46 protein-coding genes and 4 pseudogenes (1 of these 50 running past the window's edge) are annotated in these 57,671 nt (G+C 61.0%); 15 read left to right on the forward strand and 35 right to left on the reverse strand.

The window, feature by feature from the left end:
• Window positions 1-121: 121 nt before the first annotated feature.
• Together EJD88_RS00360 and EJD88_RS00365 are read left to right on the forward strand one after the other, a co-directional pair.
• Window positions 122-493 (forward strand): annotated as a pseudogene (locus tag EJD88_RS00360) (HIT family protein); the annotation flags it as partial.
• On the forward strand, window positions 486-935 hold the full coding sequence (locus EJD88_RS00365) for an NUDIX hydrolase (protein WP_099585324.1): 450 nt from the start codon (window positions 486-488) through the stop codon (window positions 933-935). The pseudogene EJD88_RS00360 and the gene EJD88_RS00365, both read left to right, overlap by 8 nt.
• On the opposite strand, the gene EJD88_RS00370 is transcribed toward EJD88_RS00365, so the two are convergent.
• Window positions 932-1,492 (reverse strand): cysteine hydrolase family protein, encoded by a 561-nt coding sequence (locus EJD88_RS00370; protein ID WP_158876188.1) that lies wholly within the window; start codon window positions 1,490-1,492, stop codon window positions 932-934. The two genes, EJD88_RS00365 and EJD88_RS00370, sit on opposite strands and share 4 nt — an antisense overlap.
• A 119-nt stretch (window positions 1,493-1,611) precedes the next feature.
• Between EJD88_RS00370 and EJD88_RS00375 the strand changes: the two genes are divergently transcribed.
• A complete protein-coding gene (locus EJD88_RS00375) occupies window positions 1,612-3,012 on the forward strand; it encodes a hypothetical protein (RefSeq protein ID WP_158876189.1) in 1,401 nt (466 codons plus the stop codon).
• A gap of 72 nt (window positions 3,013-3,084) precedes the next feature.
• Here the strand turns inward: EJD88_RS00375 and EJD88_RS00380 are convergent, their stop codons facing one another.
• Both EJD88_RS00380 and EJD88_RS27415 read right to left on the reverse strand, forming a co-directional pair.
• Window positions 3,085-4,200: a methyl-accepting chemotaxis protein gene (locus tag EJD88_RS00380; protein WP_371926526.1), complete on the reverse strand. Its 1,116-nt coding sequence runs from the start codon at window positions 4,198-4,200 to the stop codon at window positions 3,085-3,087.
• A gap of 177 nt (window positions 4,201-4,377) precedes the next feature.
• Window positions 4,378-4,650: pseudogene (locus EJD88_RS27415) on the reverse strand (PAS domain-containing protein); the annotation flags it as partial.
• Window positions 4,651-4,813: 163 nt separating this feature from the next.
• Between EJD88_RS27415 and EJD88_RS00385 the strand changes: the two are divergent.
• Window positions 4,814-7,012, forward strand: a complete 2,199-nt coding sequence (locus tag EJD88_RS00385) for an OsmC domain/YcaO domain-containing protein (protein ID WP_158876191.1) — start codon at window positions 4,814-4,816, stop codon at window positions 7,010-7,012.
• A gap of 352 nt (window positions 7,013-7,364) precedes the next feature.
• Here EJD88_RS00385 and EJD88_RS00390 read toward each other — a convergent pair whose 3' ends face one another.
• Both EJD88_RS00390 and EJD88_RS00395 read right to left on the reverse strand, forming a co-directional pair.
• Entirely contained in the window at window positions 7,365-8,531 is a 1,167-nt protein-coding gene (locus tag EJD88_RS00390; RefSeq protein ID WP_158876192.1) for a cystathionine gamma-synthase, read from the reverse strand.
• Window positions 8,528-9,904, reverse strand: coding sequence for a cystathionine beta-synthase (locus EJD88_RS00395; RefSeq protein WP_112195534.1), 1,377 nt, complete (start codon window positions 9,902-9,904; stop codon window positions 8,528-8,530). Before EJD88_RS00395 ends, EJD88_RS00390 begins: the two co-directional genes overlap by 4 nt.
• Before the next feature lie 114 nt (window positions 9,905-10,018).
• Between EJD88_RS00395 and EJD88_RS27420 the strand changes: the two are divergent.
• Window positions 10,019-10,123 (forward strand): annotated as a pseudogene (locus tag EJD88_RS27420) (AraC family transcriptional regulator); the annotation flags it as partial.
• Between the two features lie 159 nt (window positions 10,124-10,282).
• A complete protein-coding gene (locus tag EJD88_RS00400) occupies window positions 10,283-11,002 on the forward strand; it encodes a type 1 glutamine amidotransferase (protein ID WP_158876193.1) in 720 nt (239 codons plus the stop codon).
• Window positions 11,003-11,049: 47 nt separating this feature from the next.
• Here the strand turns inward: EJD88_RS00400 and EJD88_RS00405 are convergent, their stop codons facing one another.
• Window positions 11,050-11,406: a VOC family protein gene (locus EJD88_RS00405; protein ID WP_158876194.1), complete on the reverse strand. Its 357-nt coding sequence runs from the start codon at window positions 11,404-11,406 to the stop codon at window positions 11,050-11,052.
• A 103-nt stretch (window positions 11,407-11,509) separates the two neighbouring features.
• Here EJD88_RS00405 and EJD88_RS00410 point away from each other — a divergent pair, with 103 nt between their 5' ends.
• Window positions 11,510-12,253, forward strand: a complete 744-nt coding sequence (locus tag EJD88_RS00410; protein WP_160385004.1) for a class I SAM-dependent methyltransferase — start codon at window positions 11,510-11,512, stop codon at window positions 12,251-12,253.
• Window positions 12,254-12,318: 65 nt separating this feature from the next.
• Here the strand turns inward: EJD88_RS00410 and EJD88_RS00415 are convergent, their stop codons facing one another.
• Both EJD88_RS00415 and EJD88_RS00420 read right to left on the reverse strand, forming a co-directional pair.
• Window positions 12,319-13,662 (reverse strand): MFS transporter, encoded by a 1,344-nt coding sequence (locus EJD88_RS00415; protein WP_158876195.1) that lies wholly within the window; start codon window positions 13,660-13,662, stop codon window positions 12,319-12,321.
• 123 nt (window positions 13,663-13,785) lie between these two features.
• Window positions 13,786-14,721, reverse strand: coding sequence for a DMT family transporter (locus EJD88_RS00420; protein WP_099585313.1), 936 nt, complete (start codon window positions 14,719-14,721; stop codon window positions 13,786-13,788).
• Between the two features lie 392 nt (window positions 14,722-15,113).
• Between EJD88_RS00420 and EJD88_RS00425 the strand changes: the two genes are divergently transcribed.
• The 3 genes from EJD88_RS00425 (at window position 15,114) to EJD88_RS00435 (ending at window position 17,263) form a co-directional block, all read left to right on the forward strand.
• Window positions 15,114-15,848 (forward strand): AraC family transcriptional regulator, encoded by a 735-nt coding sequence (locus EJD88_RS00425; RefSeq protein WP_099585312.1) that lies wholly within the window; start codon window positions 15,114-15,116, stop codon window positions 15,846-15,848.
• A gap of 79 nt (window positions 15,849-15,927) precedes the next feature.
• On the forward strand, window positions 15,928-16,872 hold the full coding sequence (locus EJD88_RS00430) for a DMT family transporter (RefSeq protein ID WP_158876196.1): 945 nt from the start codon (window positions 15,928-15,930) through the stop codon (window positions 16,870-16,872).
• 91 nt (window positions 16,873-16,963) lie between these two features.
• Entirely contained in the window at window positions 16,964-17,263 is a 300-nt protein-coding gene (locus EJD88_RS00435; protein ID WP_158876197.1) for a hypothetical protein, read from the forward strand.
• A 569-nt stretch (window positions 17,264-17,832) separates the two neighbouring features.
• On the opposite strand, the gene EJD88_RS00440 is transcribed toward EJD88_RS00435, so the two are convergent.
• The 5 genes from EJD88_RS00440 to EJD88_RS00460 form a co-directional block, all read right to left on the reverse strand.
• Window positions 17,833-18,507, reverse strand: coding sequence for a hypothetical protein (locus EJD88_RS00440; RefSeq protein ID WP_158876244.1), 675 nt, complete (start codon window positions 18,505-18,507; stop codon window positions 17,833-17,835).
• Between the two features lie 459 nt (window positions 18,508-18,966).
• The gene (locus EJD88_RS00445; RefSeq protein ID WP_099585309.1) at window positions 18,967-19,278 is read right to left on the reverse strand and encodes a hypothetical protein; all 312 of its coding nucleotides are present in this window, start codon (window positions 19,276-19,278) and stop codon (window positions 18,967-18,969) included.
• A gap of 176 nt (window positions 19,279-19,454) precedes the next feature.
• Window positions 19,455-20,948 (reverse strand): methyl-accepting chemotaxis protein, encoded by a 1,494-nt coding sequence (locus tag EJD88_RS27350; RefSeq protein ID WP_158876198.1) that lies wholly within the window; start codon window positions 20,946-20,948, stop codon window positions 19,455-19,457.
• A gap of 193 nt (window positions 20,949-21,141) precedes the next feature.
• Window positions 21,142-23,301 carry a TonB-dependent siderophore receptor gene (locus EJD88_RS00455; RefSeq protein WP_158876199.1) on the reverse strand — a complete coding sequence of 720 codons (2,160 nt, stop codon included), beginning with the start codon at window positions 23,299-23,301 and terminating at the stop codon, window positions 21,142-21,144.
• Between the two features lie 187 nt (window positions 23,302-23,488).
• Complete coding sequence (locus EJD88_RS00460) at window positions 23,489-23,980, reverse strand: Lrp/AsnC family transcriptional regulator (protein WP_099585306.1); 492 nt, start codon at window positions 23,978-23,980, stop codon at window positions 23,489-23,491.
• Between the two features lie 121 nt (window positions 23,981-24,101).
• Here EJD88_RS00460 and EJD88_RS00465 point away from each other — a divergent pair, with 121 nt between their 5' ends.
• The gene (locus EJD88_RS00465; protein ID WP_158876200.1) at window positions 24,102-25,136 is read left to right on the forward strand and encodes a histone deacetylase family protein; all 1,035 of its coding nucleotides are present in this window, start codon (window positions 24,102-24,104) and stop codon (window positions 25,134-25,136) included.
• Between the two features lie 61 nt (window positions 25,137-25,197).
• Window positions 25,198-26,601, forward strand: coding sequence for an amino acid permease (locus EJD88_RS00470; protein ID WP_099585304.1), 1,404 nt, complete (start codon window positions 25,198-25,200; stop codon window positions 26,599-26,601).
• On the opposite strand, the gene EJD88_RS00475 is transcribed toward EJD88_RS00470, so the two are convergent.
• The 20 genes and pseudogenes from EJD88_RS00475 to EJD88_RS00565 all read right to left on the reverse strand — a co-directional run bounded on the left by EJD88_RS00475 (window position 26,558) and on the right by EJD88_RS00565 (window position 51,170).
• Window positions 26,558-29,116, reverse strand: a complete 2,559-nt coding sequence (locus EJD88_RS00475) for an autotransporter outer membrane beta-barrel domain-containing protein (RefSeq protein WP_158876202.1) — start codon at window positions 29,114-29,116, stop codon at window positions 26,558-26,560. The two genes, EJD88_RS00470 and EJD88_RS00475, sit on opposite strands and share 44 nt — an antisense overlap.
• Window positions 29,117-29,366: 250 nt before the next feature.
• Window positions 29,367-30,128 carry a PIG-L deacetylase family protein gene (locus EJD88_RS00480; protein WP_099585302.1) on the reverse strand — a complete coding sequence of 254 codons (762 nt, stop codon included), beginning with the start codon at window positions 30,126-30,128 and terminating at the stop codon, window positions 29,367-29,369.
• Between the two features lie 176 nt (window positions 30,129-30,304).
• Complete coding sequence (locus EJD88_RS00485) at window positions 30,305-30,964, reverse strand: glycosyltransferase family 2 protein (RefSeq protein WP_158876204.1); 660 nt, start codon at window positions 30,962-30,964, stop codon at window positions 30,305-30,307.
• Complete coding sequence (locus EJD88_RS00490; RefSeq protein WP_158876206.1) at window positions 30,961-31,560, reverse strand: SAM-dependent methyltransferase; 600 nt, start codon at window positions 31,558-31,560, stop codon at window positions 30,961-30,963. The genes EJD88_RS00485 and EJD88_RS00490 overlap by 4 nt, the downstream gene beginning before the upstream one ends.
• The gene (locus EJD88_RS00495) at window positions 31,557-32,315 is read right to left on the reverse strand and encodes a PIG-L deacetylase family protein (RefSeq protein WP_099585299.1); all 759 of its coding nucleotides are present in this window, start codon (window positions 32,313-32,315) and stop codon (window positions 31,557-31,559) included. Before EJD88_RS00495 ends, EJD88_RS00490 begins: the two co-directional genes overlap by 4 nt.
• A complete protein-coding gene (locus tag EJD88_RS00500; protein ID WP_158876208.1) occupies window positions 32,312-33,310 on the reverse strand; it encodes an acyl-CoA dehydrogenase family protein in 999 nt (332 codons plus the stop codon). Before EJD88_RS00500 ends, EJD88_RS00495 begins: the two co-directional genes overlap by 4 nt.
• Window position 33,311: 1 nt before the next feature.
• On the reverse strand, window positions 33,312-35,471 hold the full coding sequence (gene glgX, locus EJD88_RS00505; RefSeq protein WP_099585297.1) for a glycogen debranching protein GlgX: 2,160 nt from the start codon (window positions 35,469-35,471) through the stop codon (window positions 33,312-33,314).
• 119 nt (window positions 35,472-35,590) lie between these two features.
• Window positions 35,591-35,860, reverse strand: a complete 270-nt coding sequence (locus EJD88_RS00510) for a DUF2934 domain-containing protein (RefSeq protein WP_099585296.1) — start codon at window positions 35,858-35,860, stop codon at window positions 35,591-35,593.
• 24 nt (window positions 35,861-35,884) lie between these two features.
• Complete coding sequence (locus EJD88_RS00515) at window positions 35,885-38,635, reverse strand: malto-oligosyltrehalose synthase (protein ID WP_158876210.1); 2,751 nt, start codon at window positions 38,633-38,635, stop codon at window positions 35,885-35,887.
• Complete coding sequence (gene malQ / locus EJD88_RS00520; protein ID WP_158876212.1) at window positions 38,632-40,716, reverse strand: 4-alpha-glucanotransferase; 2,085 nt, start codon at window positions 40,714-40,716, stop codon at window positions 38,632-38,634. The genes EJD88_RS00515 and malQ overlap by 4 nt, the downstream gene beginning before the upstream one ends.
• Window positions 40,713-42,458, reverse strand: coding sequence for a malto-oligosyltrehalose trehalohydrolase (gene treZ / locus EJD88_RS00525; RefSeq protein WP_158876214.1), 1,746 nt, complete (start codon window positions 42,456-42,458; stop codon window positions 40,713-40,715). Before treZ ends, malQ begins: the two co-directional genes overlap by 4 nt.
• 19 nt (window positions 42,459-42,477) lie before the next feature.
• Entirely contained in the window at window positions 42,478-44,034 is a 1,557-nt protein-coding gene (glgA, locus tag EJD88_RS00530) for a glycogen synthase GlgA (protein ID WP_099585292.1), read from the reverse strand.
• Between the two features lie 462 nt (window positions 44,035-44,496).
• Window positions 44,497-45,450, reverse strand: coding sequence for a D-2-hydroxyacid dehydrogenase family protein (locus EJD88_RS00535; RefSeq protein WP_158876216.1), 954 nt, complete (start codon window positions 45,448-45,450; stop codon window positions 44,497-44,499).
• A gap of 26 nt (window positions 45,451-45,476) precedes the next feature.
• Complete coding sequence (locus tag EJD88_RS00540; RefSeq protein ID WP_099585290.1) at window positions 45,477-46,478, reverse strand: alpha/beta fold hydrolase; 1,002 nt, start codon at window positions 46,476-46,478, stop codon at window positions 45,477-45,479.
• Between the two features lie 44 nt (window positions 46,479-46,522).
• Window positions 46,523-46,966, reverse strand: coding sequence for a YqaA family protein (locus tag EJD88_RS00545; RefSeq protein ID WP_158876218.1), 444 nt, complete (start codon window positions 46,964-46,966; stop codon window positions 46,523-46,525).
• A 3-nt stretch (window positions 46,967-46,969) separates the two neighbouring features.
• Entirely contained in the window at window positions 46,970-47,416 is a 447-nt protein-coding gene (locus EJD88_RS00550; RefSeq protein ID WP_112195496.1) for a DUF411 domain-containing protein, read from the reverse strand.
• A gap of 81 nt (window positions 47,417-47,497) precedes the next feature.
• Window positions 47,498-47,956, reverse strand: coding sequence for an SRPBCC family protein (locus EJD88_RS00555; RefSeq protein WP_158876220.1), 459 nt, complete (start codon window positions 47,954-47,956; stop codon window positions 47,498-47,500).
• 89 nt (window positions 47,957-48,045) lie between these two features.
• Window positions 48,046-48,891 (reverse strand): methyl-accepting chemotaxis protein, encoded by an 846-nt coding sequence (locus EJD88_RS27425; RefSeq protein WP_371926527.1) that lies wholly within the window; start codon window positions 48,889-48,891, stop codon window positions 48,046-48,048.
• A gap of 15 nt (window positions 48,892-48,906) precedes the next feature.
• A pseudogene (locus EJD88_RS27430) lies at window positions 48,907-50,040 on the reverse strand (cache and HAMP domain-containing protein); the annotation flags it as partial.
• 134 nt (window positions 50,041-50,174) lie between these two features.
• A complete protein-coding gene (locus EJD88_RS00565) occupies window positions 50,175-51,170 on the reverse strand; it encodes an aldo/keto reductase (RefSeq protein WP_112195491.1) in 996 nt (331 codons plus the stop codon).
• A gap of 117 nt (window positions 51,171-51,287) precedes the next feature.
• Here EJD88_RS00565 and EJD88_RS00570 point away from each other — a divergent pair, with 117 nt between their 5' ends.
• Window positions 51,288-52,229 (forward strand): LysR family transcriptional regulator, encoded by a 942-nt coding sequence (locus tag EJD88_RS00570; protein WP_158876224.1) that lies wholly within the window; start codon window positions 51,288-51,290, stop codon window positions 52,227-52,229.
• On the opposite strand, the gene EJD88_RS00575 is transcribed toward EJD88_RS00570, so the two are convergent.
• Window positions 52,226-55,708 (reverse strand): membrane-targeted effector domain-containing toxin, encoded by a 3,483-nt coding sequence (locus EJD88_RS00575; protein ID WP_158876226.1) that lies wholly within the window; start codon window positions 55,706-55,708, stop codon window positions 52,226-52,228. The genes EJD88_RS00570 and EJD88_RS00575 overlap by 4 nt on opposite strands.
• A 299-nt stretch (window positions 55,709-56,007) precedes the next feature.
• Here EJD88_RS00575 and EJD88_RS00580 point away from each other — a divergent pair, with 299 nt between their 5' ends.
• Window positions 56,008-56,196, forward strand: a complete 189-nt coding sequence (locus EJD88_RS00580; protein WP_099585282.1) for a hypothetical protein — start codon at window positions 56,008-56,010, stop codon at window positions 56,194-56,196.
• Between the two features lie 30 nt (window positions 56,197-56,226).
• Here the strand turns inward: EJD88_RS00580 and EJD88_RS00585 are convergent, their stop codons facing one another.
• Window positions 56,227-56,607: a fe2+ zn2+ uptake regulation protein gene (locus tag EJD88_RS00585; protein ID WP_158876228.1), complete on the reverse strand. Its 381-nt coding sequence runs from the start codon at window positions 56,605-56,607 to the stop codon at window positions 56,227-56,229.
• Window positions 56,608-56,844: 237 nt separating this feature from the next.
• On the opposite strand from EJD88_RS00585, the gene EJD88_RS00590 reads away from it, so the two are divergent.
• Window positions 56,845-57,671, forward strand: partial view of an acylase gene (locus EJD88_RS00590; protein WP_158876230.1) — the beginning only. Its footprint extends 1,462 nt past the window's final position; the window shows 827 of its 2,289 coding nt (coding positions 1-827); the start codon lies at window positions 56,845-56,847; its stop codon lies beyond the right edge, outside the window.

Below are 57,671 nucleotides of genomic sequence, written 5' to 3' on the forward strand. Positions count from 1 at the left end.
GCCACCGCGTTTTTTCAGAAAAACCAAGTTGCCTGGTTTTGGGGCTGCTGCGCAGCCCAGCGCGGGACAAGCCCGCTCACCACAGAGTTATGTATAAGCCTTTGAGAGTTGTGTAGATAGCTATGCTGTGATGGGGGATGTGCAGTTTCTGCCGGGCTACTGCCTGCTGTTGCCTGATCCGGTGGTGGCGAGCTTGAACGACCTGGATACCGAAGCCCGCGCCGCCTACCTGCTGGACATGGCGCGACTCGGCGATGCCGTGCTGCAGGCCACTGACGCCTTGCGCATGAACTACGAGATCCTCGGCAATTCCGAGCCCGAGTTGCATTGCCATATCTTCCCGCGCTACGCCTCGGAGCCCGACGACAAGCGCAGGATGCCCGCGTGGTTTTATGACTGGAAGAGCGCGGTTCCTTATGCAGAAGAGCTTCACGGGGAGTTGCGCCAGGCCATTGCGCGCTTGCTTCAGGACGCGAGCACATCCCATGCGTGAACGACAGGCATCGCGACTGTTGGTGATCAGCCCGTCCCAAACCGTGCTGTTGTTCAGGTTCGTGCATAAGGATGGCGCGCTGGCCGGGAAAAACTACTGGGCTACCCCGGGCGGAGGGGTTGAGCAGGGGGAAACCTTTGAGGCCGCGGCCATCCGTGAGCTGCGCGAGGAGACTGGGATAACGGTCAGCAGCGTGGCGGGCTCAGTGGGCGAGCGCCGTTTCCCGATGATGCTCCCCACTGGCGAAACCGTGCTCGCCGTCGAACAGTATTTTGTGGTTCACGCAGAAAGCGAAGCGCTTTCCAGCGCTGATTGGACCGTGGAGGAAACACAGGTCATGGCCGACCACCATTGGTGGTCGGCGCACGAACTGCGATCGACGCAAGAAACGGTATTCCCCGAGTCTCTGTTGGACATGCTGGTGAGTGCGGCATTGTTCTAAGCCGACGCCAGTATCTCATCGCTCCCGACCACCCTGGCGTAATCCATCGCCAGGTTGCTCAGTGACAGCGCATGCACATCCTCCGCTGGCCACAGGCGCCCCGACAAGTCGGTTTGGTCAAACGTGTAGCAGGCGTCGGCGGCCACGATGACATCAAAGCCCAGGTTGCCGCCTGAGCGCGCCGTGGCCTCGACGGAGTTGTTGGTGATGACCCCGACGATCACCAACTGCCTGATCGCTCGCGTGAGCAGCCAGCGTTCCAGGCCGGTATTTGTGAACGCATCCGGTACGTTTTTCTCCAGCACATGCTCATGCGCCTCGGGCTGCAGTGCGGGCTGGAATTCACAACCCGGTTGCCCCGGCCAGAACACGGAGCCCGGTGAGCGGGAGATATGCCGCACATGCACGATGGGTCTACCGGCTTGCCGCCAGGCGCTGAGCAGACGGTGCATGTGCAACTCCGCATGCGGATTGTTACGTCGCCCGAGCGCGGGTTGGTTGATGCCTTGCTGCATGTCGATGATCACCAATGCGGCGTTGTTGCTTAACGATTCCATGGCACCTCCCTTCGCGCGTGAGGCCCGCAACATAGCAGCCTACGGGCACATCCAAACAGCGATTTATGCGCGGACAACCGCTACACTGCCGCCCCCGAATTTCAGCAAGGATGCTTTGAATGCGTTCGCTTGTCAGCGCTGTGCTCCTCTCCATGGCCGTGGCGGCTCCGGTCATGGCCGAACCCCGCTCGTTCTCGGTCAATGACCCCAGCGGCAAGTACCTGGTTGAAGTGCTGTTCCCCGAGGTGCCGCAGGACTTGCAGTACCTGGCGCGGGCACTGGTCACCCTCCGCGACGCAGCCACCCTCGAAATCCTCCAGCAATTGCAGACCCCGGACGCCCAGGTGCCGATGGACCAGAACGGTAAAACCGTCGACTGGCGTTTGATGGGGGAGAACGGCGTGGTGTACTTCGCCGACATCAATCAGGACGGCCGCCAGGACTTGGCGATCCGCAACGGCACCGGCGCGGATAAAGATTTCCAGTCCAGTTACGACGTGTACCTGCAAGACCCGCAAAAGACGCAGTGGGTGCTGAACGGCCCCTTGACCGAGCTGGCCAACGAAACCTCCGGCGGCATGTTCTCGGTCAACCCCAAGGACGGCATTATCCATTCGCAGACCGACCGTGGCTGCTGCTGGACACGTGCGAGCCGCTGGCAAATGCGCAACGGCGAACTGGTGCGACTCAGCTCATATACCCAGCAAGAAGTGCCTGCGACAGACGATGACGCCAACACCAGCATGCCCAGCGGCTACATGCTGCGCACCACCGGCGAATGGAAGGACGGCCAATGGCTGGAAACCGCCAGGCTGGAAGGGCCGGTCAATGAAGATGCACAGCGGCTGGTGGGCACCCTGGATGGCAAAATCCCGGTAGAAATCTGGTACCAGCAACAGGGCGCGGTGATGATTGGCGAGCTGCGCTACACCCAAAGCGGCAGCGGTAAGCCGATCAAGTTGGTAGGGGATCGCGGCGAGTATGCTGATGAGTCCTTCCTTTACCTGCATGAATACACCGATGACGGCCATCAGACCGGCATTTGGCGCATCAAATCGGATTACACCGGTACCTGGGTCAGCAGCGCCAAGGGCGACCAGCGAGAGCGAGCGATCCAGTTGCACGACGAATACCGTGAGCCCGAGTACGAAAAGTTCGACGAAGTCGCCCGCGATCAACGCGACGGTCACTACCAGATGCGCAATGACTTCCTCGGCCGCGACGGCGACCTGGACCTGAAAATCCTCCCCGACCGCGATGCCCAGGGCCGGGAAGTGGCAGAGTTCACCTTGACGCTCAAGGAAACCGGCACCGACAAGGTGATCGTCAGCGCGCACCACACGGTGGCGATGGAAACCGAAAACCTGATCATCGTGCGCGAGCCCTTGGCGACTCGTCGCGCCGGCCCGTATCACATTCAACTGGTGAAGAATTTCGCGGTGATCAACCACAACTCGGCGCCGGACTTTGCGGATTACTTCACGGGGATGTATCGCAAGCAGCCTCAGGGGAATCCGTAGATTGCGTCTTCACCCTCACCGGGCAAGCGCAAGCCGTAGGCACCTTGTAACAGGGTGCCCGCTTGCCTTCACTCAGCGATTGAAGCGTTCTACCAACGCATATTGAGTGGCCGCCGTATTGGTCAGCTCCTTGCTCAGGCCTGTGGATTGATGGGCTTGCATCGACGTCTGGTCGGCCAGTTCGGCGATGGTGGTGATGTTGCGGCTGATCTCCTCGGCGACCGCGCTTTGCTCCTCGGTGGCGGCGGCGATCTGGGTGGTCATGTCGGTGATGTGGGACACCGCTTCGCTGATACCGACCAATGCCTGGTCCGCTTCCAGCACCCACGCCACGCCTTCCTGGGCCTGGCGTTGACCGTTTTCCATGCTTTGCACGGCGTTGTTGGACGACGCCTGCAACTGAGTGATCAGGGCGTGGATCTGGGTGGTGGATTGGGAGGTGCGCTGGGCCAGTTGACGCACTTCATCGGCTACCACGGCAAAGCCACGGCCCTGCTCGCCAGCGCGGGCAGCTTCAATCGCGGCGTTGAGCGCCAGCAGGTTGGTTTGATCGGCGATGCCTTTGATCACGTCCACCACACTGCCGATTTCGTCACTGTCCTTGGCCAATTGCGCCACGGTGGTGCCGGTTTCGCCCACCACGGCAGACAACCGCTCAATGGCCAGGCGGGTATCACGCGCCACTTCACGGCCACGGCCGGTCAGCACATTGGCTTGCTGGGTGGCGTCGGCCGTGCGCTGCACATGGCTGGCGACTTCCTGGGTGGTCGCCGCCATCTGGTTGACGGCGGCGGAGACTTGCTCGGTTTCGACGCGCTGGCGATCCAGGCCTTTGGAGCTGGCGGTGGCCAACTGATCCGATTGCCCGGCCAGGGCGCTGAGCTGTTCGGCACTGTCCTGCAAGCGGGTAAGGCAGGTTTTCAGGCGGGCGTTCTGGCTGAGGAACGCGGTTTCCAAGCGCGCCTGGGGGCCGCTCGCGTCGCTGTACATCTGGGCGATCAAGGCATCCGATGTCGAGGGCTCGACACCCGCCAGCAGGCGCAAGGTGCTGCCTTGGCGTACGCGGGAGCAGAGCACGCCCACCGGCACGGCGACGGCAACGGCCACCGCAATGGCGACCGGGGCGCTGAGGAACAGCCCGGCCAGACTGCCGGCGATACCGGTGGCTGCGTAGGGGATGCAGCTCATCAGTGCCGGCACCCAGGCATTCATGGATGAAGTACCAGTCTTGCCTTGGCCCAGACGTCGATACAACGCCTCGGCGCGGCGGATTTCATCGGCCGTGGGTTTGACCCGCACGGACTCGAAACCCACCACCCGGCTGCCTTCGAAGATCGGCGTGACGTAGGCGTTGACCCAATAATGGTCGCCGTTTTTCGAGCGGTTCTTGACGATGCCCATCCACGGCAGGCCTTGCTTGAGCGCAGCCCACATGTGTGCAAAGACCGCCGGCGGCACATCGGGGTGACGCACAATGTTCTGCGGCGCGCCGATCAGATCGGCGCGTTCAAAGCCGCTGATTTCGACAAAGGCGTCGTTGCAATAAGTGATGCCACCCTGAGTATCGGTGGCAGAGATCAGTTTTTGTGAAGGCGCGAGTGAAATCTCGCGTTGTGTTACTGGCTGGTTGTTGCGCATTCCGACTACTCCCTGGTTGCACACAGTCCATCGGCGCCAATGTGCAGAAGATTAATCCACATTGGCTATTTCGCCAGCCATTGGTCAAAAGCCTGAAATTAATCGACGAAAAACCCCATAATGGCGGCCATTTTTGTTTAGCCCGTTATTCTGGTGTGCCCCCATGGAAATCAAGGTCAACTTTCTCGACAACCTCCGGCTTGAAGCCAAGTTCGATGACTTCACGGTGATTGCCGACCAACCGATTCGCTATAAAGGCGACGGTTCGGCACCGGGGCCATTCGATTACTTCCTCGCATCGTCGGCACTGTGCGCCGCGTACTTCGTGAAGCTGTACTGCCAGACCCGCAATATCCCCACGGACAATATTCGCCTGTCCCAGAACAACATCGTCGACCCGGAAAACCGCTATAACCAGATCTTCAAGATCCAGGTCGAATTGCCGGCGGATATCTCCGATAAGGACCGCCAGGGCATCCTGCGTTCCATCGACCGTTGCACCGTGAAAAAAGTGGTACAGGCCGGGCCCGAGTTTGTGATCGAAGAGGTGGAAAACCTCGACGCCGACGCCCAGGCCTTGTTGATGCCCAGCAGTCTGTCAGAGCAGGGCACCTACATCGCGGGCAAGGACCTGCCGCTGGAGCAGACCATCGCCAACATGTCCGGCATCCTTGCCGGCCTGGGCATGAAGATCGAGATTGCGTCGTGGCGCAATATCGTGCCCAACGTGTGGTCGCTGCATATCCGCGATGCGCATTCGCCGATGTGTTTCACCAACGGCAAGGGCGCGACCAAGGAGGGCGCGCTGGCGTCGGCATTGGGCGAATTCATCGAGCGGCTCAACTGCAACTTCTTCTACAACGATCAGTTCTGGGGAGAGGAGCTGGCCAACGCGCCGTTCGTGCATTACCCGGATGAGCGCTGGTTCCAGCCAGGCCCGAATGACGAGTTGCCAACCGAGATCCTCGACGCTTACTGCCGCAAGGTCTACGACCGCGAAGGCGAGTTGCGCGGTTCGCACCTGTTCGACACCAACTCCGGCAACGAAGCGCGTGGCATTGTTTCGCTGCCGTTCGTACGCCAGTCCGATGGCGAGGTGGTGTACTTCCCGTCCAACCTGATCGAAAACCTCTACCTCAGCAACGGCATGAGCGCGGGCAATACCCTGGCTGAAGCCCAGGTGCAATGCCTGTCGGAGATTTTCGAACGTGCGGTCAAGCGTGAAATCATCGAAGGCGAATTTGCTTTGCCGGACGTGCCAGCTGACGTGCTCGCCAAGTACCCGAACATTGTGGCGGGCATTGAAGGCCTGGAAGCCCAGGGCTTCCCGGTGCTGGTCAAGGATGCGTCCCTGGGCGGCGAGTTCCCGGTGATGTGCGTGACCTTGATGAACCCGCGCACCGGCGGTGTGTTCGCCTCGTTCGGCGCCCACCCGAGCCTGGAAGTGGCGCTGGAGCGCAGCCTTACCGAACTGCTGCAAGGCCGCAGCTTCGAAGGCTTGAACGACTTGCCGCAACCGACCTTCGAAGGCCAGGCAGTGACGGAGCCGAACAACTTCGTCGAGCACTTCATCGACTCCAGTGGCGTGGTGTCGTGGCGCTTCTTCAGCGCACAGTCGGACTACGAATTTGTCGAGTGGGACTTCAGTGGCGAAGGCGAATACTCCAACGTCCAAGAGGCTGCGACTTTGTTCGGCATCCTGGAAGGCATGGGCAAAGAAGCCTATATGGCGGTGTACGAGCACCTCGGCGCCACCGCATGCCGCATCCTGGTGCCGGACTACTCGGAAATCTACCCGGTGGACGACCTGATCTGGGACAACACCAACAAGGCGCTGTTTTTCCGCGAGGACATCCTCAACCTGCATCGCCTGGACACAGAAGAATTGCAGGCGCTGGTCGAGCGCCTGATCGAAAGCGAACTGGACGACTACACCGACATCACCACGCTGATCGGTATTGAGTTCGACGACAACACTGTGTGGGGCCAACTGACCATCCTGGAGTTGAAGCTGCTGATCTTCCTGGCCTTGCAGCAGTACGAGGAGGCGAAGGAATGCGTGGAGATGTTCCTGCAGTACAACGACAACACCGCTGACCGTGGCCTGTTCTACCAGGCGCTGAACGGGGTGCTGGAGATGGAACTGGACGACGACCTGGACCTGGCGGACTACGAAGCCAACTTCCGCCGCATGTTTGGCAATGAGCGGATGGACGCAGTGATCGGCTCGGTCGATGGCAGTGTGCGGTTCCATGGGTTGACGCCGACCAGCATCAAGCTGGAAGGGCTGGACCGGCATCTGCGCTTGATCGAGAGCTACAAGAAGCTGCACAGCGCACGGGCGAACATCAAGTCGAACTGATCGCGTGCACAGGCGCACTGGCTTCTTGGGGTGAGCAGGCTTCTGTGGTAATTGGGCTACCTAGGGTGAGCAGGCTTCTGTGGTAATTGGGCTCCTTAGGGTGACCAGGCCTCTGTGCTAAGTGGGCTTCTGTGGTGAGCGGGCTTGCCCCGCGCTGGGCTGCGAAGCAGCCCCAATAACAAACACCGCGTAGCATCAGCAAGGGCCCGATCGCCCGGGTTTAGGGCGGCTTCGCCACCCAGCGCGGGGCAAGCCCGCTCACCACAGAAGCCCGCTCACCACAGAACCTCACTCACCAAGGAACCCTGCCCACCATAAGAACCCTGCTCACCACACAAACCCGGTGGCGCAGTTAGATGCGGGCCAACGCCTGCGCCAAATCCGCCCGCAGATCTTCCACATCCTCAACCCCCACCGACAACCGCACCAGCCCGTCACCAATGCCCAACTGCGCCCGCGTTGCCGCCGGGATGCTGGCATGGGTCATGATCGCCGGGTGTTCGATCAGGCTTTCCACGCCGCCCAGGCTTTCGGCCAGGGCGAAGATCTGCACGTTTTCCAGAAAACGTGTGGCGCCAGCCAGGTCGCTGTTCAGGTCCACTGAAATCATCCCGCCGAACCCGCGCATCTGCTGGCGGGCCAAGGCGTGCTGTGGGTGAGAAGCAAGACCGGGGTAGTAGACCCGCGACACCTGCGGCTGCTGTTCCAGCCAGGTGGCCAGGTCCAGGGCGTTGCTGCAATGACGCTCCATGCGCAGAGCCAGGGTTTTCACGCCGCGCAGGGTCAGGAAGGCGTCGAAGGGGCCGGCGATGGCGCCCACCGAGTTCTGGAGAAAGCCCAGGCGTTCAGCCAGTTCGGGGTTGTCGCCGACAACGGCAATGCCGCCGATCACATCGGAGTGGCCATTGAGGTATTTGGTGCTGGAGTGCACCACCACATCAACGCCCAACTCCAGCGGGCGCTGGATCCATGGGCTGGCGAAGGTGTTGTCGGCCACGCAGATGATCCCGCGGGCCCGGCAGATGCGTGCGATGGCGGCCAGGTCAGTGAGGCTCAACAGCGGGTTGCTCGGCGTTTCGACCCAGACCATGCGCGTATCGTCTTGCAGCGACGCTTCAAACGCCAGTACATCACTCAAATCCACAAAGCTGAAACGGTGCCCGGCGCTGCGTTGGCGCACCTTGTCGAACAGCCGAAAGGTGCCGCCATACAGGTCATTGCCGGAGACGATATGCGCGCCCGCGTCCAACAGTTCCAGCACCGTGGAAATCGCCGCCAGCCCAGATGCAAAGGCAAACGCCTGGCTGCCGCCCTCAAGGTCCGCCACGCAACGCTCCAGGGCGAATCGCGTGGGGTTGTGGGAGCGGCCGTAGTCGAAGCCTTTGTGCACGCCGGGGCTGTCTTGCAGGTAGGTCGAATTGGCGTAGATCGGCGGCATCAGCGCGCCGGTGGTGGGGTCGGGGGATTGCCCTGCGTGGATCACACGGGTGGCAAACGCGCTTTTATCGGGCTGGCTCATGCAAGGGATCTCCGCAGGTGGTTGAGCAGGTCGACGCGGGTGATCAGGCCGTAAAAGCCGTCTGCGTCGGCAATGATGGCGACCAGGCCGCGATCCAGTTCGGCTTGCAGTTCGATCAGGCTGGCGCTGGGGGCCAGGGTTTGCAGGTGGTCGGTCATGGCGCTGGCGACGATCATCGTGAAGTGCGCGGCGTCGTGGTGCAGGCCCAGCAGGATGTCGGACTCGTCGATCACCCCCACCAGTTCACGGCCGTTGACCAGCACCGGCAGTTGCGACACATCGGCCAGGCGCATGCGCTGGAAGGCGGTGAGCAAGGTGTCGTCGGGGCTCACGCTGATCACGCGGCCGTCTTCGAAACGGCGGGCGATCAGGTCACGCAGGTCGCCGTAGTGGGTGTAGTGCAGCAGGCCTGCGTCGGTCATCCATTGGTCGTTGTAGACCTTCGACAGGTACCGTGTGCCGGTGTCGCACACAAAGCTGACCACGCGCTTGGGCGTGGTTTGTTCACGGCAATAGCGCAGCGCGGCGGCGAGCAGGGTGCCGGTGGAAGAACCGCCGAGAATACCCTCGGCCTTGAGCAGTTGGCGGGCGTGGTCGAAGCTGTCTTCATCACTGATGGAATAGGCGTGGCGCACGCTGGACAAGTCGGCAATCGACGGGATGAAGTCCTCGCCGATACCTTCCACGGCCCACGACCCAGGGGTGATCAACTGCCCGCTGCGGCTGTATTCGGCCATCACCGAGCCCACCGGATCGGCCAGTACCATCTCCAGTTCCGGTTGCACGCGCTGGAAGAAACGGGTCAGGCCGGTGAGCGTGCCTGCCGAGCCGACGCCGACCACGATTGCATCCACGTCGTGCTGGGTTTGCGCCCAGATCTCCGGCGCGGTGCTGGTTTCGTGGGCCTGGGGATTGGCCGGGTTGTTGAATTGGTCGGCGAAGAATGAACCGGGAATGTCCTGGGCCAGGCGTGCGGCGATGTCCTGGTAGTAATCGGGATGGCCCTTGCCTACATCGGAGCGGGTGATATGCACCTCGGCGCCCATGGCCTTGAGGTGCAGCACCTTTTCGGTGGACATCTTGTCCGGCACCACCAGTACCACGCGGTAACCCTTGGCCCGGCCCACCAGCGCCAGGCCCAGGCCGGTGTTGCCGGCCGTAGCCTCAATGATGGTGCCGCCGGGGCCCAGGCGGCCGTCGCGTTCGGCGGCGTCGATCATGGCCAGGCCAATGCGGTCCTTGATGGAACCGCCGGGGTTCTGGGACTCCAGCTTGAGGAACAGCGTGCAGGGGCCGGTATCGAAGCGACTGACGCGAACCAGTGGCGTGTTGCCGATCAGTTCGAGTACGGCGGGGCGTGAAGGTGTGGGCATGTCGTCACCTGGGTACGCAAGGCAGACATGAAACAGTAGGTCGGTATTGGTTGAGTCGCAACCGGGCGGTCGGCTTGCTGTCTTTTTTCGGCGCATGGGCGACGCTGTACCTGTGGCGAGGAGCTTCGCGACCAGCCACTGTTTTTCGACTACCTGAGCATTTACCCCGAGACGCCGCAGGATCAATGGCAAACCGATATTTATGTGCCGTTGCAGTAGCGCCAGAGGGGAAGGCGGCAAGGATTCATGAGAGCTGATGCAGATGAATCTTGCTAATGACACAAAGTGTCATTAGTATTTATTTGTGTCCTTGTCGGTGGTCCGTAAGGGCTTGGTTCTGATGGTCATGCGACGTTCGTTGAATCTGAGGGTGAAGAATTGAAAGTCCATTTTTTGGTGCATGAATCCTACGAAGCCCCCGGTGCATTTGAGGACTGGGTAAAAGCTCGCAGCTATCAAGCCACTTATTCCCGCGTGTACCTGCAGGATGCGCTGCCAGCCAGCGCGGCATCGTTCGACCTGTTGGTGGTGTTGGGTGGCCCACAAGATCCGGCAACGACGCAGGCGCAGTGTGCGCATTTCAATGCCGTTGCCGAGTGTGCGCTCATTAATGAAGCCATTTCGGCCCGACGTGCTGTGGTTGGAGTGTGCCTGGGGGCGCAATTGATCGGTGAAGCCCTGGGCGCGACGTTCAGCCACAGTCCCGAAAAGGAAATTGGCAAGTTCCCGATTTACCTGAGCCAGGAGGGCTTGGCGAATCCGAAGTTCGCGCATTTTGGGGATACCTTGGACGTCGGCCATTGGCACAACGACATGCCAGGGCTCACGCCGGATGCAAAAATCATCGCGCGAAGTGAGGGTTGTCCGCGTCAGATCGTCGAATACACCCCTTTGGTCTATGGCTTCCAATGCCATATGGAACTGACACAAGACGTCGTGGAGCAGTTGATCCAGGCATCCGATGTGCAATTGCGAACGCTGGTTGATCAGCGATTTGTTCAGCAACCCGCCGAGTTGCGGGCCAACGAATACGATGAAATGAACCAGAAGCTGTTTTTGTTTCTGGACAAGTTGGTGGCCGATTACCACGCACGATAAAAAGCGAGGCAGGTCACAGGCCTGCCTCTGTTTGGTTGAGCGTCAGCTTAGGGTTGTACGCTCCATACCGCCAATTCATACCCATCGGGATCAGTGAAGTGGAACCTGTGCCCGCCGGGGAACGCAAACGTCTCGCGGCTTATCACAGCGCCTGCGGTCTTGATCCGCTGCTGCGTGCCTTCCAGGTCATCGGCATACAGAATCACCAACGGCCCACCCGGTCGAACCGGCTCTCCGGTTGTGAACCCGCCCGTCAGCCGGCCATCGCTGAACTCGGTGTAGGCCGGCCCGTAATCCACGAATGTCCAGCCGAACACTGCGCCGTAGAAGGCTTTGCTGCGGGCGATGTCGCCTACGTTGAATTCGATGTTGTCGATCTGTCGGTCATGACCATGAACGCTCATGGTTGCCTCCTTGGCGGATGATTGAGGTGCGAGTGTAGCGGTTCTTGCGCTGGACTGAGTTACCATGCCGCCGCGAAATTCCCGCCGACCGCTCTGGCCACCTATGTCCTCCAATGCGCTGTACACCGACCTGTCCATCTATTACGACCTGATGTGTGCCGACATCGACTACCGCGCACAAAGCCACAGCGTGCACCGCCTGCACCAACTGTTCGGCAATGGCGGACGCCGGCACCTGGACCTGGCCTGCGGTACCGGCCCTCACGTGCGCCATTTCCTCGACTTCGGCTACCGCAGCGCCGGCCTGGACATCAGCCAGCCGATGCTCGACCTCGCCCAACGGCGCTGCCCCGAGGCACTGTTCAGCTGCCAGGACATGGCGGGTTTCCAGGTGGACGACGCGCAAGATCTGATCACCTGCTTTCTCTACTCGACCCATTACAACGCCAGCCTGGCCCAACTGCGCGCTTGCCTTGCCAGCGTGCACGCTGCGCTCGCTGAAAACGGCGTGTTTTGCTTCAACGCGGTGGACAAGCTGCACATCGACAACCGTTTGCTGGTGCGCCATAGCGTTGAGTGGGAAGGCAGCCACTTCACTTTCGGTTCCGGCTGGCACTACAGCGGGGCAGGTGAGCAGCAGGCGTTGCGCCTGAGTATCGAGAAGACCACGGCGGGCGTGACGCAGGCTTGGCAGGACGAGCACGCTATGGTCGCGCTGAGTTTCGTCGAGTTGCAGCAATTGCTGCAGGTGCATTTTGAAGTGCAGGTTTTTGAGCATGACTATGAGCGGATTACGCCTTGGGCTGGCACGACCGGGAACGCGTTGTTTGTGTGTGTGAAGCGCTGAGGATGCGCCTGCGCTCTGTTGTTATGGCTTGCCCGCCGCCGTCGCGGGCAAGCCTGTAGCGTTTTTTAGGCCTGACGCGAAAGCACCATCGCCGCGCGTTTTTCTTCCGAACCCACATCATGCAGCGAGATCCTCGACGTCTCCGGCAACGCCAACCCGCCTGCCAGTGCCAACACGGCCACCGCAATCAGATAAAACGCCGGTGACAGGTTGCTGCCCGTGGTGCTGATCAACCACGTCGCCATCAGCGGCGCGGTGCCGCCGAAAATTGTATAGGCCATGTTGTAGGTGATCGCCGAAGCGGTATATCGCGTGCGGGTCGGGAAGGTCTCGGACAGCAACGCCGCCGTGACCACTCCACACAACACCGCACCCACCGCAAGCAGCATCACCCCCACAATCGATGCTGCGAACGACCCGGAACTGGCCATCAGGAACGATGGATACACCACCACCATCAGCAACACGCAGGCCGTTATCACGGTGACCCGACGCCCGACCCGGTCCGAATACAGCCCCGCCAGCGGGCAGATCGCCGCGGCGAAAATCAGCGCGATCAGCGACACCAGCAACGCCACCGCCCGACTCAGTCCGCCTGCCACTTGCAGGTACGTCGCAAAGTAGGTGGTGAACATATAAAACGACAACGCCGTCAGCGACACAAACGCGCCCAGGCAGCAGATCGCCGCGCCGTGGTTGCGCAAGGTTTCCTTGAGTGGAGAGTGGGCAACCGCGTGTTCCTGCTTCACGGCCTGGAAGGCCGGCGTCTCATCCAGTTTCCAACGCAGATACAGCCCCACCAAACCCAGTGGCGCGGCGATCAGGAACGGCAAGCGCCAGCCCCAGCTGCCCATCGCCTCGGCGGACAACGACGCTTCCAGGGCGTACGCCACCACCGCGGCGGCGGCGAACGCGGAGAACGTCGACACCGGCACGAAACTGCCATACCAGGCGCGTTTGTCGCTCGGCGCATGCTCCATCAGATAGGCGCAGGCCCCGGCGTATTCGCCCCCGGCAGAGAAACCCTGGGCGCAGCGGATCAACGACAACAGAATCGGCGCTGCGACGCCGATGGCGGCATAAGTGGGCAACAGGCCAATCAAGGTGGTCGCGCCGGCCATCAGCAAAATCGTCATCGCCAGGGTGCGATTGCGGCCGATGCGGTCGCCCAGCATGCCGAAGAAAATCCCGCCCAACGGCCGAAAGGCAAAGGCCACGGCAAACACGGCAAACGTCTTGAGCAGCGCCGCGCTGGCGTCCCCACTGGGAAAAAATTGTTGGGCGATGGTCGTGGCGAGGAAACCGTAGACGGCGAAATCAAACCACTCGACGAAGTTACCGATGCCGGCGGCGATGATGACTTTTCTCAGGGTTTGGGGGCTGACCTGTTCGGTGGATGAGCTCGTCATGGGTGAAGGCCTCGGAGTGCGCAGGGGAATGCCTGATTATCCGAGGTGGTGGGCGGGCGGCGGGGTTCAAAAGAGGCCTGCGCGTAGTCAACAGCGACTTCTTCGCGCCGGGACCGGCCCGCTTCAGGCCTTGGCGGAACGCTGGGCGGACTTGCGATACGTCAGCAGCACAATCCCCGTCACCACAATGACGCCGCCGGCCACCTGCCCGGCGCTGAGCATTTGATCGAGCACGAGCCAGCCCATCAGCAGCGTCGCCAGCGGCTCAATGTTCATGACCGGCGCATTGCGCGGCATATCCAGGCGCGGCACCGACATGAACAGCACGATAAAACCGGTGCCATACAGCACCACCAATGTCGCCAGCGCCAGCCAGCCGGTCGGCGACGCTGGCGGGTTAAGGCCGTTGGCAAGCGCGCCACTCCAGCCAGCAAGGTTCACGCTGCTGAACACAATGAAGATCGTCAGCAGGCTGCGCACCGAACCCCGTACCTGGGACAACTTGTGATCGGTGATCCACAGCGCGCAAGCGAACACGAAGGCGGCGCAGAGGGCGAGGGTAACGCCCAGCAGCCATTGCGGGCCGATGTCGGCGTCGGCCGAGAGCCGAGTCGGCACGTCCAGCACAAACACCAACCCCACCAGAATCAAACCCATCAGCAACGCGGTACGCGCCGTCGGGCGTGGACCGCCTAATGCCCAAGTCAGCAGCGCCAGCAAAATCGGGAAAACGTTAGCCACCAGCAACGCCAGCGCGACTGGCACACGGGCCACGGCCGAGTAAAGGCAGAGGCTTTGGGCGGTAATGAGTAGCCCCAACAGTAACTGCCAACGCCATGCTCCCGAAGGCAGGCGCACACTCTGGCGTTGCCAGAGCACCAGCGCGCCGAGCACCAACAACGTGCCGCCAGAGCGCAGCAAAATGGCCAGGAGCACACCGGCGCCATCGTCGAAGGCGACGCGAGCGGCGATGTGGTTGCCGGCGAAGGCACAGCCCATGCAGAGCAGGATCATTACGGCGACGTGGCGGGGGAAAAGGGCGGGGGCAGGGGGTGTCATGGTAAGGGCTCGGACAAGGGGTGCCATCTTCGGGAATGGCGATTTATTTTTATGGTCATCGTACAACAGTGTTGTAGGTTTGTAGCGTGTTTCAAGCGAAGGGGCAAGCGAGGATTTACAGAATGCCCCATCATATGGGGCTTGTAGGGTTGGCTTAGGATGTTTGGATGATTTCGCGGCGGGGCGGGCGTATTCAATTTCTGGCAGGTTTGGCGGTAGTTGTATGATGTTTTAGGCAGAAATTGGGGGCGCCGCCATTTTTTTAAATGGGGTCTGCCGATCAACGGTCTGATCCGTAAATGTTAGAATCAGTTGCAAGCCTGGCCTAACCTGGGTGCAAACTGGCGTTATGGGACAACCTTGGATAACCAGATGGGCCGGAAGGTGCAGTAATGTTTCTAAGCCTTGAAGTTCGCAGCTATGAGAGGGAAAACCCTCACCCTCACCACCACCACGAGTATGCTCAATTGGTACTGCCGATTCGTGGCGAAATGGAAATCGACGTAAACGGTCGCGGCGGCTGCATTGATCAGTCATTGGCAGCGCTTGTGACACCTGGCTCGATCCACTCGCAGCAGACTAACCTCGATAGCCGGTTTCTAGTTTTGGACTGTGCGCCGATGACCCTGGAAACGCTCCAGATAGAGCGTCTTGCTCAGAAAATATATGTGCCCATTTCGCCCGCAACTCGTCGGCTTATAGAGTTCGCTGAGCTAATCGGCAACGCACAGCTGTCCATCGCTGCTTCCCAATTGGGGCCTTTGCTTTTGTCGTCCCTAAATTCCGACATCTCTTGCTTTCCAGACCCCATGGAGCAGTTGATCGCCCGTCTTCGGGCGGATCCTGGAGCCAACTGGAGCAATGAGGCTATGGCTCAAGTAGCAAGAATGAGCATGAGTCAGCTGCACCAGCGATTCCGGCTATCGTTCGAGATGAGTCCGCAAGCCTGGTTGACCGATCTACGCCTGCAAGAAGCTCAACGATGGTTGCGTGGAACCTCATTAACCATATCCGAGATTGCCTTGCGTGCTGGCTTTTGCGATCAGGCATCGCTGACCCGTGCCATGCAGCGCGTGAGGGCCACGACCCCGGCGGTTTATCGTAAAACGCAAAAACAGTCTGGGTAAAAAATTCCGCAGTTACCGACAATACTCCCTGAATCAGTTGCTCCAGACTTCATCCATTACGCTTTGGAGCGCGGATGAAATGTTTGCTGATCGATCACTGCTAAAGGGCATTGTCTACGGAGTTTGCGCGGGCCTGTGTTGGGGAGTGATTTTCCTCGGCCCCCAGCTCACCCCTGGGTTGAGCGGCCTGCAATTCGCCGTTCTGAGATTTCTCTGCTACGGCGCGATTTCGGTGGCCTTGCTTATGCCTCGCTGGAGGCGCGTTTGCGCCAATCTCACTATGGCCGACTGGAAGTCACTCTTCTGGCTTAGCCTGATTGGGAACCTCATCTACTACACGCTGGTGGGCACCGGTGTGCAGTTGGTTGGCATTGCCACAACGTCTCTGATCGTCGGACTCATTCCGGTGTTCGTCACATTGGCAGGGCGTCATGACATCAACGCCGTTTCTTTGCGCAAGCTCACTCCCTCGCTGTGCTGCGCAGTGGGCGGGGTCACACTTATCAGCTGGCACGCACTGATCAACGGCGACAGGCCCGATACACTGACAAACATTGCCGGAATTCTATGCGCGGCGGGCGCGTTAATGACATGGAGCTGGTTCGCAGTGAGCAACGCAAGGCGGCTGGCTCAGGTAGCCAGCGTTTCCGCCCATGACTGGGCACTGCTGACAGGGGTCATGACTGGCGCTCAATCACTGCTTTTGGCGGTACCTGTCCTGGGTTGGCAGGTCGGAACGCATGGCAACTCCGAATGGCTACACTTTGTCATGGTAGCCGGTGGCGTAGCGTTTTTATCTTCGGTTGTGGGTAATGCGTGCTGGAATCAGGCGAGCCGACTTCTACCACTGGCACTAAGCGGACAAGTGCTCGTGATTGAGACGTTAGCGGCGCTGTTTTTAGGATTTCTATGGGAGCATCGGCTGCCCGACTCATATGAAATTGCGGCGATTGCACTTTTGGTCACCGGTGTCATGTGGTGTCTGAATTGTCATCGTACTCCCCGTTACTCTCCGGCTATTTAGCTCTTACAGAGCCGCTGAACGACATGAATGCTGACTGCACCTAGATGACTTAGCCGGACGCATACCTCTGAATGGACAATTAGGAACTTTTATGAATAATCTCGCGGACATAGCTTTGAACTATCTTTGGACGCTGAATTTTTCAAGCGATGATTTAGGGTTTGACGAAGATTGGGTAGTAAAAGAAATTGAGTCTATGTCTCATGAGATCGAACATAATTTCACTGACGCAGAGCGTCAAGCTCTCAAGGAGTCTGCAAGCCGAGCTTTGACGAGGTGGCTGAGGGAGCCTGATGAGCACGGCTATACGCCACGCAAACTTCTTAAACCAGAACAAAGAATTTTTCTAGAGTGTATTGCATCAGGAAAATTCAGCGGCCCAGAGCTCTGATTACTTCAAGCGGGCAACGCGGCCGGTTGAAAAAAGAAATAGCGTTATTCAGCCTCACCGTTCGACATCGTGATGTCGGGTCGCAAAGTCAGTCAACAGCTGGTTCTGGCCAACTGTCGCTGATCGCGAAGGGCTGCAATGGGTCGACAGCTGCCGTTCGCGACCAGCGGCTTTTGGCCAAAAGCAGACGTTCATGATCAAGCGCTTTCGACCCATAGCGGACAGCCTGGACCGCAATCGGGGGAGCACAGAGTGTGATAGCACGACAGGCCATTTCGCTATTACACACGCTGCTGCCCTGCCTCCGTAAGCAGTGTGTGCAGTTTTTGCCTGACCGATTCGGCAAGCATGCGAAGGGTAGCGTTGAAACTCTTGCTCAGCGGCTTGCGGAGTTTGGGTGAAGCCACGACGCATTGGTTGCGGCATTCGTGCTTCAGTCATCTGGCCCAAGCCACGGGCGATCTGGTGATGGTGCGCTCTTTAGCTGGGCATGCCCGCCTATCCCCCCAGCCGTAGGCTTCGATTCAGAGGCTTTTCCTACAGAGCTTTTGGTACCTTTTGCACCCTATTCAACCTTTCAGCGCTGGCAAAGACAGCACGTCATCGTAATTTGGCCAGTCTTCTCTGGCACGGTTGAGTACACCTTGCACCAACTCGTCCAACTCAGGCACTGGCTGTTCGGACGGCAATTGATCAAAGGGCGCGGCCCACAGCGGATGATCAATCTTCTGCGGATTGGCTAAACCTTCCCACTGGCGCAGGCGCAGGATATAGAGAATTTCCACCGGCACGCGCTCCAAGTGCCAGTCCTGATTGAAGTCGTAAGAATTCTTCTGGCTTTCTTTGCCTGTTTGCCAAGTGTGGCGGTCACACGCGGCCAACAGACAGGGCATCAGGTCGTCGGGGCTGGGAGTGCGCCACTTGGCCAACAAGGCTTCGTAGATGGGTTCGTCGTAAGCATAAGCAGGCCATTGATGCGAGACATCGCCCACCCAATCGGCAAACACACGCAGCATAAAGGCTTGGGCACGGCGGTGTTGCTCTTCGTACTCAATCACTAATTGATGCCCACGGTTGAGAGCCGCATGGGTGAGATAGCCCTGATGGATGACGGCATCCTTCCAGCCTAGGATCGCCATGGCGACCATCATATTGGTGGCGGTTTGGATGCTGTAGTTTTGGCGGCGTCGTTTGTTGCCTGCCGCTTTGGCAATAATGTCGAACTGGCCCGCCCAGAAGAACAACTGCCAAATTCCTACTTGGTAATAGCGCAGCCAATGGGCCAATTCCAGAAGCCATTGCGGGTTATCTGGTGCGGTTGCCAATACCTTGTGGGCTCGTGTGACGGCCATCCATTCGGAGCTGCTACGCGTAACGTTGTCACTATTCGGCACAGGCATTGATGGCTTCGCAAATGCATCGCCGCGCTCAACATATTCACGGATGCCATTCAACTCGTATTCATCTGAGACGTCTGGCCCCTTAGCTATGCGCCCCAGCACACTTTTGTAAGAAGGCCATTTCGGGTTTACGCCCGCGCGCTCGCACTGAATTATTTCTTGGACCATGGTTCCACCTTAAATTCTGCTATACCTGACCAATTCCAGTCGGATGCCGAGGGGCTGCAATGGGTCGAAAGCCGTCATCCACGACCGGCAACCATCGACCCAGAGCTGCCTCTCAGAGAGCTAAAACTGAGGTTGTCACTCGTCAAACAGAGTCCAGCCATGGCAAATGCCGTCAAAGTCTTTTGCCGTAAAAAATAATACAAGTTCCTCGGGGTTAAATTTTGTGTACAGCCAGTGCCCAGGAACAGGGCCTCTCGTTATCACGTATTCCAAGCGGTACTTTTGAACGGCTGCAGAACTGAGAGAAGCTGAATTCAACTCAAATCTGTCACCTTGATTGAGCGCCCATAGCTTTCCAACAAGGCTGTCATCAAGTATCACCTCTTCAGCTGTCTCCATCAGATGCCGTGTATGCAGTTTTTTTTGAAGCCTAACGCTTCTGCCCATGGATCAACCTACCAATAAACAGTCCGAAGATCAGCATGATAATACTGGAACGCGGAGATGACCGCTCTGGGGCTATTTCAGCCGGTTCCGACAGGCAGCTATTGGCCGATTTCTGCCCATCGCGACCGGCAAAAACCGACCCATAGCTGTCGCTCAGCAGAGGCAGAAACGCTACCTCACTGATGAAACCGGCGCCCTAACGCATCCAGCCGCACTGCAATCGGCGGCAGTTGTTCGCTGCTCCGCGCTAGCATCTCCACATCGTCTGCGGTGCTTTGGGCAATGCCCTGCACCGACTGCAACCGCCCGACAATTTCCAGGTTTGCTGAGCTCTGTTCCCGCGAGGTGGTGACGATTCGTCCGTTCAGCGCATCGATCTGGCTGATGTCATTGCCCACGGCCCTTAGCATGTCCACCGCGACCTGGCTGTCTTCCACGCAGCGCTCTACACCTTGGCGGCTGTCGTGCATGGCTTCGACGGCTTCGCGGCTGCCTTGCTGCAAGCTGTCGATGATGGTTTTGATTTCCTGGGTGGAGACGGCTGTGCGTTGCGCCAGGCTGCGTACTTCGTCGGCGACGACGGCGAAGCCGCGGCCTTGTTCGCCGGCGCGGGCGGCTTCGATGGCGGCGTTGAGGGCGAGGAGGTTGGTCTGGTTGGCGATGCTGCTGATGACTTCGAGCACCGAGCCGATCTGTTCGGCCTGCACGGCCAGGCCTTGGACGGTCTGGTGGGTGCCGCTGAGGCGCGTGGCCAGTTGGGTGATTTCGTGTTGGGCGCGGCCGACGCTTTCCTGGCCGCGCAGGATTTGCTGGCTGGCGACGCCGGCGTGTTCTACGGCTTCCTCGACGTGCACCGTAATGTTGCCCATGGCGTGTTCCATGCGCTCCATGGAGTCGGTCATTTGCGCAATTTCGGCGAGTTGGTGGCGCGCGCCTTTTTCCAGGGTGCCGCTGGCGTGGGCCAGTTCCTGGCCGAGTTGGCCGAGGCCGTGGGAGTCGCGGGCGACCCCGTCGATGAGGCCGGTGATCTGGTCCAGGAAGTGGTCGAAGCGTTTGGCCAGGGAGACGTGCACCTTGCCTTCGCCCTGGGCGGTTTCGACGGTGAATTGGGTGGTGACGGCGAGCATCTTTTCGAGCATTTCCTGGCTCTCGACGGCTTCGGCGTGGCTGTGCACGGCGAGGTAGAGCAGGGCGACGGTTTCCATCACCACGTAGAAGGCGTGCACAAACACCATGGTCCAGCCGCCATGGTGTTCCATCACGAACACCGGGAAACCTTGATGCTGCAAGGCATGGAAGACTACGTGGTGCACGGCGATGGTGAGTGCGGCCACCAGGATCGGCAGCCAGTCGCGGTAGAACGTCAGCACCGCCAGCAGGGCGAAAATCCCGAAGTGGGATTCGATCACGCCCTGGGCCTGGTTGATGTGCAGCGCGGCCATGATCATCAGGCCCGCGCCGAGTGCGCAGCGCATTGCCCGGGTGCCGCCGATGGCGCGGTAGAGCGCGGTCAGCACCACACTGGTGCCGCCACCGACGACGATTGCCTGGGCCAGGGTGTCGTGCCAGAACGCCAGGCCTACGGAGAACAGTGTCATCAGCCAGATCAGCGCCAGCATGATGCGGTCGGCCTTGCGGTAGTGGTCTAGGAAGCGCGCGTGGACAGGCATTCACTCTTACTCCATGTGGTCTGGCCAGGAACAAAGCATGCGGCGTGCCACGATGGCGCGCGGGTACAGAGCAAAGCAGGTATCAGGTTTTTTTCAGGATCGGTGTGCCAAAAGGCTTATCGGCATTTGTGGTGGGGACTTTAAGTGCCGCAACAAGAGGAAAGGCTGCCCGAGCGGGCAGCCTTGATGAGGGTCAGAAGCTGTACTTGGCCGTCAGCATCATGTTGCGCGGGTTGCCGTACGAGTCGCCGCCGTAGCTCACGGAGTTGGCAATCGACGAATAGTAGCTGCGGTCGAAGATGTTGTTGGCGTTGAGCTGCAGGTCCAGATGGTCGTTGACCCTGTAGCCGGCCATCAGGTCGGTGACGGCGTAGGCGCCTTGTTGCAGGCGGTAGGTGCTGCCGTCGGCCAGTTTGATGTCGTTGTACATGCGGCTCTGCCAGGAGATGTTGCCGCCCACGCGGAATTTTTCCAGCGGGCCCTGGAGGTTGTAGCGGGTGGTCAGTTTGAACAGATGCTCCGGGGTGTCGGTGTCGTACTGCTTGTTGACCTTCTCCGGGCTGGTTTCATCCTTGATGGTGTGGGTCCGTGCGTAGGTGTAGCCGCCGCCGACCTGCCAGTTGTCGGTCAGGGCGCCTTGCAGTTCGAAGTCGATACCCTGGCTGCGGATCTCGCCGGAGGCTTCATAGCACTCCGTCTGCGGGCAGTTCTGCACAGTCACTTGGCTAGCACGGTTTTCCTGGTCGACACGGAACAGTGCGACGCTCGCATTCAGCGCGCCGCCCAGGTATTCGCCCTTGACGCCGACCTCGTAGTTCTTGCCGACGATTGGCTTGACCGGCGTGCCGGAAATGTCCTTGGCGCTCTGCGGCGTGAAGATGTCGCTGTAGCTGACGTAGACCGAGTGATTGTCGTCCAGCTCGTAGATCAAGCCCGCGTAGCGCGTCAGGTTGCGGGTGACTTTGTAGTCGCCGCTGTTGCTGCCGTGGGCATCGTAGTCGTACCAGTCCAGGCGCCCGCCGAGGATCAGCTTCAGCGGGTCCGCCAGGCTCAGGCGGGTGGTGACGTAGACGCCGTCCTGGGTGGTGATTTCGCGGGTGTCGGAGGTGTGCACGAAGTCCGGTTTGCCGGCGTTGATCGGCCAATTGGTGTCGTACGGGCTGTAGTCGTGGCTGGTCATGTCGTAAATGCGGCGGCTGGCGCCGACTACCAGCTCATGGCTGCGCCCGAATGCCTGGAACGGGCCGCTGACGAACGCGTCGACGCCGGCCTGGTTCTCGTCGTAGGCGGCTTGGTAGACGGTTCGTCCCAACGACTTGTCCGCCGCCCAACGCGATTGGTAGGAGCCCGAGAACAAGGCTTTCTGCTCGGCGTAGTTGGCGTTGACTTGCAGCTTCCAGTCGTTGGCCAGGTTCTGGCGCAGTTCGGCGAAGACCGTGTTGATCTCCTGGTCCTTGTTTTCCCAGTCGGTGCCGGGGTTGTAGGAGCGGGGCAGGTCGAGGTGATGGCCGTCCTGGCCGATCATCGAGGAGCCCCAGAAATAGTTGGTCTTGTCCTTCTGGTTCGAATAACCGAGGGTCAGGGTGGTGTTTTCGCCCAGGTCGGCTTCGGTGACGGCATAGAACAGGCCGTGATATTCCTCGGCGTTGTCGATGAAGCTATTGGCGTCGCGGTAGGAGGTGACGACGCGACCGCGCCAGGTGCCGCTGTCATTGAGCGGGCTGGAGGCGTCGAGTTCGCCACGATAGTCGTCCCAGCTGCCAGCGGCGCCGGTGAGGGTGACTTTCTGTTCATCCAGTGGGCGTTTGCGGATCAGGTTGATGGCAGCCGATGGGTTGCCCGCGCCGGTCACCAGGCCGGTGGCGCCGCGTACCACTTCAACGCGGTCGAACATCGCCAGGTTTGGCTGCGCCCCCACGGAAGCGCCGTTATAGCCGCTCGGAATGCCGTCGTACATCAGGTTGTCGATGTCGAAACCGCGTGAGGTGTAGGACTGCCGACCTGGCCCGTTGGAGTAGTTCAGGAACAGCCCTGGCGTGGCATTGACCACGTCGTTGATGCTGGTCATCGCTTGGTCATCCATGCGCTGGCGCGTAATCACGGTGACGGCTTGTGGCGTTTCACGCAGGGTGAGCGGCAGTTTGGTCGCGGTTTTCATTGCGCCGGTGGTGTAGGACTGCGTGCCCTCGGTGGTTTCGCCCAACTGCTGTTCGCCGGAAATTTGGGTGGCGCCCAGTTCCAGCGTGGTTGCCGGGGCTTCGGCGGCGAGGGCCGCGTGCGAGGTAGCCAGGCAGACCGCCAACGCAATCAAACTGGGTGTAAAACCTTTACCGCCGGATGGGTGCACAGACATGGAACGGACTCTCCCCTAGAGTGCCGTCCCTGGCGAATAATAAAAGTGTTGATAATTATTCGCATCAGTTTGCCAGATTGATTCTGTAGGAAAAAGCCTTTGGGAAGAATTAGTTAACGAATTTTTCACATGTACGCAGCAGGCGATTAGCCATCACCGGCCGCTGTTGAACGCTTTTGTACCGGGCTCAATCGCGCGTCCCAATCGCCACCCGGCTCGTCGCTTTTACCTCGCGCAGCGCCAGGCTCGACTGGATCGACGCAATCCCCAACTGCCGCCTCAACACGCTTTCGACAAACTCGCTGTAGCTGTCCAGATCTTGCGCCAACACCTGCAACAGGTAATCGGCATCCCCCGTGATCTTGTGACACGACAGCACCTCGGGCAGCTCTTTGATCACCGCTTCAAAGGCGTCCGGCGCGTGGTCGGTGTGGATGGCAAAGCGCACATGCACAAACGCCAGGATGTCTAGGCCGAGCAGCTTGCGATCCAGGTTGGCCTGGTAGTCCTTGATCACGCCTTCTTCTTCCAGCCGCTTGCGGCGACGCCAGCAGGGCGTAAGGCTCAGTGAGAGGCGCTCGCTGAGTTGGGCATTGGAAATGCTCGCGTCTTCCTGCAGCAAGGCAAGGATGGCGAGATCGGTGTCATCAAGAACGACCTGCTTGGTTTTATTTTTCATATCTGCTCGGGCTTGGGGTAAAAACGCCCGATAAAGCTACCAGTGCCAGAAGTAAAAGCAAAGAAAGTCCCGGACTGCCAGAACAAAATAGAGCCTGACTTTCACTGGCGGATATCTACACATGTTGACTGTTTTCAGCGATGCCCACCGTTTGCACCACGGCACCGAATTGAAGGATGGCGTACTCAAGCCATCGTTCGAGCAACCGAGCCGCGCCGACACCGTACGTGACCGCGTCCAGTTCGTCGGGCTCGGCGATATCATCGTGCCGCGTACCTTCGACCGTGCCTGTTACGTCAATGCCCACAGCGAGCGCTACGTGGCGTTTCTCGAAAGCGCCTGGGCCGAATGGACGGCCATCGGCCGCAGCCATGACGCATTGCCGCTGGTGTGGCCGGTGCGTGACCTGGCTAACCAGCAGGTGCCGGAGTTCATCGACGGCAAGCTGGGCTTCTTTGCCATGGACGCCGGTTCGCCGATCACCGCCACCACCTGGAACGCGGTCAAGACCAGCGCAGACATCGCGCTCACCGGCCTGGCGCTGATCGACGAAGGCCACCACAGCGCCTTCGCCCTGTGCCGCCCACCCGGTCACCACGCGGCCCGCGAATACATGGGCGGTTATTGCTACCTCAACAACGCCGCGATTGCCGCGCAACAGGCCATCACCCAGGGCGCCAAGCGCGTCGCGGTACTGGATGTGGATTTCCATCACGGCAACGGCACGCAGAATATTTTCTACGACCGCCCGGACGTGTTGTTCATCTCCCTGCACGGTGAACCGGCGGTGTCCTATCCGTACTTTTCCGGCGCTGGCAGCGAGCGCGGCGTGGGTGCCGGGGAGGGCTTCAACCTGAATTATCCGCTACCGAAAAACACCACCTGGGATCGCTACAAAACCGCGCTGATCGATGCGTGCCAGCGGCTAAAACACTTCGCCCCTGACGTGCTGGTGATTTCCCTCGGCGTCGACACGTTCAAGGACGACCCCATCAGCCACTTCCTGCTCGACAGCGACGACTTCCTGGGCATGGGCGAGATCATCGCCAGCGTGGGCGTGCCGACGCTGTTCGTGATGGAAGGCGGCTACATGGTCGATGAGATCGGCATCAATGCCGTCAACGTGTTGCACGGTTTCGAAAGCCAGACCGCCTGATAACCACGACCGCTGCATTTTTCTTCTGCCAAAACTCAAAAACATAACAAGAGGTTTTGTGATGAAAACAACCACGCCCGGACTGTGTGAAAAGCCTGCATTGCAACGCACCCTGAGCAACCGCCATATCCAGCTGATGGCCATGGGCGGAGCGATCGGCACCGGCCTGTTCATGGGCTCCGGCAAGATCATCGCGCTGTCCGGCACCTCGATCATCCTGATCTACATGATCATCGGGCTGTTCGTGTATTTCGTGATGCGCGCCATGGGTGAACTGCTGCTGTCCAACCTCAACTTCAAGAGTTTTGCCGACTTTGCCGGCGCGTACCTGGGGCCGCGCGCGGCGTTCTTTCTCGGCTGGTCGTACTGGCTGAGCTGGAGCGTGGCGGTGGTGGGGGACGCGGTGGTGGTCGGCGGCTTTTTCCAGTACTGGTTCCCGGACGTGCCGGCGTGGATACCGGCCGTGGGCATGCTGTTGACGCTGTTTGCGTTGAATGTGCTGACGGTCAGGCTGTTTGGCGAAGTGGAATTCTGGTTTGCGATCATCAAGATTATCGCTGTGGTCACCCTGATTGGCGTGAGCGCGGTGCTGATCGCCAGTTCGTTTGTTTCGCCCACCGGGGTTACCGCGTCGTTGAGTCACTTGTTGGATAAACAGGCGGCATTCCCCAATGGCCTGTTCGGTTTTTTTGCCGGGTTCCAGATGGCGATCTTTTCCTTTGCCGGTACCGAGCTGATCGGCACCGCAGCCGCCGAAACCCGCGCACCGGAGAAGACCTTGCCCAAGGCGATCAACTCGATTCCGCTGCGGATCATCCTGTTTTACGTGCTGGCATTGGCGTGCATCATTGCGGTGACGTCGTGGCACCAGGTGTCGCCGAGCAAAAGCCCGTTCGTTGAATTGTTCCTGGTGGCGGGGTTTCCGGCAGCGGCGGGGATCGTCAATTTCGTGGTGCTGACCTCGGCGGCGTCCTCGGCCAACAGTGGGGTGTTTTCCGCCAGCCGGATGCTGTTTGGCTTGTCTGATCTAGGCGACGCACCGGGTATCTTCCGGCGATTGTCGAGCAGCAGCGTGCCGTTTATGAGTCTAGCCTTTACCACGCTGTTGATGTTGCTCGGCCTGGTCCTGCTGTTTGTCGTGCCGGAGGTGATGACCGCCTTCACCATCGTGTCGACGGTCTCGGCGATCCTGGTGATTTTTACCTGGTCGACCATCCTTGCGTCCTATATTGCCTATCGCAAAAAACGCCCCGACCTGCATGCCGCCTCCACCTACAAAATGCCCGGCGGCGTGCCGATGGCGTGGTTCAGCCTCGGGTTTCTGGCATTCGTGCTGTGTCTGCTGGCGTTGCGGCCGGATACACGCCTGGCGCTGTGCGTGATGCCGGCCTGGTTTGTCTGGCTGGCGATTGTCTACCAGGTCAGAACTCCATTCTCAGGCCAACCGTCCCTTGGCGGCCGTTGAAGGTGTTGCTGTCCAGGTTGCGGTTGTAGCCCATCTCGCCGTAAACACTAATGCCCGTGGCCACCTTCAGCGTGGCCCCGACATTCACGTCCAGGGTGGTGGACTTCTGCTCGGTGTCGATGTCGGTGACATCGGCAAAGGTCACTGTGTTTTGCCCGGCGCTGTTGTGCCAGACGTTGGCCCTGATATAAGGCTGCAGCGGCATGCCACGCACTTGATAGTCGCCCCGCAGGCGGATCCCCAGGCGGGTGGTGAGGTTGGTGTCGGCGTCGTAGGACACATCGGAAATCCCGTCGTGCTGGCTATCGAGTTTGGTCTTGCTGGCGATCACCTGAGCCTGGGGTTCCGCGACCCAGTTGGTCGTGATCGGGATCGGCCAGCCGACTTCGGCTGAGGCCGTAACGTTGCGCCCACGGGTTTTCATTTTCACGCCCCGGTCAGACTCGTTGTTGCCATTGAAGCGCGTACCCATCAATACCAGGTCCAGGTAGGCCTGGTTCGCGCCAATCAGCGTCCAGTAGATTCCCAGGCTATCGCCGCGCAAGGTGGTCTTGCCCGCGGCCTTGTCCTCCCAGCCACCATTGAAACCTTTGACGTTGCCCTTGAGGCGGCTGTGGCCGACGAAGAATCCGGCGCGCTGCTGGCCGTTGCCCAGCGGGCTGGCGTACACATCGGTGCCCACCTGGAAGCCTGTCACCGAGCTGTCCAGCGTCGGGCTGACGGTGCCGGCGAAACTCTGGCGACTGCTGCTGCCATACACCCGGCCCCAGCCCGCGGCCAATGCGCCGGTTTGCTGTTGCTGGCTCTGGTCACCCATACGCTGATGAAACGTGCCGAGCATGCCTTGCACCAGTTGCTGTGCGGCGGGAAACAATGCGGCGTAGATCGGCACTTCCGGACGGTAGATCGGAATCGGGGTCACTCCGGGGTTGCTGGGCAGCGGTGGCTCACCGGGCACGGGCACCGGCAATGGGGCGATAATCACCGGGTCCGTCGGCGTCACCGGGTCCGGCGGCGTCACCGGGATGGTCGAGCGCAGGTAGTAGTTGTCTGCGGTACGGCCGGTGACGCCGCCCTTGAACAGGTAGTAATCGAACGCGCCGGCAGACACCGGTGCGACGAGGGTAAAGGCGGTGCCGCTGCCGGTGGCGCCGTTGAGCGCCTGTACCACCTGGATACCGTCTTGCAGCGTCGCTGCACCGGCGCCGCCGAGGTTGGTCACGTGGATGTTCGTACTGCCCTGGATAGTGCCCTGGCTGATCACCAGTTTGTCGCTGGCCGAGCCGTCGCCGCCCAACACACTTTGCAACGCGAGTTGGCCGCCGTTGCCGCTGTAGTTGCCATTGATCGTCAGGGTATCGGTCGCGGTGGAACTGCCGGTGGTCATATTGATGACCCCGCTGTTATTGACGTTGACCAACTCGCCAGAGGTAAACGAATCGATCACCCCCGTGCTCACCAGCAGTTCGCTGGTACCATCAATGCTCAGGGTGCCGGTGGCTGTCGCGCTGTCACCCAGTTTCAGCGTTCCGCCCAAGGTCAACTGCGAGGCGTTATCCAGTTGGATGGTTTCCCAGTTGGGAAACAGCCCCGGGTCACCTGCCTTGGTGTTGTCCAGGGTCAGCGTGTCCACACCCAGGCCGCCATCTATCAGCTGCGCGCCGGCCAGTTGGGTATTGACCAGGTTTTGCAGCAACGCGCTATCGTCCCCCGCGCCCATCAGCACGAACGAATGCAGGCTCCCACCCGACCAGCCAAAATGATCGTTGCCAAAACTGAGCAGTATCTGCCCGTTGACTTCGCCACCCGAGACGTTCACGACATCGTTGCCGCCACTGACACTGATATTGCCGCCTACGAAGGCCGTACCCGAGATCAGGATGGTGTCATTGCCGAAACCGGTCACCAGGTTGCGGATGATCCTGCCGCCAGACATATCAAACACGTTGTTATCGAGCTTCATATCGACCCGGCCGATGGTCCCGCCGCTCATCTTGGCGCGGTCGCCATCCTCGAAAGCGTCGCTGATAGTGCCGCCGCTCATGAAAAAATCATCCAGTCCATCTCCCTGAGCCAGGGACTCGACGACCCCGCCGCTCTGGGCGTAGCTATCGACACCTGCGCCCTGGAAGACGGCGCCGACTTGCCCTCCGGTAATCTGTGCAATGTCACTCCCCGCGCCTTGGGTCACACTTCCCGTGATACTGCCCATGTTGATCCGGAAGATATTCGCGCCGTCACCCTGGTTGAGTGAGCCATCTATCCCGGCGCTCGGCCCGGTCACGTCCACCAGGTCGTTGCCGCCACCAAAGGTCACGTTACCGGTGATCCGGCCTGTCGCGGTGATATTAAGCGTGTTGTTGCCTGCCGTGTCGGTAAAGCCCGGCGTCGTGGCGCTGTCACAGTCTGAGGTGTCGTCGCCAGCCGTATTGTTGATGGTGCACGCCCCGTAGGAAGCGAGCGGCGACACCGCCAATGCGAGCAGATACAACCAGGAATATGTCCGTATACGCATGATCCGTCCTCGATAGAGGGGAATATTTCCCAGGCACCTGCAAAACCAGGCGCTGGTCAGACCATGACAACGTCACGCGCGATACGGAACAGGGACAACGGGTTACCTGAATCTGAAAACACCGCCCAATGCAAAGGGTTGGCATGGCTTTCTCGACTGCACCTGAACCTGTGCAGCACTTTTTGCACCTTAGACGGACATCTCTGGTGGCGCTACTGTGAGAAATAACAGGTACAGACGAGTGAGCGGCTCACGCGAACACGATCTCGTAAGGCTCGCGCATGCGTTCCAACAGCACCTGCGCCAGCGTCGGCGCCAGCCCGATCAGCGGGTCACCCACTAGCTGGCTCGCATAGGCATGGGTCGCGTGGAGTTTGCGCGCCACGCTCCAGGTATCCAGGCGCACCTTGCGCGCCCGTTGCCAGGGGATGATCGCACTGTCACGCGCGGGCCAGTGCCAGGCCCGGATCGGCAGCTCATACAGCTGGGCACCGACCAGATTGCACGCCTTGGCACTGGCGCGACCGACTGCGTCGTGGTCGGGGTTGCCGTCGTTGCGCCAGGTGGTGAACACCACATCCCCGGCTTGCAGGTAACGGGCAATGAATTGGCTCAGTTGCGGTTCACGGGCCGCCAGGGCGTTGTCGCAGAAACCGCCGCGAATCCACTTCAGGCTGTGCATGGGCATACCCAGGCGACGCAGCGCTTCGGCACTTTCCTGGGGCCGCACCACGCTCAAGCGGCTGGCCGGCCACACATGCGAGCCGGGGTGGCTGGCGCTGCCGTCGGTGATGGAGATCAGTTGCAGCGGGTATTCAAGGGTGCTGAGCAGTTGGAGCATACCGCCGCAGGCCAGCACTTCATCGCCGGGATGGGGGGCGATGACCACCACGCGCGCGCCGGCGGGGACCAACGAGGTTGCCGAGATAGGGGCGATTTGCGCCAGCTGCGGTGCGCTGTTCCAGATTTGCGCGGGGCCGCGACGGCCTTCACTGAGGGAGGCAGGCTTCATGAGAATTACATCCTTGTCGATTGGTGCTGGGTCGTGCCCCGTTGACGGGACGACTCTATTTATTCACCACAGACTCCGCCGTGGTGGTGCGTGGTCATTCAACCCTGAATGACCAGCAAGGCGTTTTCAGCATAGACAAGGATTCGCCGCTTTTACATTTTGCAATGTGGAATTTTTCACGGCGCGTGCACCAGGCTCTTCAAATAATCGCCAAACCCACCCTGGGCGCGGGCGTCCAGGCGCGCACTGGTGATCACTTGGGGCGAGTGGCTCCAGGCGATCGAGGCACCGCTGCGTTCCAGGCTGCGCACCAGTTGCACATCTTCATCGCAGGCCAAGGGTTCGAAACCACCGGCGCGAATGTAAGCACCTGCGCTGACCCCGAGGTTGGCGCCGTGGATATGCCGATGCCCGTCCCGCGCCTCGTAGCCCTGGAGATAGCGGATCTGCGCGGCCGGGTCGAAGTCTTCGCTCCAGGCATCTACCGTCACCGTGCCGCATACCGCATCGGCGTTCAGCGCCAGCTGCGCCACCAGCCAGTCCGGCGCGACGCGGCTGTCGGCGTCGGTACAGGAGATCCAGCGGGCCCCCTGATTGAGCAAGTGCCGCGCACCGACGCCGCGCACATGCCCCACATTGCGCGCCCGTACTTCCAGATGCTGCACCGGGTAGGCTCTCGCGATGGCGGCGCTACCATCGCTGCAGCTGTCGAGCACCAACAGGATCTGCACCGCTTCACCCTGCAGGCCGGGGTGGCAGGCCGCGATCAATGCAGCGTCCAGGCACTCGGCCAACAGGGTTTCTTCGTTATGCACCGGGATCAGAACGCCGATCATCGCAAGCCCTCATGGCGAGCGACCGAGGTGCCATTGCGGCACCACAGGTCGAGGAGAAAATCCTGTTCGTGGTAGCTGGCGAGGCGCGGCATGGCCAGTCGTTCGTGGAGCAGGGCGTGCACCTGCTCGGCCGTCTGCGGGCAGCCTTCGATTGGCATGCGCCAGTGGCACGCCAGCAGTTGACCGTCGTCGGTCAGGCTGGCGAGCGCGTGGTCGATCACGCGGCCCAGATCGTCGGCGTCGAGGTAGTAACACAGCTCGCTGAGCACGATCAGCTCGAACCGTTCCGTCGGCCATTGTTCCGGCAGGCGGCGTTGCTGCACCTCGGCATGGGGGAACCCCAATAAACGGCTGCGCGCCAGACTGACCGCGGCTGCGGCGGTGTCACAGCACAGCAGGCGATCACAGCGCGGGGCCAATTCGAAACTCAATTCGCCATTGGCGCAGCCCGGCTCAAAGATGGCGGCGTAGCGCGGCCGCGTCAGTACGGCCAGGGTCAGCGCACGTTTGCGTCGCTCGTACCAGCGTTGACGAAACGCCCAGGGGTCGTCGTTTTCGGCGAACAGTTGGTCGAAATACGGCGTGGCCACACTCATACAAATACCACTTCAAAGGGCTGCAGCAGACGCTCCAGCACATAGGGGGCCAGCACGGGGGCCAGGCCGATCTGCGGGTCACCTTCCAACTGGCTGGCAAAGGCATGGATGGCGTGACGCTTGCGGGCCACGGTCTCGCAGCTCAGGGGGATTTTGCGCGCACGATGCCACGGCACTTGGCGGTCTTCGGGGGTTGCCCAGTGCCAGGTCCACACCGGCAACTCATACAGCGTGGCGCCCGCTGCCTGGGCTGCCTTGGCACTGGCACGGCCGACGGCTTCGTGGTCGCAGTGGCCGTCTTCGCGCCAGGTGGTGAACACCACATCCGTGGGCTTGAGGTAGCGTTGGATAAACGCGCTCAATTCATCTTCCCGCGCTGCCACCTGGCTGTCGCTGAAGCCAGCGCGCAACCACTTCAGGCTGTGCAACGGCAACCCCAGCCGATGCAGGGCCTGCGCCGACTCCTGTGGCCGCACCACACTCAGGCGCTCCACCGGCCAGCGCCGGGAGCCGGGGTGGCTGGCGCTGCCGTCAGTCACCGAGATCAGTTGTATGGGCCGGCTGAGCGCGGCCAGACCTTGCAGCAACCCGCCGCAACCCAACACTTCGTCATCCGGATGGGGCGCGATGATCACTGCGCGATGGCCCTCAGGCACCAGTTGTTCGACGCTGATCTCTGGTAACTCGGCCATCCGTGGCGACGTCTGCCAGCGATGCAGCGGCGTGCCTTGGCCGACAATCGGGTTGGGTTTCATAATTGCCACCTGCCCGTGGGTTCGCCGGCGACCAGCTCACCGAGCCCGGCCAAGTCACGTTCAGCGTGACTCTGGCGCAGGTACACCGGCAAATCCGCCATCAGCTGTGCAAAGTGCGGGTCCTTGCAATAAGGCCCGGCACCGACCGCACGGCCCACGTGGTGCATCACTTGTGTGACCGTGTCCTCGATGCAGGCCCGCGTCCGCTGGGCCAGCGCGCGGGCATCGGCCTTGGGCTCCCGGTCGATGTGCTCAGCGCTGGCGCGCAATACGCAGGCGGCCGCGTTCAACGCACTGTCGACGGCGCCCAAGTGGGCGAGGGCATGGGGCTCGGGGCGCTTGGCGCATTGTTCACGCAACACTTCTGCCAGGCGCTGGGCGGCGCCATACCAGCACGCGGCAATCCCTATCCCGCCTTGCCAGAAGCCTGGACGGCTGAGGTAGTCACCCGGATGGCCGACCGCAATGGCGGCGGCCTCCGTGAACAGCACTTCGACACTGCCCGTAGCGGCCATGCCGACCGCATGCCAGCCTTCATCGGTCACCGTGACCCCCGGCGTGCGCATCTGCACCGCCACCAACTGCTGGCGGTCCTCCTCGTCCCACGCCGTCAGCAACCCATGGCTGACCACCGCCGCGCCGGAACACCAGGCTTTGCGACCGTCGACGATCAGTCGATGGCCGTCGCGCCGCACGCGCACTTTTGCACTCGGCGGTTCGGCGGCCCACATGCCCCACGTGCTGCCCAAGGGCGGCAGGGGGCTGTCCAGCTCGGCGATGATCGCCAACGCGTCGGTGTGGCCTTCGAATAACTTGCACAGGCGCAGGTCATGCCCGGCCACCTGGGCCAGGCGGCTGAAGCGTGCCAACGTCTGGCCGCTGCCGGGCAACGGCAGTTGGTCCAGGCCTTCCTCCTGAAGCGCCTTCAGGGCCTCGCCCAGGGCCTGCGTGTCCGCATAGCCCCGGTAGCCTTGAAGGAATCCTTGCAAAGCCATGTCATACCTCGTCTTCGCGCTGCAGCTCGAACAACAACAGCGAGCGGCCGGTCACCGCGTATTCGTGTTCGAAATCAAAACGCTCCTGACCGCGCACGGCAATGTCATTGGTGTCGAGCATGCAGGTCCAGAACTCACCTTCGGGCACCGGCGGCAGGCGGAAATTGACCAGGTCGTGGTGCGCGTTGACCACCAGCAACAAGGTCGCATCGGCGCCGGCGCGGCGAATCCCGGTTTCCTGAGCGCGGCCATCCATCAACATGCCCAGGCAGCGGCCATGGCTGTCCTCCCACTGTTCGGTGGTCATTTCATTGCCATCGGGGGCGAGCCAGGTCACGTCTTTCACGCCGATGTCTTCGTTGTAGTCGCCCACCAGGAAGCGCCCACGCCGCAGGATCGGGTACGCCAGGCGTAGTTTGATCAGGCGCTTGACGAACTTGAGCAGCGATTTGCCGTCATCGTCCAAGTCCCAGTTGACCCAGCCGATCTCGCTGTCCTGGCAATACGCGTTGTTATTGCCATGTTGCGTGCGGGCGAACTCATCACCGGCCACGATCATCGGCGTGCCTTGGGCCAGCAGCAGGGTGGCGAAGAAGTTGCGCATCTGGCGCAGGCGCAGCGCGTTGATTTCCGGGTCGTCGGTGGGGCCTTCGACGCCGTGGTTCCAGGACAGGTTGTTGTTGCTGCCGTCCTGGTTGTTCTCGTCGTTGTCTTCGTTGTGCTTGTCGTTGTACGACACCAGGTCGTGCAAGGTGAAGCCGTCATGGGCGGTGATGAAGTTCACCGAGCTGTAGGGGCGACGGCCACGATGGTTGAACATTTCACCGGAGGCTGTCATGCGCCCGGCGAAGTCCGCGAGCTGGCCGTCGTCGCCTTTCCAGAACGCACGCACGGTGTCGCGGAAACGGTCGTTCCATTCCACCCAGCCCGGTGGGAAATTGCCCACCTGATAGCCGCCGGGGCCGCAGTCCCACGGTTCGGCGATCAGTTTGAGCTGACGTAGTACCGGGTCCTGGCGGCAGGCCACGAGGAAGCTGTGGCGTTCGTCGAAACCGTCGCGGTAACGGCCAAGAATCGTCGCAAGGTCAAAGCGGAAGCCGTCGACGTGCATCTCGTTGGCCCAATAACGCAACGAGTCGGTGACCATTTGCAGCACGCACGGATGGCTCAGGTCCAGGGTATTGCCGGTGCCTGAATCATTGATATAGAAGCGCTTGTCGTCAGGCATCAGCCGGTAGTACGAGGCGTTGTCGATGCCGCGCATGGACAGGGTCGGGCCGCGCTCGTTGCCTTCGGCGGTGTGGTTGTAGACCACGTCGAGGATCACTTCCAGCTTCTGCTCGTGCAGGTGCGCGACCATCTCCTTGAACTCGGCGATCTTGCCGCTGGCCAGGTAGCGCGGGTCGGGGGCGAAGAACGCGATGCTGTTGTAGCCCCAATAGTTGGTCATGCCTTTTTCCAGCAGGTGCTGGTCGTTGACGAAGGCGTGCACCGGCAGCAGCTCTACCGACGAGATCCCCAACTGGCGAATGTGCTTGAGCACGTCGTCTTCCATCAGCCCGGCGCAGGTGCCGCGCACGGATTCGCCCACCGAAGGGTGACGCATGCTGATGCCGCGCAGGTGGGTTTCATAGATGATCGTGCGGTCCCACGGCACCCGCACCGGTTGGTCGTTGCCCCAGGTGTGCGCGGGGTCGATGACCTTGCACTTGGGCACGAACGGCGCGCTGTCGCGCTCGTCGAAACTGAGGTCGTCGTCAGGGTGGCCGATGGTGTAGCCAAACAGCGCTTCGGACCATTTGAGCTCGCCCACCAGTTGTTTGGCATAGGGGTCGATCAGCAATTTATTGTGGTTGAAGCGATGGCCGTTGGCCGGGTCGTATGCGCCGTAGACGCGATAGCCGTAAATCAGCCCTGGATGGGCGTCGGGCAAGTAACCGTGGAAAATTTCGTCGGTGTATTCCGGCAGCTCGATGCGCTCCAGTTCCACTTCGCCCGAATCATCGAACAGGCAGAGTTCGACCTTGGTGGCATTGGCCGAAAACAGCGCAAAGTTGACACCCAGGCCATCCCAGGTCGCGCCGAGTGGGAAGGGCAAACCTTCACGAATCCGCGACGGCTCATGGTCCGGCGTCGCTTGGCTTTTGTCGGGTTTGCTCATTGAAGTTGCTCCTGCAGGGTCTTTTTCGGGCCGAACGTCGCCGTGCTGACGAACATACAGCTGACAATCTGTGTGATGAAATGACCTCCCGCCGACACGTCGACGGGAGGTTGATGGAATTAAGGCTTGGGCTTTTTCGGCGCCGGTGGTTTCTTCGCCGTTGCTGGCGTCGGCTTGCCGGCAGCGGGGGCTGGCGGCTTGGCCTTGGCCGGCGGCTTGGGGGCGGCCTTGGGCTTGGCGCCCGCCTTGGGTTTGCTCGGCGTCAGCGCTTCAGATTCGGCCAGCTTGCGCGCCATCTCCCAGTGGCGTGCGTCTTCGCCATGGGGTTTACCTTCAGACTCCCAGATCTGATGCGCCAGCTCGCGTATGCGTTTGTCTTCAGTACTCATCACAATGCTCCTCACAGAAAATTTTCAGCTTTCTTGATCATCAGGATTGATAAAGACATTGACCGGGAAATCCCCCAGGGCAGCGCTGATCAACAGCTCCTTGTCTGGTGTGACTGCGCCTGTATGAAAAAGTCCCTTCCAGTATTGAGTTGGTGCGGCGAACGGTAATTTCAGTCGGGTATCGCCCCAAACCTGCGCATTGATCTGGGGATGCACACCGTTATCCAGCAGGTGATGAGGCCAGCGTGGCACCACCACCAGCAGGCGTTTGCCCTGGTGTTCGCGGCAGAATGCGACCACACGCCCGGCGTGTTGGCCGACCACTTCCAGCGGCGTGTAAGTGCCGCTGCGAAACAGCTCAGGTTGAGCCTTGCGCAAGGCCAGCACCTGGGCAATCAAGGCCTGTTTGATGCGCCCGTCCCGCCAGTTGAACAGCAGTTCGCCGATGTCCGGCGGCGTATCCAGGGCCTGTTGCCGTGCACTGAAATCCACCGGGCGACGGTTGTCCGGATCCACCAGGCTGAAGTCCCAGAACTCAGCGCCCTGGTACAGGTCCGGCACACCCGGCACCGTGATGCGAAGCAAGGATTGCGCCAGCCCATTGAGCGCACCCGCCGGGGCAATCGCCTGGGCGGCCGTCGCAATCGCGGTGCGCAGCGGGCGGCCTTCGTCACTGAGCAGCAGGCGCGACAGAAATGCTTCGACGCCTTGTTCGTAGGCGTCGTTGGGCGCGCTCCAACTGCTGTTCAACTTGGCTTCGCGCAGGGCTTTCTGTTGCCACTGCCACAGGCGTTGTTGATAGCCGTCGAAGTCATCCCCCTGGTCCAGCGGCCAGCTGCCCAGCAGCACTTGGTAGAGGATCAGCTCGTCACCGGCCGATGGTGTGGCGGCATCAGTGCGCAATGGCGCGGCCAGGCTGCACCATTGCTCAACCTGCTCAACGTACCAGGTGGCGCACTCGCTGAGCACTGCGAGCCGTGCACGGGTGTCTTCGCCGCGTTTGTGGTCGTGGGTGGCGGTGGCCAGCAGGTTATCCGGGAAGGCCTGCAAACGCTGTTGGTTGATCCTGTGAAACTCAGCCAAAGGTGCGCTGAACTGCTCGGTGCTGAAGCCCACATCATTGCGCGACAGCAGCACCGCCGAGCGATAGAACGCGGTGTCTTCCACGGCCTTGGCGGCGGCGGGCGAGGTCAGTTGCTGGAAGCGTACACAGGCGTGCTTGAGGATCTTGCGCTCCCGGCCCACCGAGCGTTGGCGCCAGGGCTGGCCGCCGAGCCATTTTTCGAGGTGATCGAGCACCGGCCAGTCGCCCTCGCTCAAGGTGGTGCGTGCACCGTCCATGGCCTGCTGGAACACCGCGTCGTCGGCGGCGCTGCGGCCGAGGACGCTGATGTAGGTGCGGTACACCGGGAAGTGCACGATCAGTTCCTGCAAGGCGCGGCGAATCGCGCCCAGGGTCAGGTCGCGGGTCATCACATCGTCGCGGGCCACTTGCAGCAGCGCTTGGGCGACGCTTTCAAAATCCCCGCCCAACGAGCCGTTGAGGATTTGTTGGCGGGCCAGGCGGGCTTCTTCGATAAACGCCGAGGGCCGCTCGGTATGGCGCGTCCACAGTTCGGCCAGGGGTGCAAAACCGTCCGGCTGGTGTTGCAGCAACGACAGTTGGTCCATGAATTCGTAGCCGGTGGTGCCGTCCACGCGCCAGTCTTCACGCAGGGTCTCGCCTTCGCCGAGGATCTTCTCGACAAAGATCGGCAAATGCCGACCTGGCGCAAGAGCATCCACCCGTCGACGCAGCTTGCGGCAATATCCACGAGGGTCGGCCAGACCGTCGATATGGTCGATGCGCAACCCATCCACCAAGCCTTCGCTGATCAACTCGAAGATCTTGCCGTGGGTGGCTTCGAACACTGCTGTGCGTTCGACGCGCAGGCCGCCCAGCTCATTGACGTCGAAGAAGCGCCGCCAGTTGATATCGTCCGCCGCCGTGCGCCAGCTCGCCAGCCGGTAGGCCTGTTGCTCCAGCAACTGATGCAAGCGGTTGAAGCCTTCCGGCTGGCGCCCGTCGAACTGGCTCAAGCGCTCCTCAATGGCCGGCATGACTTCAGTGGCGCGCTCGGCGAATGCCTGCTTGAGCCACGCGGCTTCGGCGTAGGCGTCGTCCTGATAGGCGAGGGCGGCGAAACGGTCAGCCATGGGCTTGAGCGTTGCGTCGTTGCCCAGGATCAGCGCGTAATCCCGTGGGCAGATCGGGAAACGATGTTCGTAATGCTCGACATGAAACGCGCCGTGCTCGGCGTCGAAATGCAACGTCAGGGTGCCGGTCTGCAAGGCCTCGCCGTAGTCGCTGCCCAGAAACGGCATCAACAGTTGGCCCTTGAGCAGCGGGTCGGGCGAGTGCCACTGAATATCGAAGAATTCGCTGTACGGACTCAGGCGGCCCCACTCCAGCAGGTCCAGCCACCACGGGTTATCAGCACCGCCGACGGCCATATGGTTGGAGACGATATCCAGGATCAACCCCATGTCGTGTTCACGCAGCGCCGCCACCAGGCGGCGCAGGGCCGGCTCGCCGCCGAGTTCCGGGTTGACGCGGGTCGGGTCGACCACGTCGTAGCCGTGCATGGAGCCGGCGCGGGCGCTGAGCAGCGGCGAGGCGTACAGATGGCTGATGCCTAGCTGGGCGAAATACGGCACCAAAGGCACCGCGTCGTCCAGGGTAAAGCCTTTATGAAATTGCAGGCGCTGGGTAGCGCGCAGGGGTAGGGTCTTCATCGGTCACGCTCATGGGCCTGGTTGCGCGCAACGGCCAGCAATTCGAGGCGTCGTGCAGCACCGGCGTTGTCCAGCAAACTTGAAGCTTCACCCGCCAGGCGTCGGCGCCAATTGGGATGGGTGTCGGTGGTGCCGGGCAGGTTGGCTTGTTCTTCGACGCCCAGGGCGTCCTCCAATGGCAACAGCACCAGCGGCGCACGGGTGTGGCCGAGGTAGCGCACGCTGGCGTCGATCATGTGATCGGTTTCGTTGCGAATCTCTTCGACGAAGTTCTGCGGGTCCTGGCTCAAGGCCTGGCGCAGCGCCTGGCGTTCGCGCAGACGGTGTTCGCTCCATTGATCCACGGTGGGCGCATCGATCAGGCCGAGCTGGATGTTCCAGTCGATATCGCGGCTGTGCCACCAGCCGTTGAGCGTGGGCAAATCGTGGGTGCTGGTGGTCGCCAGGGCGTTGTCCGGCCAGTCGAGGATCGGCTTGAACTGGCCGTCATGGCCTTGCTCGAACAGCAACACGCGCATGCCCAGGATGGAGCGACCGCTGAGTTTTTCGCGCAGGCCTTCGGGCACGGTGCCGAGGTCTTCACCGAGGACGATGGCCTGGTGGCGGTGCGATTCCAGCGCCAACAGGCGTAACAGGTCGTCCACCGGGTAATACAGGTAAGCCCCTTCCCGGGGCGATGCGTCCATGGGGATCACCCACAGGCGCTGCAGGCCCATCACATGGTCGATGCGCAAGCCGCCGGCATGGGCGAAGTTGGCGCGCAACATCTCGATAAAGGCACGGAAACCGTTGCGCTTGAGGCCTTCGGGGGAGAACGCGGAAATGCCCCAGCCCTGTCCGGCGCGGTTAAGGATGTCTGGCGGCGCGCCCACGGTCAGGTCGGCCAGCAACTCGTCCTGGCGACTCCACGCCTGGCTGCCACCGCCGTCGGCGCCCACGGCCAGATCGGCGATCAGACCGATGCCCATGCCACTGCCCTTGGCGGCTTGTTGGGCACGCTCCAGGCACCGGGCGATCAGCCATTGGGTAAAGGCGAAGTAGCCGATCTCTTCACGGTTGTCCTCGGCGAACTGCGCCAGCGCCGGGCTTTGCGGCGTGCGCCACTCTTGCGGCCAGTGGCGCCAGTCGAGCTCTTCGCCGGCAGCTGCGCGGGCGGCTTGCACGGCTTCGAAGCGACAGTGGTTTTCCAGGGCTTCACCGCCGGCCTGGCGGAAACTCAGGAAGTCCGCATGTTGCGGATGCTGGCCGTGGCGGAAGTCTTCATACAAGGCGCGCAGCAGGCGTTGCTTGGCCTTGGCGGCGGCGGGCCAGTCGATCAGGGCGTGTTGCTCCAGCGCGCGCAGCTCCTCCTCCAGGCCGAGCGCCTCGATGGCGCTGCGCACTTCACGTTCGCCGAGGATGCAGCCGGGCGAGGCATACAAGCTGTTAAGGAACAACCGGCTCGACGGCGAATACGGGCTGTAGCGTCCGGTGTCGGCGCTGAACATCGCGTGCATCGGGCTGATCGCCAGGGCATCCGCACCGCGTTCGGCGGCCGAACGGGCCAGGTGCTCCAGGGCCAGGGTGTCGCCGAAGCCGCCATCGCCCAGGCGGCGCAGCGAGTACAACTGGGCACTCAGGCCCCAGGCGCGGGCGGGTTGGCTGTCGACGGCTTCGGCGACGCTGTAGCAGTGGGTGGGGGCGACGGCGAGGGTGAACGTCTGGTCGTTGATGTACACGCGGTGATAGCCGAGGGCGATCACGCCGGGCAGCACCGCGTCGCCATCAAGGCGCAGCTCCAGGGTTTCGCCGTTTTCCAGGCTGACGCGGCACTGCGTGTCGGGTTCGAAGTAGCGCGCCAGATCAAGGCCGTGGCCGCTGTCGATGGTCAGCAGCGGCGGCAGGTGTTTGTCTTGCTGCTGTTGTTCCAGTTCCAGCAGGCTGGCGTCGATCTCTGCATCGGTGTCGGCAGGGTGGCCCAGACCTTTGAGCACGGCGCGCAGGGCATCGGGTGTCACGCGTTGCGGACGGCCGTTGGCGTCGATCCAATCGACGGCAAGGCCCGCGCGGCTGGCGAGGATTTCCAGGTTCGCTTCGCTCAAGGGTGTTCTCCAACAGGGGAAAGGCTGACGCGCGCGCTGTACGGCGGCAGTTGCGCGCCTTGCTCAGCGGGCGTGGCGAAAATAACGTGCTGCGGCGCCGGGTGATTCACGGGCGTGGCACTGAGGTTGAGGTCGATCTGCAACAGGCTGCCGTCGCCCAGGCGCCAGCGCGCGGTGACGGCGCCGTCTGCCAGTACCTGGGCGCCCAGCGCCACGCTGCCGGGCAGGTGCGGCACGAGGTGGCGACGGCGCAGGCTCAGCAGTTGGCGGTAGAGCTGCGCGTGTTCGCTGTCGGCAAACACCGGGGCCGATTGCTCGAAGCTCGGCAGGGCGTTGGGATCGGGAATACGTGCGCGTCGTTCGGGATCCTGGAACGCGGCGAAGTCGGCAAACTCGCTGCGCCGGCCTTCACGCACCGCTTCGGCCAATTCGCCGTGGTGGTCGGTGAAAAACAGAAAGGGTTGCTGGGCGTTGACTTCATCGCCCATGAACATCAGCGGGATCATCGGCGACATCAACAGCAACGTGGTCGCGGCCCTGAGTGCCTGGGGCGTGCAGAGTTGGTGCAGGCGCTCGCCCATGGCGCGGTTGCCGATCTGGTCATGGTTCTGCAAGAACAGCACAAAGGCACTCGGTGGAAGGTGCGCGCTGGGCTCGCCACGGCGATGGCCATGGCGGGTGATGTCACCTTGGTAGATGAACCCTTCGCTCAGGCAGCGGGCCAGTTTGGCGGTGGTGTCCTGGGCGAAGTCGCTGTAGTAGGCGTCGGTTTCACCGGTGAGCAGCACATGCAGCGCGTTATGGCCGTCGTCGTTCCACTGTGCATCGAAATCATGCTCCAGCAGGCTGGCCTGGTTGAATTCGTTTTCCAGCACCAGCCATACGTGGCGGCCGGTGTCGACCTGTTGGCGCACCCGTTGCGCCAGTTGTTGCAGGAAACCGGGATTGTCGATGGCGTGCACGGCGTCCAGGCGCAGGCCGTCGAAGCGGTACTCCATCAGCCACATCAGGGCGTTGTCGAGGAAGAAGTCGCGCACCTCGCGGCGCTCGAAATCGATCCCGGCACCCCAGGGCGTGTGCACGTCGTCGCGAAAGAAGTCTCGGGCGTATTGGCCCAAGTAGTTGCCGTCAGGGCCAAAGTGGTTGTAGACCACGTCGAGGATCACGGCCAGGCCGTGTTCGTGGGCGCTGTCGATCAGGTGCTTGAGCTGCTCAGGCGTGCCGTACGAGGAGTGGGGGGCGTAGGGGAGAACGCCATCGTAGCCCCAGTTGCGTTCGCCGGGGAACTGCGCCAACGGCATCAATTCAATCGCGGTCACGCCCAGCTCGGCCAGGCGCGGCAGGTGCTTTTCGACGCCGGCGTAGCCCCCCAGCGCGCCGACGTGCAGTTCGTAGATGACCGCCTCATGCCACGGGCGACCGGCCCATTGGCTGTGCCGCCATTCGTAGGCGAGGGGGTCGACCACCAGGCTCCAACCATGCACATCTGCAAGCTGGGCTCGGGAGGCGGGGTCAGGCACGTCCTTTTCCCCGTCGATGTTGTAGCGGTATCGCGTGCCCGCCGCGCATTTTATTTCTACTTCGAACCAGCCCGCTGCCTGCGGCAGCATGGCGACTGATTTACCGTCTTCCAATTCAACGCTGACATAAAACGCGTCTGGCGCCCACAAGGCAAAACGCGTGTGTTGCGCGTCCAGCATGATTGCGCCGTGGGGCCAGGTTTCCAGAGTCCGTAATGGCATCTATAGAGACCTCCCTTGATTACTTGACTGATTTCCCCAGGGCCTTGGCCACAAGTTGTTCGTAGAGTTCTGCGTAGGGTTCGACCGCCTGGCACCAGTTGAATGGTTGGGTCATGGCCCGGCAGCGCATGGCGTTGAGCAGTCCCGGGAAGGCGAAGACCTTGAACGCACGGCTCAGCGCTTCTTCATAGCTTTCCACGGTGGATTCATTGAACAGGAACCCAGTGACGCCGTTCTCGATGGTGTCCGCCAGGCCGCCGGTATTGCGTGCCACCGGCAATGAGCCGAAGCGCTGGGCGTACATCTGGCTCAGGCCGCAGGGCTCGTAGCGCGAGGGCATCAGCAGGAAATCACTGCCGGCGAACATGCGGCGGGCGTCGGTTTCGTTGAAGCCGATGCGTACGCCGACCTGACCCGGAAAACGCAGGGCCAGTTCACGCATGGCCTGTTCTTCTTCCGGCTCGCCGCGTCCGATGATCGCGATCTGGCCGCCGTTCTCGACAATGAAACTGGCGACTGCTTCGGTCAGGTCCAGGCCTTTTTGATAGACCAGGCGCGAGACCACGGCGAACAGCGGGCCGGTGGAGTCGTGCAGGCCGAACAGTTCGCGCACATGGGCGGCGTTGATGGCCTTGCCTTCCCAGTCGCCGATATTGAAGTTGTGGGTCAGGTGTTCGTCGGTGGAGGTTTCCCAACTTTCATCGATACCGTTGGGGATACCACTGAGCAGGCCTTGCTGGGTCTTGGCGGCGAGAAAACCGTCGAGGCCGCAGCCAAATTCCGGGGTGGTGATTTCCTGGGCGTAGGTCGCGCTCACCGTGGTGATATGACTGGAGTACGCCATGCCGGCCTTGAGGAACGACATCTTGCCGTAGAACTCCATGCCTTCCTGTTGCAGGGCGTGGGGCGGGATACCCAGTTCCGGTGTGGAGGCGAGGCTGACCACGCCCTGATAAGCCAGGTTATGGATGGTGAACAGGGTCGGTGTGCGTGACCCACGCCAGTGCATATACGCCGGGGCCAGGCCAGCGGGCCAGTCGTGGGCGTGCACCAGGTCCGGGCACCAGTGGATCTGTGCGAGGTTGGCGGCGATGTCGGCGGCGGCGAGGCCCAGGCGGGCGAAGCGGATATGGTTGTCCGGCCAGTCGCGGCCGTTGTTGGCGCCGTAGGGCGTGCCTTCACGCTCGTAGAGTTCGGGGCAGATCAACACGTAGATGACCAGGCCGTCCTTGAGATCCATGCGCCCGATCTTGCACGGCGGCAGCGCGGCGTGACCGCCCAGCTCACCGATGATATGGATCGGGTTGTCGCTTTCCATCACCTGCGGGTAACCGGGGATCAACACGCGCACATCATGCAGGTGGGCCATGGCGCGGGGCAGGGCAGCGGACACGTCGCCCAGACCGCCGGTTTTCACCAGGTCGGCAAACTCGGAGGTGACAAACAGGACTTTCTTTCGATTCGGGTTTTGACTCACGACTGGCCGCACAGTGTTGGGCAGGTCGGCCAATGATGTAGGCCCCCCTGCGGGCTGACTGAAACGCTCTCCCTGAGTATCTACTGCGGCACTGATCATAATGCACTCCCATTTTGTTGGTCGGCTAATGGCCCGCTGCCATTAGCTCCGATTGACCGCATCCTGCGGCCAGGCGCACAAGCACTGTACAAACTGGCAAGGCGTATGCCAGTTGCACGGGTTGTGAAAAAAGATTGGATGGACGGGCATTTGCCGTGAAGCCAACGCGCTCGCCTTACCTTAAAACTGGACCAATGGCAGAGTCTGAAAGTTTCGATTTTTTGCGGGGTTTTTGTTTTGGAACGGACCCATCGGTCATGAGTCTAGGACAGATCCCAGAGCCTGTAGGGTTTCTAGGCAGATTTTGTAGGACAAAATACTTGTAACCAGACATTCAACTGTTATTAACCGATTGGGTGCAGCTGTGTGGTGAGCAGGCTTGCCCTGCGCTGGGCTGTGAAGCGGCCCCATTGGGGCGACCGTCCCTATGCATGGTGCAATGAGGTGCCCCGTGTTGGTGCGTCAGCCGAGTACGCGCATGGGCGCCGTTTTGGCCCACGCCTGGATATCCTCAATCATCTGCTCGTAGAACTGCCGGTAATTCTGCGCGCTCACATAGCCCACATGGGGCGTGGCCAGCACATTCGGCAAGTGGCGAAACGGATGATCCAGCGGCAATGGCTCTTCGGCGTACACATCCAATGCCGCTCCGGCCAGGCGGCCACTGCTTAACGCCTCGACCAGCGCCCGCTCATCCACAATCGGCCCGCGCGCGGTGTTCACCAGTCGCGCCGTGGGCTTCATCCAGCCCAGCGCTTGGGCATCCACCAGCCCACGGCTGCGGTCGCTGAGTACCAGGTGGATGGTAAGGATGTCGGCCTGCTCGAACAGCGCCTGCTTGCTGACCCAGGTGGCGCCAGCTGCGGCCGCACGTTCTGGCGTGAGGTTTTCGCTCCAGGCAATCACGCGCATGCCGAACACCTGGGCGAATTGCGCGACCTTCTGGCCGATGCTGCCCAGCCCGAGAATGCCCAGCGTCTTGCCGTACAGGTCACCGCCCAGCCCGACCTGCCAGTCGCCAGCACGCAAGGAGTTGGCCTCGGCCAGCAGGTTACGGGTGGAGGCCATGATCAACGCCCAGGTCAATTCCGGCGCCGCCTGTTTATAGCTGTCGGTGCCGCAGACCTGAATGCCCAGGGCCTTGGCCGCAGGAATGTCGATGGCGGCGTTGCGCATGCCGCCGGTGACCAGCAACTTGAGCCTGGGCAAACCCTGTAACAGCGCCTGGTCGAAGGTGGTGCGTTCACGCATCACGCAAATCACTTCGAAGGCTTGCAGGCGCTCGATCATCACGGCGGTATCCGCCGGGTAATCGTGCAGGAAGTGCACCTGGCCCACTGACTCCAGTACCGACCAATCCACCACGCCACTGGCCACGTTCTGCCAATCATCAATCACTGCGATCTGTACCGACATTCACGGGTGCCTCGAAAAAGGTTGGGTTAAAGGGCGTTCAAGCCCTGCAACAACGCCTGGTGAAACTTCGCCGGTTCTTCCATCTGCGGCGCGTGGCCCAGGCCGGGAAACTCCACCAGGGTTGCGTGGGGGATCAGCTTGGCCACGTTTTTGCCCAGCACCGCGTAGTTGCCCAGCGTGGCCTTGACCGCTGGCGGCGCGACATCCTTGCCGATGGCGGTGTTGTCGGCCGTGCCGATCAGCAACAGGGTGGGCATCTGCAGGTTCTTGAACTCGTAGTACACCGGCTGGGTGAAGATCATGTCGTAAATCAACGCCGAGTTCCATGCGACCCGCGTATGCCCAGGGCCGTTGCTCAGACCGGCGTACATGTCCACCCAGCGCTCGTACTCCGGCTTCCAGCGGCCGACGTAGTAAGTGTTGAGCTGATACTTGCGAATCCCCTCGGCGCTGACTTTCAGTTCACGGGCATACCACTGGTCGACGCTCAGCGCGGGCACGCCCAGGGCTTTCCAGTCTTCCAGGCCGATGGGGTTGACCAGCGCCAGTTGCTCGGTCTGCTCGGGGTACATCAGCGCGTACCGCGTGGCGAGCATGCCGCCGGTGGAGTGGCCGAGGAGGGTGGCCTTTTGAATACCGAGTTTTTCCAGCAGTTGATGGGTGTTGAGGGCCAACTGCTGGAAGCTGTACTGGTAGTGTTCGGGTTTGCTGGAGCTGCAAAAACCGATCTGGTCCGGGGCGATCACGCGGTAGCCGGCGTCGCTCAAGGCCTTGATCGAACCTTCCCAGGTGGCACCGCAAAAGTTTTTGCCATGCATCAACACCACGGCGCGACCATTGGCAGTGCCTTTTGCCGGCACGTCCATATAGCCCATTTGCAGGGATTCGCCTTGGGATTGGAAGTGAAAATGTTCCAGCGGATAGGGGTACTGGAAGCCCTGCAGCTCGGGGCCGTAGGTGGCTGCGAGCGCAGCGGTGGTGCTGGCCGTCAGCAGGCCGGCGACGCAAAAAGCACGGAATAGAGGCATGGGCGGGGCTCCACAAAGGTTGCCTGGATGCTCTTGGCGAGGGATTAAGTGGGGATTAACACCCAGTGCAAGGTCACGGCGGCCAACACTGCATAGCGCAGGCCTTTGGCGAGCGTCACCAGCAGCACAAACCGCCACAGCGGCTCACGCATCACCCCGGCCACTAACGTCAGCGGGTCGCCGATGATCGGCAGCCAACTGAGCAGCAGCGTCCAGTGCCCCCAGCGCTGGTAATGGCGGCGGGCTTTTTCCAGCTGCCGATCGCTGACCGGAAACCAGCGTCGGCCTTTGAAGTGTTCGACCCAGCGTCCCAACCACCAGTTGACCAGCGAACCGAGCACATTGCCCAGGGTGGCGATGCCCAGCAGCCACCCAAGGCTGTAATGCCCGCTGAGCAACAGGCCCACCAACACCGCTTCCGATTGCAAGGGCAGCAGGGTCGCCGCACCGAAGGCGGCGACGAACAGGCCGAGGTAACCCATCAGCATCGATCAGTGCGCCGGGTAGTCAGCCACCACCACATCCTTGCCGTCCCGGGTCAGGCCGATGACTTGATAGGCCTCGCCGCGCCCGTCCATTTCCATGCCGGGCGAACCCATCGGCATGCCCGGTGCGGCGATGCCCAGCAGGTCGTCGCGCTTGCGCAAGGCCAGCACTTGCTCGGCGGGCACATGGCCCTCGACAAATTTGCCGTCGATCACGGCGGTGTGGCAGGAGCCCAGGCGCGGCGCCACGCCCAGCCGTTGCTTGACGGCGCTCATGTCCGCTTCGACATGGTCGTTGACCTTGAAGCCGTTGCTTTGCAGATGGCTGATCCACTTTTTGCAGCAACCGCAGTTGGCGTCACGGTGTACATCGATGGGGATCAAGTCAGCGGCCTGGGCCAGGGTCGTGGTGAACAGGGCTGAAAGCAGGGCCAATCGCAATGAGGTTTTCATCAGGTTTTCGTCCGATACCAGGCAGTAAGCCGGGCATTCTCCGCGCTTTTTTCGCGGGGACGCCGTGGTAATGTTTCAAAGTTATACAGAGTCGGGGTTTTCCAGCCGCTGCTTGAGCCGGTCCAGCGCCTTGGCCGAAAGCTCGATCATGCGCTCATGCAGGCTGGCCAACTGCAATTCGGTCTCATAGGTCAGGATGCGCTTGAACAGCGTGCCGTCGCGAAACGGCTGGAGGAAGTAGTGGAGGGAGCCATCGACGACCAGGGACGTGAACACTGCCTTGAACTCGCTTGGACGCTGGGCGATCTGCACGCGGTAGCTCATGGGTACGCGTACACCGAGCAGGTCGATCATTTCGTTAAAGCGTGCACCGGCGGGGAGTGAGCCGCTGGTGCCGGTGTCGGCACTGAGGGAGGTGGGGTGCCATTCGTGCCAGCGATCCGGTTGGGTCACATAGTCGTAGACGGCATCGATGGGGGCCTGGATAAAGCGTTCCTGACTGATCCGCTCCAAGCGGACCGACTGCTCGACAACGCGCATGGCACACCTCCTGTGTGGCGGGGCTAACACTTGGAGCTGTCAGAATAGTCCGACTCCCGCGCTTTGCACGGGAGCATTCAGAGAATTGATCAGCGCACTTTAAAGCGGCTCATCAAGGCTATCACCCGGCCATTGGCGTCCAGCAGGCTCTGGGTATTGGTTTCAGTGGCATGGCCACTTTGCACCAGCTCTTCGACCATATGTCGGATCTGCACCATGCTGCGGTTGATCTCTTCGGTCACCGCGCTTTGCTGCTCGGCGGCCGTAGCGATCTGGGTACTGAGGTTGTTGATATGGCTGACGGAACCGGCCATTTCATCCAGCCCGGTGTTTACCCGCGCCGTGGCATCCGCCGCCGATTGGCAACTGGCCTGGGTGTTTTCCATGGCCGCGACCGACGAACTCACCCCGGCCGTCAGGCGTGCCAGCATCTCGTTGATCTGCGAGGTGCTGGCCTGGGTGCGCGCGGCCAGGGCGCGGACTTCGTCGGCTACCACGGCAAAGCCACGGCCTTGCTCGCCGGCACGGGCCGCCTCAATCGCGGCGTTGAGAGCCAACAGGTTGGTCTGGCCGGCAATGGCGCCGATCACGCCGAGGGTTTCGGTGATGCGTGCGGCGTCCTGGCGCATGTTTTCCACGGTGTGGGTGGCGCTGGCGACTTCGCCGATCAAGGCGCTGACGCTGGTGGACGCTTCCCCAACCACCACGCGGGAGCGGTCGGCATGTTCATTGGCGCGCTGGGTGAACGAGGCGGTTTCGGCGGCGTTTTGCGCCACGTTGTCGGCGGTGGAACTCATCTCGGTGATGGCGGTGACGGTCTGGTCGGTTTCCGAAGCGTGGCGCACCAGGATCTGGTTGGTGTGGGCCGAAGTCTGTTGCAGTTGCTCAAGGCCCGACGACATCGCGCCGGTGGCCTGGGTGACCTCGCCGATCATGTTTTGCAGGTAGACGATAAAGCGGTTCACCGAATGACCGATGGCACCCAACTCGTCTTCGGCGCGGATGGTGATGCGCCGCGTGAGGTCGGCATCGCCGGCGGACAGCGCGTCAATGTTGGCTTTCAGGGTCTTCATGCGCTGCACCAACTGGCGGATCGCATACGCGGCCAGCAACACCAGCAACAGCACCATCGGGATCTGCACCAGCGCCAGACTGCCGAGCACGTCATCGCGCTGGGCGGTAATCAGCGAAGTGGGCAGGGCGGTGGCGAGGAACCACGGCGTGCCTTCGATGGGGCGCATATAGAACGTACTTGCGACGCCGCCGTTGTCGAACTCGCTGCGTTGCAGCGCCTGGTCGCGATGAGCCAGGGCTTTGCTGACCTGGGTGGCAAATGCCGAGGTCGCGCTCAGTTCGCTGATGTTCTTCAACACCACCGGGCTGCTAAGGCGCGAGCTGTTGCTGATGATCTTGCCGTCGCCTTCGACGATCAGCATTTGCCCGCCGATGTCTTTTTCCTTGCTGGCGACCAGGTCATTGAAGAAACCCAGGGTCACGTCGATAGTGGCCACGCCATACGCGGCGCCGTCACGCTGGATCGCCATGGCGCAGTTGGTGCGCGGCTCCTGGCTGGCGTCGTCCTTGTAGGCCGCGGCCCAGGCGCATTGCCCGCGCGGCGACGCGAGGCCGCCCTTGTACCAGCTCTGATCGTAATAGTTGGGCGCGGGGTCGCTGTTCCAGAAGGTGTTCACCGCCAGCTTGCCCGACGCATCGCGGTGCCAGAACGTGCTGTGTTTGTTGCGCCCCGGCGTGCGCTGGTTGGGCAGCGGCCAGATGCCGCCGCCGAATACTTTCAGCTCGCCATATTGGTCGACCAGCCCCGGCAGCACCTTGTCGATGGCATCGCTGTCGAGCAACGGGATGGTTTGGGTGATGGTGCGTTGCTGGGCCTGAACCTTGTTCAGTTCGCCCTGAATCTGTTCGGCCACCTCACTGATGCGATTGAGCACCACCTGTTCTTCGGTCTGTCGCAGCTTGGGCGCGACCAACTGGCCGATACCCACGACGGTCAACACGAACAACACCAGAACGAACAGCACCAGAAACAGGGTATAGCGGGCTTGGATAGAGCGCAGTGGGGGCATGGGGCCGTCCTTACGAAGCGTTTATTATCGACGCGGCTTTTTTGGAGCTTCGTAGGGCTATCGGCCTGACAATGCGCAGCTTTAGGTACGTCCGTGCAAGAAAATAGAGGCGCCGCCAGACGGCGCCCCCCTCGTCAGATATCCAGCATCGCCATGACCTCTGCGGGGTAGCGCAGGCCGGCAGTTGCATCGGCCGGAAAGATCGTCTCCAGCGCCGCCAACTCCTGCGCGGTGAGGGCGATTGAGACTGCCGCCACATTCTCTTCCAGGTATTTGCGCTGCTTGGTGCCTGGGATCGGCACGATGTATTCGCCTTGCGCCAATACCCAGGCCAGCGCCAGTTGGCCGGCGGTCACGCCTTTTTCAGCCGCAAGGGTCTGGACCTGCTTTACCAGTTCCAGATTTTTCGCGAAGTTCTCGCCCTGAAAGCGCGGATTGGTGCGGCGATAGTCATCGGCAGCGAAGTCTTCAGGGCGTTTCAGCGCGCCGGTGAGAAAACCACGCCCCAGCGGGCTGTAGGGCACAAACGCAATGCCCAGGCGTTGGCAGGCGGCGAGGCAGCCGTTGTGTTCCTGGTCGCGGCTCCACAGCGAGTATTCACTTTGCAGCGCGCTGATGGGGTGAACCTTGTGCGCCCGTTCCAAGGTGGCGGCCGAGGCTTCGCTCAGGCCCAGATAACGTACCTTGCCTTCCTTGACCAGATCAGCCATGGCGCCAACGGTTTCTTCGATGGCGACCTGCGGGTCGATGCGGTGCTGGTAGTACAGGTCCAGAGTGTCTACGCCAAGGCGTTGCAGGGTGCCGTTGATCGAATCGCGGATGTATTGCGGGCGGCCGTTGACGCCGCGCAGGGCTGGGTTCGCCGGATCGCGGACGATCCCGAATTTGCTGGCCAGGAACACCTGGTCGCGCTTGCCGGCGATCGCCTTGCCGATCAGTTGCTCGTTGGTGTGCGGGCCGTACATGTCGGCGGTGTCGAGGAAGTTGACCCCCAGTTCCAGTGCGCGGTGCAGGGTGGCGGTGGCTTCGGTGGTGTCGCTGTCGGGTGCGTAAAAGTCAGTCATGCCCATGCAGCCGAGGCCGATGGCGGAGACGCGAGGGCCGTTTTTACCGAGTTGACGAGTGTGCATGGGTTGAGCTCCTGTTGATGAAGGCGTCCATTGTTACTCTCGACAAAATCGGGATAAACAGGCTAAAACCACTATCACTGTTCGTAATATCTAAATAATCCACACAGGACGTGCCCTTTGGACCGTTTCAACGCCATGCGCGTATTCACCCGGATCGTTGAGTTGGGCGGCTTCGCCAAGGCCGCCGACAGCCTGCAACTGCCTCGCGCCTCGGTGACCGTGCTGATCAAGCAACTGGAGGCGCACCTGGGCGTGCAATTGTTGCAGCGCACCACGCGCCAGGTCAGCCCGACCCTGGACGGCGCCGCCTATTACCAGCGGTGTGTGCAGTTGCTCACGGACCTGGAGGAAACCGAAGCGGTGTTCTCCACCCAACGCCAAAACCCGCGCGGCACCTTGAGCATTGATATGCCCGCGGGTATCGGCCGCTACCTGGTGATCCCGGCCTTGCCGACATTTACCGCCCGGTATCCGCAGATCGACTTGGAAATCGGCCTGAACGATCGTCCGGTGGACCTGATTCGCGAAGGTGTGGACTGCGTGCTGCGTGGCGGGCTGGCACTGGACGAATCCCTGGTGGCGCGGCCGTTGGCAATGATGGATCAAATCACCCTGGCCAGCCCTGCGTACCTTGAACGCATGGGGGTGCCCGAAACCCTGGAAGACCTGGCTCGGCATCAGATGGTCGAGTACGTCTCCAGCGCCAGTGGCAAGCGTTTCGGCCTGGAGTTCGAGCTTGGCGCCGAACTGCGTCTGGTCAACCTGGCCAAGCGCGTCGCCGTCAACAGTTCCGACGCTTACTTCGCGGCGTGCGAGGCTGGGTTCGGTTTGATCCAGGCGCCGCATTATCACGCCATGCGCCAATTGGCCGAAGGCATACTGGTGCATGTGCTGCCCGGTATCCCGGTGCCGAAAATGGCGCTGACTGCCCTGTATCCGCCGCACCGTCAGCTGTCACAGCGGGTAAGGGTGTTTGTAGATTGGTTGGTTGAGCTCTGTGCGCAGCCCGGCACCGGCTTGCAGCGCCAGGCCTGCGGTAATCACCCATGTGGAGGCTAGGCGTAGATATGCAGGTCGCCAGGGCGGTCGGTTCCACTGAGGGGTTTTTGAGGGTTGGGGACGTTAACGGTATCCCTGAATCCTACGGACACCTGGCGAGGCCCGTTCTGGAACACACCGATGCCAATACTTCCCGTCATCTCGGCCAGCCCAGGTACACCTTCGGAGGTCTTCATATGGGAGTGGCCGACCAAGGCGACCCACTTTTCCGTGCCTGAGTTGGCCTTGATCACTTCAGAGGCATAGTAGTTGAATTCCTCAAGCCTGCGCGCCGATCCCGACCCGGCTTGGGTGAGGCCAAGTCTTGCGTCTTTGTGCCGTGTCAGATAGTAGTGATCCAGGGGCAGTACCTCGATGCCGTTCAACTCCAGTTTGGCTTTGAGCTCCTTGAACGTCGGGCGTGTACGCGGCGTGTTGGCCGCCCCGAGATTGCCAATACCATCGTCCACGACTCCCTTGCCGGGTAGATCGATGACACCCTCGAAATAGACTTTTTTCACGCCTTGTTGTTTGAACGTATCAACGTTGTCGAACAGCGTTTTGAAGCTGGCCATCTCGCGATGAGATTCTCCAAACACGATGCCATCGGAGACCTTCAGCGCTTCTGTGATCAAGTCCTTGGCGGACACGGGCTTGGGAATCGCTGGAATGCTCGGACGTGGTGGTAGGCCTCCGTGCTTTAACGCGTTATACGTCTGGTCCATTTCCTCGAGAAATTTTTTGAAGGTTTCATCCTTCCCGTTGCCGCGCAGAAAGTGCCCCGGCTCTAGCCTCCCTTTCATGCTTTCCACATAGCTGCCTGCGGGGAGCGGCACTTGTTTGAGGGGGTGGCGGCGAGCGCTTCGATCCAACGGGTTGTGCCGAACGCCGTCGGTGCTTTTAGGGGTGGTGGTATGGGTCGGTGCGAGGGTATCGCTGGGGTTGAACGTGTCAAGCGGCGGCCCATGTGGCTGCCGTGAGTGGGTATCCGCTGCGTACCATTTACCATCGTGCAACACTGCACTGCCTTCCAGGCGTCTTCCCCCCTGCGTGAAGACGCCGATTGCCGCGTCGTCAAACCCGCGACTGGCCTCTATCAAGTCGCTGCCTCTGAGCATGCCTTTGAGTCGGTGAATACCCTCGCCGGCAGCGCTCACGCTAACCAAGGCCAGTTTGCCTGCACCCACAGCGACGTCGCCCACACCGCTCAAGGGGTTAAAGGCGCTTAAGGCATTCACCCCGATTATTCTGGTGCCTCGCGCCACTTTGGCGAGGGTTGAGGCAACCGTGCTTGCACCTTTTGCCACTTTTGCCACCGTAGCAATGCCTGCGGTAATAAAGCCAAAGATGTCGAACGCGAGGTGCTCAGCGGCGTCCTTGTAGTGACCCGCACGAAAATTGACGATTGCAGATCTCAAGGGGACAAGGTCCAGCAAGAACTCCCCGACAGCGTCCAGCGTGTCACGGTTTCGTTCGGCAGATGTTCTGCCCGCGGCTTGACGCTTAACGGCGTCACTGTCTATGCCCTGGGCGTTGACCACTGCCTGGGCGATTTGTCTGATACGCGAATTGGTAAAGGTGTTGGCCTCGGCATCGCCGCGTGTTTGTGCTGTTTCCAGTTCACTTAATGCTGCACCGACGGGGAACGCTTCGATCTTGGTGACCTCACTCGGCCCGGGCTGGTCAGGCCCTATTCGGCTTCTGGCAACTTTCTTGATCGTCGACGTTGTGGTGTCGAATTCGTAAACATGCTTTTCGCCGTTGTAATCTGCTTGCATCAATATTTTGGGGCTGGTGTGGAACAAGGTGTCTTTGACGAACGGAAGCGCGGAGATTCGGTAGGAGTTCTCTTTGTAGAAACCCAGTTTTGCCTTGTTAAGAATATCTCGGTCTGCCGAAGGTAGAAGGGTGATGGCATTCATCAAGGCGTAATGCTTGATTTTTTTGTACTGGCTCGTCACCGCGGTGAACTTTTTATCGAACTCACTGGGTACGTTGAATGACGCGCTGTTAGTGAAGCGGACGACAGCTTGCAGGTTGATATCGTCACGCGCTGGAACGAACCTCCAGTCGTGAGCATTGATTTTGAGCCCCTGCATGACGATATCCACCAACGAGTAGTAGGTAGCGGTTCGTCCTACGAGCAAGAAATTTGGCATGAAGCAGAGGTTTTTTTCTTCAAACCACGGTTTATCCCCAAAGGTTTTTTTGAGTAATGCGAGCGCCATTTCTTTGCGGTTCGGCAGGGGCGCGTCGAGCAAACCGGATGCCTCTTTCAAGGCTTCATGTTGTGTGTTGAAGACACGGCGAGCTTCCTCAATATCTTCTGTGGAATAGAGCGCCTCATCTGCGCGCGGGAGCACCTGGTTGGCCACACTCCAGTCAATCAGCACGGCTTTTTTAGTTGCCTCGCTCGTCTCGCTTGTCTGGCCGGCTGCGAGCATGACTTCGCTGAAGCTCATGTGGACCGACTTACCCGGCGTGTCGGCTTCGATACCGGCGACCGCAAGACACAAATGGGCCCACGCCTGACTGCCGTAGACCACTGTCGCAGGGATGTCTTTGACCAGGAACTGCGGAGCAACGCGCGTCAACAGCAATCGGGCTGCCAAGGGGGCGGTGGCTGACGCTGTTCGACCGCTGCTGCTCAGGTGGTTCGCCAAGGCGTCGACGACGGCGGCGGGCGAATGGCCCCAGTGACGCTCGGCTGCCAGGTCAAAGCCTGCCACCTTATTCCGCTCGGGTTGCTCAAGCGCTTCGGAGTCAAGGCCCAGATGGATGGCGGCCAACACATAATCATTGACGCTGCTGTCTGTGGCGATGCCGCCAACGCTGGCTTGAATAGCTGCGCCCAGCGCCGCAGCACGGGGGGTGTCGAGAAGCTGTTCCAGTGCGGCGGCGGGGTCTTGCAGCGCGGTCGGGGAGAGTGTGACGGCATCGGCCAGGTAATCCAGCGCGACGGCGCGGGCGCTGGTCAGCGGCAGGCCGGGCAGGTTTGCACTGTTACATGCAACGACGTCGTACACCGTGCGTTGATGCTCCACGCTCAACGGCAGCGCCCAGGACAGGGCGCCGCCGAAGTTGCCCAATGGATGTTGCAGGGTGTGATCGGACAGTGCCAGGGCGGTGTTTTTGAGTTCTTTCCAGGTTTTCGGCATGTAGGCGCACGCTGCGCGGATGAGTGACTCAAGATTGGCAGTGCGTGCACTTGCGCCGGCTGTATCCGGATCAAGCGGCAGGTGTGTGCTGCGCAAATAAGCGGCCAGTGCCTCGGGCGTCGCGTCTTCCCCGAGTTTTTCCACCGCGGTGTGCAGCGCCTGGGCCAAGGTGCGCACGTCACGCCTGTCGCCCAACCGGTCTTTCAGGGCTTGGCGCCCGTCCGGTTGTACCTGTTCAGTTTGCGCTGTGAGGTGCAACGAGGAGCTTTGTGTCGGGGCAAGCTCAAGGAGAAAGGGGAGGGGCTGCGGGAAAATACGAGGTGAAGTGCTGAGAGAATTCATCGTGATTGACCTTTATGGCGCGCAAATGTCGGCGCTACGAAAGCCAAATCACTGGTGGCCTGAGCGCATTAGTCTGTGTGCGTTTCAGGCGTTGCAGTTCCCGGGGTGGTACTTGCGTATGTAAGCGTACGAAACGATGAGGTGTTAGTTTTCCTTTTGTCCGGGCAGGGGCGAGCTGAACCTCAATACCGGACAAGCCAAAGCTTTTCATCACCTGTAACATAAGGCCATGCCGACCTCAGTGGATTCCCGACGCGGGGCCATGCAGGGATTAAATTTTTCAGGTTCAGGAACCCGTCATGACGCAAAAGCAACGTTTGAAATATTCGCTTCTGATTGCCCTGGCTGTACTGGGGACGATGTTTGGTCTGTCCTACTTGCAGAACACCGGGGTCATCAGTGAGAAAACGTTCCAGACCATCGCCATTGCCGTCGCGGTGATCGTGGTGGTGATCAACGGCATCATGCGCCGCAAGGTCAAGCTCTGAACATGGAGGCCGGGGCGTGAAGCGCTGACTTCAGGCCCGCCCTTCGAGCACCTTGGCAGCCTCTGCATGGAGGCTGTAGCTCTTATCGGCATTGAGGGTGATCACGCCTTCGCTGCACAGGCGCTTGAGCACTTCGCGCACGCTGAGAAACGACAACGGGATGCCCAGCTCCAGCAAATGGCTGTGCACGCCGCGTACCCCAAGGGTGCGCTGGTTGTCGGCAGCGGTGAGCAGGGCGTCGATGACCTTCAGCCGAATCAGGCTGGTGCGCAAACCGAAACACTTGAGCAAATGGCGAATACGCTGGTTGCCTTGCTGTTCGGGCGTTTTGCCGAACGCTTGCGTGCCGCCGCCAAAATTGACGTCGGCAACCGATGAATGTCCGTCCGTGGGCACTTGCGGGTTGTACATGCAAAAACTCCTTATCAGAGCCTGATCAGGAAAATGATGGCGCTCTTATCTAATAAGACGAACGAGCGAGCAAAATCATGAAGTGTTGGATGTAGAAATTTCGTCAGTGTCGGTTTTGTCACAACCCCCGTCCTTCAGATAAAGCTGCCACGCGGCTAAATTTCTCCCGGTTTTATGCGTTCTTACGGTGGGGTAACTGCCCCCGGTGAGGGTGTTCAATTTGACTGTGGAGTCTGCGTGATTATTTCCAACGGGTTGTCCAGGGTAGGTATCGCAGGGTTGCTGCTGGGGTTGAGCCTGGCCGCATCGGCGCGCGAGCAGGTGACGCAGGCGTCGGCAGATATTCGCCGTACCAGTTATGGGGTGCCGCATATCCTCGCCAGCGATGAGCGTGGCCTGGGCTTCGGCATCGGTTACGCCTATGCCCAGGACAATCTGTGCCTGCTGGCCAATGAGGTGGTCACGGTGAATGGCGAGCGGGCAAAGTTTTTCGGCCCCGATCAGTCGACCCTGGAAGAACGCAACAATTTGGCCAGCGATGTGTTCTTTACCTGGCTGAATACGCCAGAGACGGTGGCGGCCTTCTGGAAAGCCCAGACCCCTGAGATAAAAGACCGTATTGAAGGGTACGTCGCCGGCTATAACCGCTATCTGAAAGAGCAGGGCGCCCCTGCCCAGTGTCAGGCTGCGTGGGTAAGGCCGCTGGTGGCTGAAGATCTGGTGAAGTTGACCCGCAGGCTGCTGGTGGAGGGCGGTGTCGGCCAATTCGCCGAAGCGCTGGTGGGCGCAGCGCCGCCGCAATCCACGGCCGGCGTGCAGCCTACTGCCAAGGCGTTTGAACTGGCGGCCGCCAACCAGCAGCGCTTCACCCTGGATCGCGGCAGTAACGCCGTAGCGGTGGGCCGTGATCGTTCGTTCAATGGGCGCGGCATGTTGCTGGCCAACCCGCATTTTCCGTGGGTCGGTGGCATGCGCTTCTATGAGATGCACCTGACCATTCCAGGCCAACTGGATGTGATGGGCGCCGCGCTGCCGGGCCTGCCGGTGGTCAATATCGGCTTTAA

It is taken from the genome of Pseudomonas sp. PB105 (assembly GCF_009764655.1).
Taxonomy (GTDB): domain Bacteria; phylum Pseudomonadota; class Gammaproteobacteria; order Pseudomonadales; family Pseudomonadaceae; genus Aquipseudomonas; species Aquipseudomonas cyclaminis.

Coding starts and splice junctions, on each gene's coding strand:
- EJD88_RS00430 (WP_158876196.1), top strand. CDS start 15,928: ATGTTTGCTGATCGATCACTGCTAAAGGGCATTGTCTACGGAGTTTGC.
- EJD88_RS27425 (WP_371926527.1), bottom strand. CDS start 48,891: ATGATCGGCGAGGTCACCCAGGCCACCGGCGCGATGTCGTCGGGCCTT.
- EJD88_RS00380 (WP_371926526.1), bottom strand. CDS start 4,200: ATGAGCTGCATCCCCTACGCAGCCACCGGTATCGCCGGCAGTCTGGCC.
- EJD88_RS00495 (WP_099585299.1), bottom strand. CDS start 32,315: ATGAAACCCAACCCGATTGTCGGCCAAGGCACGCCGCTGCATCGCTGG.
- EJD88_RS00365 (WP_099585324.1), top strand. CDS start 486: ATGCGTGAACGACAGGCATCGCGACTGTTGGTGATCAGCCCGTCCCAA.
- EJD88_RS00455 (WP_158876199.1), bottom strand. CDS start 23,301: ATGTCTGTGCACCCATCCGGCGGTAAAGGTTTTACACCCAGTTTGATT.
- EJD88_RS00420 (WP_099585313.1), bottom strand. CDS start 14,721: ATGACACCCCCTGCCCCCGCCCTTTTCCCCCGCCACGTCGCCGTAATG.
- EJD88_RS00465 (WP_158876200.1), top strand. CDS start 24,102: ATGTTGACTGTTTTCAGCGATGCCCACCGTTTGCACCACGGCACCGAA.
- EJD88_RS00580 (WP_099585282.1), top strand. CDS start 56,008: ATGACGCAAAAGCAACGTTTGAAATATTCGCTTCTGATTGCCCTGGCT.
- EJD88_RS00445 (WP_099585309.1), bottom strand. CDS start 19,278: ATGGGCAGAAGCGTTAGGCTTCAAAAAAAACTGCATACACGGCATCTG.
- EJD88_RS00410 (WP_160385004.1), top strand. CDS start 11,510: ATGTCCTCCAATGCGCTGTACACCGACCTGTCCATCTATTACGACCTG.
- EJD88_RS00435 (WP_158876197.1), top strand. CDS start 16,964: ATGAATAATCTCGCGGACATAGCTTTGAACTATCTTTGGACGCTGAAT.
- EJD88_RS00545 (WP_158876218.1), bottom strand. CDS start 46,966: ATGCTGATGGGTTACCTCGGCCTGTTCGTCGCCGCCTTCGGTGCGGCG.
- EJD88_RS00390 (WP_158876192.1), bottom strand. CDS start 8,531: ATGAGCCAGCCCGATAAAAGCGCGTTTGCCACCCGTGTGATCCACGCA.
- EJD88_RS00555 (WP_158876220.1), bottom strand. CDS start 47,956: ATGCGCGTTGTCGAGCAGTCGGTCCGCTTGGAGCGGATCAGTCAGGAA.
- EJD88_RS00480 (WP_099585302.1), bottom strand. CDS start 30,128: ATGAAGCCTGCCTCCCTCAGTGAAGGCCGTCGCGGCCCCGCGCAAATC.
- EJD88_RS00370 (WP_158876188.1), bottom strand. CDS start 1,492: ATGGAATCGTTAAGCAACAACGCCGCATTGGTGATCATCGACATGCAG.
- EJD88_RS00470 (WP_099585304.1), top strand. CDS start 25,198: ATGAAAACAACCACGCCCGGACTGTGTGAAAAGCCTGCATTGCAACGC.
- EJD88_RS00460 (WP_099585306.1), bottom strand. CDS start 23,980: ATGAAAAATAAAACCAAGCAGGTCGTTCTTGATGACACCGATCTCGCC.
- EJD88_RS00405 (WP_158876194.1), bottom strand. CDS start 11,406: ATGAGCGTTCATGGTCATGACCGACAGATCGACAACATCGAATTCAAC.
- EJD88_RS27350 (WP_158876198.1), bottom strand. CDS start 20,948: ATGCCTGTCCACGCGCGCTTCCTAGACCACTACCGCAAGGCCGACCGC.
- EJD88_RS00565 (WP_112195491.1), bottom strand. CDS start 51,170: ATGCACACTCGTCAACTCGGTAAAAACGGCCCTCGCGTCTCCGCCATC.
- EJD88_RS00515 (WP_158876210.1), bottom strand. CDS start 38,635: ATGAAGACCCTACCCCTGCGCGCTACCCAGCGCCTGCAATTTCATAAA.
- treZ (WP_158876214.1), bottom strand. CDS start 42,458: ATGCCATTACGGACTCTGGAAACCTGGCCCCACGGCGCAATCATGCTG.
- EJD88_RS00385 (WP_158876191.1), top strand. CDS start 4,814: ATGGAAATCAAGGTCAACTTTCTCGACAACCTCCGGCTTGAAGCCAAG.
- EJD88_RS00510 (WP_099585296.1), bottom strand. CDS start 35,860: ATGAGTACTGAAGACAAACGCATACGCGAGCTGGCGCATCAGATCTGG.
- EJD88_RS00415 (WP_158876195.1), bottom strand. CDS start 13,662: ATGACGAGCTCATCCACCGAACAGGTCAGCCCCCAAACCCTGAGAAAA.
- EJD88_RS00550 (WP_112195496.1), bottom strand. CDS start 47,416: ATGAAAACCTCATTGCGATTGGCCCTGCTTTCAGCCCTGTTCACCACG.
- EJD88_RS00585 (WP_158876228.1), bottom strand. CDS start 56,607: ATGTACAACCCGCAAGTGCCCACGGACGGACATTCATCGGTTGCCGAC.
- EJD88_RS00575 (WP_158876226.1), bottom strand. CDS start 55,708: ATGAATTCTCTCAGCACTTCACCTCGTATTTTCCCGCAGCCCCTCCCC.
- EJD88_RS00540 (WP_099585290.1), bottom strand. CDS start 46,478: ATGCCTCTATTCCGTGCTTTTTGCGTCGCCGGCCTGCTGACGGCCAGC.
- EJD88_RS00490 (WP_158876206.1), bottom strand. CDS start 31,560: ATGAGTGTGGCCACGCCGTATTTCGACCAACTGTTCGCCGAAAACGAC.
- EJD88_RS00475 (WP_158876202.1), bottom strand. CDS start 29,116: ATGCGTATACGGACATATTCCTGGTTGTATCTGCTCGCATTGGCGGTG.
- EJD88_RS00485 (WP_158876204.1), bottom strand. CDS start 30,964: ATGATCGGCGTTCTGATCCCGGTGCATAACGAAGAAACCCTGTTGGCC.
- EJD88_RS00500 (WP_158876208.1), bottom strand. CDS start 33,310: ATGGCTTTGCAAGGATTCCTTCAAGGCTACCGGGGCTATGCGGACACG.
- glgA (WP_099585292.1), bottom strand. CDS start 44,034: ATGATCAGTGCCGCAGTAGATACTCAGGGAGAGCGTTTCAGTCAGCCC.
- EJD88_RS00395 (WP_112195534.1), bottom strand. CDS start 9,904: ATGCCCACACCTTCACGCCCCGCCGTACTCGAACTGATCGGCAACACG.
- EJD88_RS00535 (WP_158876216.1), bottom strand. CDS start 45,450: ATGTCGGTACAGATCGCAGTGATTGATGATTGGCAGAACGTGGCCAGT.
- glgX (WP_099585297.1), bottom strand. CDS start 35,471: ATGAGCAAACCCGACAAAAGCCAAGCGACGCCGGACCATGAGCCGTCG.
- EJD88_RS00375 (WP_158876189.1), top strand. CDS start 1,612: ATGCGTTCGCTTGTCAGCGCTGTGCTCCTCTCCATGGCCGTGGCGGCT.
- EJD88_RS00425 (WP_099585312.1), top strand. CDS start 15,114: ATGTTTCTAAGCCTTGAAGTTCGCAGCTATGAGAGGGAAAACCCTCAC.